The following is a 57,671-nucleotide window of genomic DNA, read 5'->3' on the forward strand; positions in this document are numbered from 1 at the left end:
GTCAGCGTAAATAGTCTGATGGAGTAGCCCTTAGCCAGCTCATTATTAAGCACTTCAAAGAAGAGATCTGCAGATACTTTTCTCAAGGAGTTAACTAAGGCACGTTGTAAAAAAGGCATCATAATTACTCCATATTCCAGCGCAGCTCGATACCAAAGGTTCGCTCTTGAGCTGGGTGAGCAAAGCCACCTAATACCCATTCAGCAAGGTACTCTTCGTTACCTAGGTTTTTCGCCCAAAGGTTCACACTCCAATCACCTTCATCACGGTTAAAGCCCAACCGTGCATTGACTAAATTAATGGCATCACGGGCACTGGTATTAGAGGGATCCCAATACTGCTCACCTCTTTGCTCCCAATCTAGTGTTAAAGTCGATAACCAACCACTAAAGAGTTCAGCATGGAACTGAGCACCTAAATTAACCGTATACTCAGGTACGTAAGGGGCCTTATTTCCCACATCCGCAGGATTTAAGCTGTAAGCTTTAATTTCACTATCTGTAATACCAAATGAACCATAAAGGTCGATGTTGTCATGTAGCTCGGTCTTAAAATCAAATTCACCACCAATCAGGGATACCTCATCGATATTGGTCAATACCTGTGCCCCCAATGAACCAACAAAAACAAAATAGTGTTGGTTATCGATACTGGTATTAAAAAGTGATGCATTAAAACGGGTAGATATATCTGGGTAGAGCCCCTTAATGCCTAGCTCAAAGTTACTGGACTCCTCCGCTTTATAGAGATCGCTTACTCCAGATAACCCAGCCGATGCAGCTAAGTCGCCCACACCACTTTGGTTAAAGCCACCACTTCTGAACCCTTCAGAGAAGTTGGCATAGAGGCTTAAGTTAGGTAAACCTGTGTAGACGTAGGAGACTTTAGGTTGGAACTTGCTGAAGGTCTCTTCGCGAACCTCACCTGAGTTCGAGTCAAAACTAACTGGAGCACGATTGGTTTGCTCTCGAGTATCCGAATCATAACGCCCCGATATGCTTAATTCTTGAGTATCTGTCAGGTCATAATTGAGTTGTGCAAATACCGCATAGGATTGGTTATCGTTACTGTCAGCTAAAAAAACGGTCGCTGGACTAATGTCATCATTCAGCGGTGGTGTCTTTTCAACTCTTGGGATCCCTTTGCCCAGATCTAAACCGTTAAAAGATGAAATAAAGCGATCAGTTTGCAGATAATAGAGACCCGCAATCCAACGTAGGTCACTGTCATCATCAGAGGTAAATCTCAACTCAGCACTTTGAGAGCTAGTATCTAAATATTGCGTTTGTACCCCATCAAATACATTTGGACCAAAAGGTGATGTGGCCGAAGTATTACGGCTATAGGGGAACTGGTCACCGGATAGAAACTCAGTCAGCTCATCAGCTGAGAGGATAAGACCTGCCGTCACATCTGAGATATTCCAATCAAGCTTTAAAGAAGCCGAAGTGATTTGACGATCATTTTCACCGAGATTATTCGCCTCAATATTTAGACTGGCATCATTAGCATCATTAATTCCAAAGAGTGGCTGATAGATATAGTTAACCGCCCCTCCCTCAGTCTCTCCCCTCGCAATTCTTAGGTCGGCAGAAAAATCATCATTTGGCTGCCAGATAAATCGACCTCGAATGTTTTTATCTTGTTGAAAATCGACCTTTTCATTCAGGTAAACATTATCAATCAAACCATCAAAATCTTTATAGGAAGCCGTTATGCGATAGTTTAAAGTATCTGTCATAGGCCCACTTATCGCGCCAGACAAGGCTTTCAACCCCCCATTACCTAAATCTAGTTCAGCATAACCCGTTAACTCATCCGTTGGCGCTTTCGTGGTGATATTGATCGCACCACCGATGGCATTTCGCCCATAAAGTGCACCTTGCGGCCCCTTTAAGATCTCTATTTGCGCTATGTCATAAAGATCCTGATTGAATTGATTAGGGCTGATTTGCAATACCCCATCAACCGATATGGCAACAGGTGACTCACCATTTCGAACCTGAGTCAGTCCTCTTATGGTGATAAAACTAGTTCCAGCATTCTGAGCTTCAACCATGGTCATGTTCGGCGTCAGCGAGATAAAATCTGCTGCACGCTCAATCCCTAGATCTTCAATATCCTGCTCGCCAAATACAGTGATAGCCATTGGTACTTCTTGTATATTCTCTTTACGCTGCCTAGAGGTGACCTCAATCACCTCCATCTCACTCTCTTGCAGTTCGCTCTCTTCAGCTTGCAGTGAAAAACTCACCAAAAGCAGGTTACTTATTGTCGCTGTCACGCATGCTCCAGCTGTTATAACTCTTGAAAATATGCTCATCTCTCCCCCTATTACTCTGCTTTAATCTTGTTCAAATGTGACTAAAGTGTTGCAATCCGCTAAGGTTTGTTCAATGAACACAAGGGGTAGTTAATCAGACACAAAGTGGAAACCTACCCTATTGGGTAGTTCTTAATGGGTAAGTGTGTTTCAAAGGTTTTTTAGTATTTAATAGATCTGACAATAATGAGAAAAGGGACCTAGCTTTGCCAAAAAAACCAACGCCAAGCTTTCTGCTACAAAAATTCAAGCCACCTCAGCAACAGGTAAAACTGTCACAGAGAACCCGGCTACTGAAGCTGCTTAGCCAAGCAGAAGCAAAGAGCTTGATCACGGCTGTCAGCCCAGCAGGTTATGGCAAATCAACCTTGCTCTCTCAATATGTAGAGATGCTGAACCAGCAAGGTAATGCTCAGGTGATCTGGATTGCTATCGACCCATCTGACAATGAGCCTAATAAGTTTTTCAACATTTTCTCTCATGCATTGGTTCACCACAATATCGCCGATAAACAGCTAATAAACCGATCAAATAGCATCTCGGCTAATACAGATTACGACTCTTTTTTTATCGATATTGTGGGTATTCTTCATGAGGTTAAGCACCCTATTTATCTCTTTATTGACGATTTTCATTTTCTGTCTGATAAGGTGATCTTGCATTTTTTCAATCAAATTTTGCAGTATGCTCCTCAACAACTTCAGCTGATCATTTCCAGCCGGATCCAACCCAGATTAGAGATAGCTAACCTCTTGGCCAGTGGGCAGATGCAGATGCTTCAGCCGGAACATTTTAAACTCAGTATTGATGAAGCTTTTCAGCTCTACTCAGATCAATTTAGCCAAAGTGAAATCACCGCTTTTCATGATAAGACAGAGGGGTGGGTCGTTGCTATGCAGCTTATAGCCATCTTTCATCAGCAGCACCCAGAACTGGCTTTGACCAGCCTGCTCAACCAATCAATCGATATTCTCGACCTCTATATGTCAGAGCAGATCTACCACAAGCTTGATGCCAATGTTCAGCACTTTCTACTGCATACTTCACTGCTGGATAGGTTTGACCCTCTTATTGCCAATTATGTCTGTGAGATAGATAACTCAACCCAATTAATGTCACAGATCATCCCCTTTAGCTCTTTAGTTATCCCCATCGACAGCCAACAAGGCTTTTTTCGCTATCACCATCTATTTGCTGATTTTTTGAAACAGAGACTATTACAGGAGGTGGGAGAGCAAACATGCAGAGAACTAAGATGCAAAGCAGCTAAATATTACGCCAATAATGACTACTTTGAAGAAGCTGTTAACCAATATATTCGCGCTAACCATATTGAATCGGCTATTGCACTTATAGCGTCAGCGGGGGGATGGGAGCTAATTTTAACACGAGGAATTGGCTATGTAGAATCACTCTTAAGTCAGTTTAATCGCACCCAGATCACCAACTCGCCAACTCTCGGTCTCATTCAATGCTACCTATATTTGAAACTGGGTGAGGTGAATCAAGCGTCAAACTCCTATGAGCTCGCCTACACCCTTTTCAAGGAGTACCAACAGCAAGATAAACCCAGCTCAAGCCGGTCTCGCGATTTTAGTATTATCAAGATGCTTATCGATCTCTATCTAGACAGAGGTACCGACAATCGGCTGATTAATACATTAACCGAACTGCTCGAAACTCTTGAAGAGAGTGACCATTTAGGTCGTGGGGTGGTTTTGGCAGGCCTTGGGCTTATTCATAACCAACTAGGACGATTTGAAGAGGCGCATTCTGCAGCCTTGACCAGCCACCAACAGATGCAACTGGCTAATTGTTGGGTAGGGATTAATTATAATATCTTCCATCAAGGACAAAGCCTTGCTTACCGTGGAAGGCTAAACGAAGCACTTGAGCTGTTTAAACGTGCGAGTAAAATGGCAAAAGAGCACCTTGGTTTAGATAGTGGGCTACAATCCATGGCAAGCTGTCTCAAAGCCGATATCCACTACCAAGTCTACCAGATAGAGAAGGCTGAGGAGTTGCTCGCCAGTGGCATTAAGGTATTAGAAAGTAAAGACTGTTGGCATGATATTTATGCGGTAAGCTTCAAGTTAGCCATCAATATTGCCATTGCTCGTGATGATCACAACCTATGCCAACATTACTTACAAAGGGGTTATCTGGTCGCCCAAATAAGGCAGTTAGAGAGACTTGAAAAACTCCTTGATGTACTTAGCCTAAAGGTCACAGATAAGTTTTGTCATCTAGACAAATTTAACCAACTAAACAGTCAGATAATTCGTGAAAACTATTGGGAAACTCCTCAACCTATGTGGTTTGTGATAAGCGAGTATTACTATGTCATCGCTAACCACTATTTATCACGTAATATGAGTAATCAAGCACTCAGTTATAGCCAGAAACTCAGCCTACTAGCCCTAGAGAACAACCAAAAAATCGATCAAGTTAAAGCCTTGGGCATTCAATGCTTATCCCAGTTTTCAACCGGTAATGAGAAAAAAGCATTTAGATTAGTGACTCAGATGTTAGAACTTGCCAGCCAAGTTGGTTGTAAACAGGTGTTTTTTGAGCTTCCTAATCACATTGAAGCCCTATTACTTAAGCTGAACCTTCATAGCGACGAAAACCAACTTAGTAGTGAGGGAAACAGGCTACTTACTTGGTTAATCTCAGAGCTAAAAAAGTCACATCAAGCTCAAAATAACCCTTGGCACCTCTCCTCACGAGAACAACAGATCTGCCCACTACTCTCTCAAGGTTTCACCAATAAACAGATCAGCACCACCTTGGGGATCTCTGAAAACACAGTAAAGTTTCATCTTAAAAATCTCTTTCAAAAATTAGGAGTCATTAACCGTCAACAAGCCGTACTCGCATTAGCGACACCTAAATAGCCCCCTCTTTAACATCTGGTAATTTTATTTAATTGTAGGCAAATATGTCTCCCCCTAGAGATACAACACTGCTTGCTGATATAGTCGTTCACATAATAAAAAATGGAAACTGATTATGTCTGAGCCAGTTAACTCGAAGGTAGAAGCAAGCGAACAGCCACTTCATCACCTTGAAGCTGAGAGCCATGCCTGCAGCAACATAGTTCATGAGCCACTCCCTCCTGCCCAGTGGCTTGGTTTTGATCAAACTCCATTGACCTTAGTTGAGAGCCGCTACTATACCCAAGTGTTAATCGAAACTTCAGTTGCCGCACTCCTGTTTATCACTCTGCTCACTAGTTTCCTTATTATTGGTGCTGAGATGCCACTGCATATCATAGCTATCATTGTTCCGGCTCTGGTGTTAATCGCAGCAACAATAACTTGGCTTAGAGTCTCCCATGCTAAATCCATCGCTTATGGTGTATGCGAACATGAACTCCTTATGCAGAAAGGGATTATCTGGTTTAAACGTATCTCACTTCCCTATACACGCCTACAACATATCTCCCTCTCTCAAGGGCCTATAGAGCGTAAATTTAATTTAAGAACATTAAAATGTTTCAGTGCTGGCAGTGGCAGTGCCGAGATTGAGCTGCCAGGACTCGAGAGCAAGGCTGCTGAAAAGCTCAGGCAGCATCTTCTCACTATGGCGAGTAGAGCTTCGCAAAAAGGTATCGCGGAAGCAGAGAGCGCAGCTCCATTGCAACAAACTCCCGAGGTTGAAGCTCTAAGCCTCGAAGAGATCACTACAGATACCCAAGTAGACAGTGATAACCAAGTTGAAAACGATGCAAAGCGCTAATATGTCAGACCAAACATCCAGGTGGGCAGGGCTCTCTGCCTGGTCTATTATCAGCTATAGCTTTAGCACTATTCGGCAAGTGTTGACTAATGGCTATGCCATCATCCCCTTCGTTTATACAGGTTGGCAAACAGGCTTTAACTCCCCTTGGCTTATCATAGCGATAGTTGGCGCTATCTTGGCTGTTTTTACCTACGCCACAGTACAGTGGGCCATGTTTCGTTATCGCCTCTATGAGGACAAACTCGATGTTCGCCACGGGCTGATATTTAAGAAAGCCAATGAGATCCCCCTCAGTAAAATACAGAATGTTCGTCTCGAACAACCTCTCTACTTCAGGCCGATGGGACTTTATAGCTTAGTGGTGGAAACCGCAGGTTCCAAAGAGGATGAAGCGATACTGGCAGCGGTTAGCTATCAAAGAGCCATAGAGATAAAACAGCATCTGGTCGGAGAAAGGACTAATATTCAACAAAAAGTTGGCTCCCCATTAACTGAAACAGAAAACCAGCAAGTACAAGGAACTGTTCAAGGCTCGGCCCTAGAGCAGGCCCAAGAACAAACATTAGTGACGAAAGGAATTAAGGATCTACTACTGTTTGGTTTATATCAAAACAACCTCTTCTGGTTTTCCATTATTGCAGGTCCCATCTTAAGCCAATTAGATTGGAGTGATATCGCCGATACTCAATTGGCTCAAAGTTCACTGCAATGGTACAACCAAGCCACAAGCAGCAGCCTACTTTACCAAGTGCTCATCATCACACTACTCATTATCGGCTTCTACCTACTGCTATCGCTAATCTCTATGGCTGCAGCCGTACTGAAATATTACCCATACCATTTAGGGTTACACAGCAAAACACTCCATAGAACCGGTGGTGTGATTGCAAAACAAAATGATGCTTTAGCCCTTCATAGGGTCCAAGTGACACGTTTCTCACAACCCCTAATTGGCCGCTTACTAAAGCTGTGGACACTTCATTTTAAGCAAGTTCAAGGCACTGAGATTGAGCAAAAAGCTAAAAAGCATATGTTGATCCCCAGCATGAACCGAGCACAGATCTCCGAGTTAATGCCTCAGATTGATGAATCAGGCACTAAGGCGCAACGACTACCTACACATTACAACCCCATCCATTTTGGTTGGTATTGGCGCAGAGCGTTACTGCCACTTCTTATCCCTCTGGTCAACACCATTGGGGTAGGGCTCAACCCTATGACAGAGGTGATGTGGGCAATTGGGCTCGCTGTGAGCTTGGCTATCTACCTTAGATACCGTCAATGGGGCTACCGATTAATCGAGAATACTTGTTGGATACATAATGGTGTATTGGGGCAATCTTGGTATCAGGTTCCACTTATCAAAGTGCAACATGTTGCGATAACGCAAACATCTGGCCAACGCAAGCGTGGAACCGCCACGTTAGAGTTAGGGCTGGCTAGCGGAACACAAACCATCCCCTACATGCCAGTTGAGGATGCAAGAGAGATAGCCGAACTTACACTTGTAATTACCAGTAAAGATCCCAATAACTGGATATAGAGTTATAAAGCCTAGAACCGAAGCCCAAAAATCTAAGCTTAAAATAGAGGAGAATTATCTTGAGTAGTAAGGAACACGTATCCCTGCAAGCAGAGAATATCACCCCAGACACCATTATTAATTTCTGGTTTAAAGAGATTGATCCTAAATGCCACTGGGTTAAAGATACAGACTTTGATCAACAACTCCGCAGCTGTTTCGGCCCACTACTGGAGCAAGCCAAAGCTGGCGAACTCTACCACTGGCGTGCGACCCCCCAAGGCCGCTTAGCTGAGATAATTGTATTAGATCAGTTCTCCCGTAACATCTACCGTGATACCCCCCAAGCTTTTGAAGCAGATCCAATGGCATTAGTCTTAGCCCAAGAAGCCGTCGCATTTAAGGTAGATCAAGAGATTAACCCAACATATGTTCCTTTTCTGTTTATGCCCTATATGCACAGTGAATCAGCCAAGATACATGAAATAGCCATGGTGCTATTTAAACGTGAAGCTGCACAGGTAAGCTTAAGCTTTGAAGAGAGGCATAAGGCGATCATCGACCGCTTTGGTCGTTATCCCCATAGAAATGAGATCCTTGGACGCTCCTCAACAGCTGATGAGTTAGAGTTTTTGTCTGAACCTGGGTCGTCATTCTAGTAATAAAGAGCAGATTTGTCCGATAACAAACAAGTGATCTCTTCGATTAGACTTTACTATCAAAAAGTTTAGCGGCCCTATTTTTATCGGTTTAAATTTTTACATGGGCCGTTAATCGCTTTTAAGCATAACCATACTGAAGCTTGTAAGTACTATTAATGAATTTCTTACACCCTATGTTACAGATAACTCTATTAAAAGAGTAAATGACACCAGATTACCAAATAGATCTGTGTTCGCAGTAACAGAGATTATTTCGTGGCCTTCGCCTTCCATCTCTTCGATTTGAGCGTTTAGCAGTGTTAAATCGACATCCCCAAAAAACCTATTTGTTCTTTTATTAAAAATAACAACTTTACGCATATTTAAACTCCATCTCTTATGCTCATCAATATTAAGAATCGCTACTGTTTTGCTTTATGCCTGCTCGCTGAACAATCTCAGTATCGAAGCCATCGATGCTCTTTTGGTTTCTTTTAACCCAGTACTTTTCGATCCCCTCAGTCCCATGTTTATCTGACCACTTTGCTAAATCGTCTCGGTCGCTTTCAAAGGTAAAATAGGGAACAGACATGCCACATGAAGATTGCACTAAAGTGATATCTAGTACAAAGATTTGACGAGCGGCGACACTCTCAGGAAAGAGTTTTGCATATTGCTCCCATTCGGCATCGTTAACGTGCAGTACTTCAGCTTGACCATAAGTGCGTAGAATGAGTGGTGAGCCTTCAAATGCACAAAACATAATAGTCATTCGGGGATCTTGCAGTACATGAGAAGCCGATTCATTGCCGCTACCGGTTAGGTTTAACCAAGCAATTTTGCTGGAGCTAATCACTCGTAATGAGTCGCCCCCTTTCGGTGATAGATTCACACAACCAGTTTGAGCTGCGGTAGCGACAAAATAGATCTTTTGCTTCTCAATAAACTCAATGTGTTTACTTGAGAGCTCTGCAAATTGCTTTCCCATAAAATAAAACTCCCTGTAAAGCTTTGAAAAAAGTCATAAGACTATACAACCTTTAACACTACCTATCATCGTTAATAAATAACATACCGAGATGTAATTTAACTTAGCAGGCTAATGTCGTTTCTCCATCATATCTCGCATCACAAATTTCTGTATTTTTCCTGTAACTGTCATCGGAAATTTGGTCACAAAAGAGATATGTTCAGGGATCTTAAAATGACTAATACTGTCCTTACAGAAATCTTGAACCTCCTGTACCGTCAATGATCTATCCTTCTTACATATTATCCATGCGCACACACTTTCCCCATACTTATCATCCTTTATACCGAAGACTTGTACATCTAAAATGGTCGGGTGCGTATATAAAAAGTTTTCGATCTCTCTAGGATAAATGTTCTCACCACCACGAATAATCATGTCCTTCATACGTCCGGTGACTTTTAGGTAATTGTCGTTATCCATCTCACCTAAATCACCTGAGTGCAGCCAACCATCTTGGCTGATTGTCTCTTTGGTTTTTTGCTCATCTTCCCAGTAACCTTTCATCACGGCATAGCCACGAATACAGATCTCCCCTTCCACGCCTATTGGCACAGTCTCCCCATTTTGATTAACCAGCTTTACCTCTAAACCAGGCCCAATTTTCCCCACGGTTGTAACCCGTTTCTCAATCGCATCATCGATACCCGTCATGTGACTAACAGGGCTAGTTTCAGTTTGTCCGTAGGCGATAAGTATATGTTTCATATTCATATCACCGATAACTTTCTTGATAGTCTCTATTGGGCATAATGCCCCCGCCATAATCCCCGTACGTAAACTCGTCAAATCATATGCGTTAAACTCTGGCTCATTTAAAATGGCGATAAACATGGTTGGGACGCCATGAAGCGCGGTACATCGGTATTCATCTATCGCCTCTAAACAAGCAATAGGGTCAAATGAGTCACTGGGAAATACCGCACTACAGCCGTGGGTAATGCAGGCTAAGTTTCCCATTACCATGCCAAAACAGTGATATAGCGGCACAGGAATACATAGCTTATCATCGTAAGTTAAGCGCATTTTTTCGCCGACTTGAAAGCCATTATTCAAAATACTACTGTGAGTCAAGGTTGCTCCTTTAGGCTCTCCCGTTGTACCACTGGTAAACTGAATATTAATGGCATCATCAGGAGAAAGACGCTGACCAATGCTATTAACTTTTTCAATCAATTCATCAGTGCAGTAATCACTCACCTCATCGAAACCAAACATACCAGAACGGCTTTTATCGCCCATCTGAATAACACTTTTCAACAATGGGAAGTTTTCAGAAGTAAGCTCTCCAGGCGAACATAACTTAAGTTCTGGCACTATGGTTTCAATCATTTCTAAGTAATCGGAAGATTTGAAGTTTGTAGCGGTGATCAATACTTTACAGCCAACTTTCTTTAGCGAATATGACAGTTCAGAGATCCTATATGCCGGATTGATGCACACCAATACAGCACCGATTTTTGCAGTGGCAAACTGAGCAATACACCATTCAATACAGTTAGGGGCCCAAATAGCAACTCTATCACCGGGTTTAACATTAAGCTGTAGCAATCCCGCGGCGAACTGAGTCACCTTTTGGTGATACAGCCTGTAGTTCCAAGAGATATTTTGATGTTTAACAACAATGGCTTGCGCATTAGGATGTTGTGAAGCGATACAATCAAAAGTCTGCCCAATAGTGCCATTGATAAACACTGCGTCCCCCTCCCCCTCTTTGTAACTTTGTCTTGTTAAGTCCTGCTCCATTTGTCACCCCTTCAACTATCCAGCAAATTTATAACTTATAAAAATAGTATGTAAAACGCAATAATTTATTCTGAAAGTAGAATATACGCAAAGATAATATACAGCTTGACATTATTACCATCCCCCCTATACGTTAATATTTCGAACTTAGACTCAGGAGAACAACAATGGCAATTACAGGCCCGACAATAACCGAGTTAAATTTGATCGCTAAAAGCCTCTGTATGGATTTATCAGACTCAGATTTAGAATTACACCTGTCGTTATTACAACCAAACCTTGCAGCTTATGAACTCATCGACTCACTTCCCGATAACGTCCCTTTTGTCACTCATCCTCGAACAAGCGGCTATGAGCCAGATCTCGAACAAAATGAACTGAATGCTTGGCATAGAAAGGTATCAATTAAAGGAGAAAAGTCTGGCTTATTAGCTGGATACAAAGTTGTTTTAAAGGATAATATTTTTCTTGCTGGAGTACCGATGAACAATGGAGCATCAACATTGCAAGGATATATTCCTGAATATGATGCAACGGTAGTAAGTAGGATCCTCAACGCTGGGGGCGAAATTGTTGGTAAAGCCCACTGTGAATATTTCTGCTTATCCGGTGGAAGTCACACCAACAGCAAGCACTCAGTCAAGAACCCATACAATCCGCTGCATTCTAGTGGCGGCTCCTCCTCTGGCTGTGGCGCCTTAGTTGGAGCAGGGGAAGTGGAGATGGCAATAGGCTGTGATCAAGGGGGATCCATTAGAATTCCCGCCTCTTGGTCTGGTTGTGTTGGCATGAAACCCACCTGGGGTCTAGTTCCTTACAGTGGAATAATGCCTATTGAAAATACCATCGATAATGCTGGGCCTATCACCAATAATGTGGAAAACAACGCTAAATTATTACAAGCCATAGCGGGTCATGATGGCCTAGATCCAAGGCAATATCGGCAGGGAGTCGATGATTATCTTACCAGTTTAAAGTCCAATATAAACGATCTTAAAATCGGCATATTAACTGATGGATTTAACCGTCCAGAATCAGAAGAAGACGTCGATAAAGCAGTGTTAGATGCCATACAAGTGCTTTCAAAACTTGGCGCCAGTATTGATGAAGTATCCACCCCTTGGCATAACATTGGACAATCTATTTGGCTAGCTGTGGCACTTGAAGGCTTAACCGACCAGATGATGCTAGGCAATGGCATGGGGCGTGGCTGGAAAGGCTTGCACAGCACCAGCTTAATTGACCGCCATTCAAGCTGGCGTATGCGAGCTAATGAACTACCAAATAATCTAAAGTCTTGCCTACTCACCGGCCAGTACATGCTTGAGAAATATAATGGCCACTTCTATGCAAAAGCACAGAACCTAAGCCGCCGTTTAACCGATGAATATGACAAGCTTCTGTCACATTTTGACATCTTAATCATGCCAACTACCCCCATGAAAGCAACACCAATCCCGACTGCTGACGATGATGAGGCTCTGCATGTGCAGCGAGCCTTTGAAATGATAGGTAACACCAGTCCATTTGATACCACTGGCCACCCGGCATTATCTATACCCTGCGGAATACGAAACGGTTTACCCGTTGGAATGATGTTAGTTGGCAATCATTTTGATGAAGCAACCCTGTACCGGGCTGCACAAGCCTATGAGCAAAGTACAGATTGGAAGGCCGTTTAGTTCCTCAGAGACTAAAGGTTCAATTTTTATCGCTCGTTATTCTAACAATAAACAACTAAAAGGAATGATTAATATTATGAATCGATTAATAAATATAACTCTAATAATCTCAATCTCTTCCGTTACACTCCCAGTGCTAAGCAATGACTCGGAAATAGAAGTTATTGAAGTAAGAGCTCAAAAAAGAGTACAGCCTTTGCAAAAAGTCGGCATCACTATGGCCGCATTTGGGGAGGAACAGCTAAAAGAGTTAGGTGTAACCGACGTAGTTAATGTCGCTGCAAATGTGTCAAATGTTCAAGTCAACTACGGTCTAGGCAATAACTTTTTCAACATACGAGGATTAGGGCTAAACGAGTTTACCTCTAACCTAGATGCACCAGTTGCAGTTCATGTAGATGAAGTTTATATGAGCAAGGGCTTTATGACGGGAATGACACTATTTGATATTGAACATGTAGAAGTCCTTAAAGGCCCACAGGGGGATCTTTTTGGTCGCAATACCACAGGTGGGGCCGTTAACTTTTTTACTAACAAACCTACATCCTACTTTGAGGCTGGAGTCAGTGTTGGATATGATAACTATGACACCTTAACCACAGAAAACTTTATCTCTGGCCCTTTGTCTGACAACCTTTCTGGACGATTGTCCATGTATATAACAGAGCAAGGTGAGGGCTATTACTACAACACCAATCGCCAAGACGATGAAGGGGCCGTAAAAGAGAAAGCCGTTCGTGGCCAACTCTTATGGGAAAATGATGACGGAACATCTGCTCTATTGTCAATGCACTATGGTAAGGATAAATCTGAACTTCATCCCTATGAAGGGGTAGGCAATACCTTACCCGATGGAAGTGGTTTTTGCCCTGCTTACTTAGATGGAACCGTGCAAGGGGATAATGCCAATTGCTTACGAGGTTTAGATCTTATTTTCAATCCAGGCCAAGATATTAGTCAGTACTACCCAGGAGAAAGTGATCCCTATATCACTCAAAATAACCTGAGCTTTACCGTCGATAATGAAAGCATAGGCGGGTTAGTCAGAATAGAGCATCAACTTGATAATGCTACCCTCTCCTCTATCACCGCCTATGAGCAATTCAGTCAAGATCAACGTGAAGACTCAGATGGTAGCCCTGTGACCTCTGTTGAAGTTTATTGGTTCACCGAATTTAAGCAGTTTACTCAGGAGATCAGGTTGTCATCAGATTTTGATCATAACAACTGGAACTACATTGTTGGATTATTCTATGAACATGATGACTTCGATAACGCAGATTATTTAACGGCATATTTACCGTTCAATGGACTCAACAATTACTCAAAGTACAACCAAAAAGTCGATGCAGTAGCTGCATTTGCACATATAGAAAATGAGTTAACGGAAGATTTAAGATTAATTAGTGGCGTTCGATACAGTTGGGAACAAACTAGCTTAACAGGGGGAACTTATAAAGGTGAGGGGCTGAAATCAATAGGAGGGGAAGAGCAACCTGTCACCATCACGGGAGTTGCATCTACCGCAGCAAACCTTAGCGATGGCGGCCAACGAACCGATGAAAACGTCACATTTAAAGCTGGGTTAGAGTGGTCACCTCAAGAAGATGTACTCTATTATGGCTCAATCTCTACAGGGTTTAGAAGCGGTGGCTACAGTGTGGCTTTTGCTGCAACACAAGATGAACTCACCAGTTTAGAGCCCGAAGAGATCACCGCTTATGAGATCGGATTTAAATCTACACTAGCCGATAGGAGCTTACAATTTAACGGTTCAATTTTCCGTTATGACTTCCAAAATGGTCATATTGATGTTGATGCGCCTAACTCTCCGGTACCAATTACCATTAATGCTGCTGAAATTGAAACAATCGGAGCAGAGATTGATCTTCAGTGGGTACCCATTGATGGGTTAAAACTCAGTTCAGGTGTTGGTTGGGTCGATGCAGAATTAAAAAGCGAGTTAACCTTACAAACAGGTATTGGGGAAGTTCAACTACAGGGGAATCGTCCTGCATTTAATCCTAAATACACCTACAATGGGCAGGCACGCTATGTGTGGGAGCTACACGATGGTTATGATCTGATTTTTGCCAGTGATTGGAGCTGGAGAGATGAGCAATATCTCGAAGTGAATAACCAACCTAGTAATTTAATTGACGACTATTGGATCGTAAATGCACGTATTGCACTGGAGTCAACCGAAAATGATTGGCGTATCTCTTTATGGGGAAAAAATATCACTGACACTCAGTACGTGACTTACCTCAATGATCTGCCAGCATTTGGTTGGTTACTTCGTGGTTATGGTGCTCCATCGACCTACGGCGCAACATTTGAAATGAAGTTCTAACGACAAATTCCCCCCAAAAACACCAAACAGTATTAAATACCGTTAAGCAGTAATTTACGGTATTTTTTTAGTTATATGAATTAGGAATAAAGGAGTAAAAAGAGAACAAAGAAAACCATTAATAACCAATACGATGCAAAGGTACAAATCTATTATCTTTCGCTTGGACAATAAACACATCTGCCTGTACATTTTTATTTAATAAGGTTATCTCACCTCTTGGACTGTGAAAGTTAACTGCCGACATCGATGTTTTTTCTATATCGTGAGTCTGTAAGGATTGACTACGCTGCGCAAGGTCAGCCAACAACATGATCCCTTCATAACTCGAAACACTGATCTGATTAAGCCCAGGTGCCAAATCACCAAAGTTATTATAATAAAGCTTATTAAAGTTTTGAGCTTCGTTAGTTTTTAAGCCTTCGAAATAGCCCATTGATGAAAATAAATTACGACTATTTTCACTACCAACCGCATACAACATGTTCTCTTCGATCGCACCACAATATCGGATGATTTGGCTATCTAACCCTCGCTGAGCAAACTGTCGATTAAAATCAATGGCTCCTTCACCAAGTAAATTAATAAACACAACATCAGGTTTGCTCTGCTCTATACGCTCAAGTGTACTAGAAAAGTCCTTGCATTTCAGTGGCAACAGTTCATTCGCGACTACCTCTCTATGTCTGGAATACAAAAAATCGATAGCAGAGGAATGGGTTTTAGCTGGCCAAATATAGTCACTCCCCACAAAAAACCAACGTTGAGATGTGACATTGGAGCAGAGCCAATCTAAAGTCGGCAACACACTTTGCTCAGTGGTGAGCCCTGTAAGGTACATGCCAGTACCTTGATCACCGCCCTCATACATAGGGGTATAGATGTAAGGCACCTTACCTTTAATGGCATTGGCAACCTCTTTACGAACATCACTGGTGTGAGTACCAACTAAAGCAGATAGTTGACCAGAATTCACCTTAGCAGAGACCTCTTTGACCACGTTACTAGGCTTGAGACTGGCATCAATAAACTCTAGTTCAACCTTACAATCGAGTATCCCACGGTAGCTATTCAATTCTGCAGCGGCCAATATAGAGCAGGCTTCACAAGAGTTCCCCCAAAGCCCTATGGGACCACTAAAGGGCAACAGTACACCAATGTTGACGGTTTGATTATCTATTTTTTTATGCAAATTATACCGCCATAGCTAGCAGAGAGTACCGTTATACAACCCTATGAGCCGATGACCCACAGTGAATTGCTCACTTTATATACTGTATTGGATTGATAGCTATTGTTCAATAAATTATAATCCTTTATAGTTTATTCCAGATATAGAATATCTTATTGTGAAGTTAAAAACTGATTCAAAGGGTCAATAAATGAGTCCTACTGCAGGTAATTTAAAGTCAGAGCTAGCTAAACTTTTAGTTCAAAATGAACGTCTTTTAGACAAAAAACTAGAGTCAGCCTTACAGCAAAGAAAAAAAACGCTTGGTAATGTGCAGTGGCGAATACTCACCAATCTTATTGAAGCCAGCGAAGGCTTAAGCATGAAAGACCTATCTCTATTGACCCACACCAACGATTCAACCCTGACGAAAGTGGTTGATAAGCTTGTCAACGACAGCTTGGTATATCGTCGACCTCATCCAAAAGACAGACGAAAAATACTTATCATCAGCAGCAGTAAAGGTAAGGCACTCCATGCCAAGCTAGAAAGTGATGTGAATCAATGCTATGAAAAAATGTTTGAGCCACTATCAGCACAACAGATGAAGTCTTTACAGAATATTTTACAGACACTAAACAATGAAGGTTCTCTGACTCTGTAGATATCACAAAGCGATCTCAAACCGGAGATAGATACCCGTGCTCAACTCATGTCCATCGACTTCAGAGCTACTGATATCAAACCTGAAATTCTCAACGGATATAGACTTAAGATTTTCATAAATAATCCCAAACGTCTGATTCTTGATCACAGACGATAATCCTATTTATGCTAAGCGATGACTCATTGAGCAATTTAATCTTCATTTGAAGTCGACATAGCATCATTTCGTATCGATTCTAGCTCAGCATAAAGATACTCAGTAAAGAAACCATGCATCAGAAAACGTTGACTTAAATTCCAAGGGCCAACGAGGTAGTGTGGGTATTTGTTGTAGGCCATCTCCACTATCTCAGGCTTACCGATAATACGACCGATGCGGATTGCGATAGATTGATCTAAGTTAAAACCGTTGATCGCATCTCGATATTCGTCCCGCTTAAGTAAAAAACAAAAAAGGCACATAAACAGCGCGTGAGCAGTTTCAAAGTCAATAACTTGAGTTAGCTTTCTATCAAGTTCAAATGCCTTCATATCTATCTTTTGCCAGTGCTTCCATTTCAGCTTTGTACGCGCAATTTTCTGAGCATCTTTTGCATCTCCCAAATGATAAAAGGCATCAAATAGCTCTTGATCATGCTTCACAAAGGTATCTCGAATCATGTCGTCGACACACTTTGGGTACAGATCAACAACCACCTCTTTGCCGCTGTTTTCGGCTAAAAAGTTAATCACATTAGACTCGGTTGAGAAGTGCCTAAGGATTAACAAATTGGCTTCAGGCGAAACGAGATTTTTGCAGAACCAGCAGATCATCTTTTGCAGTAATGAATGCCCACTAAACTGAGGGAGCGGCAACCTTTTGAAGAACCAAGTTAAGTGCAGCAAAATAGCAAAAAGGAACTGTAATATTGGCCTCAACGTCCAACGAAATGGGTTATCCAGATCTTTAACCCAGAGATCAACCGCGGCTTTTTCAATCGGTAGTGAGTTGTCGCTCCCTATCGCTCGTATAAATGCACTCTGCTCTTTATTAGACATGGTCAACCTCCTCCAATTGAAGAATATAGAGCCTAGCAACCACTTTCGCGGTTCGCTCAATCGCTTTTATTGCTCCATCATCAACAGCAACACGATCCACCAGCTTGTAGAGTTCCTCAAGATGATGTTCATCATTTTCACCGTGATAACGCATAAATTGGGTCGCCTCTTTGGGTAGCTCAAGCTGCTCCTCAACCAGCTGGGCCCATTTGCTTGCCATCTTGTTGCCAAGCCCCTCAATGATCCACATGGCACCAATGAGATCCACAGGGTTCTCTTGGCTCGCTCGATACATCAAAAAGCCGTGCAGCGCCTCTGAGCCAATATTCTTACTGCTATTTTGGATCACATCGATGTCGCCACCAACAGCAACATAATCGCTCTCCAACATAAGAAAATCTTTATGTTCATCTTTGGCATGGCCAATCACAATTGAGCGAACATCGGCATACTCTCGGTTAAAGCTCGATGCACAACGGGTGATCCAGCGTGAGCCCTCTATCACCTGCTGACGTAGGTTTAACAGCAGTTTTTGGTAATCTTCATGGCTCAAGCGGCCCTGCTCTAAACGTTTAACAATAGGGGCCTTAGATAGCGCCAGATCAAAATCAAACCAGACTTTAAGTAATGACTGAAGACAAGTTTGGCCAGAGGTTGTTAATACATGTGCAGTCATGATCTACTCCACTACCGTTAAATGCATATAAGCACAATTAAATCGGCCACTTTCAGGCACCATACAAAACAGGGTTTCACCAACAGATAAATCCTGTGTCGCGAGAAACTCATCCAACATAATAAAAATAGACGCGCAGCCCGTATTTCCCCTTTCATACAGGTTTGTGTACCACTTCTTCTCAGGGATCTGCACTCCAGCAACCTCAAGCATCTCAACGATTTTGCTTTTAAAGTAGGCCGATGAAAAATGACATAGCACATGATCTATCTCAGGCACTTTGAACATCCCATCTTGTAATAGCTTTAAGAAGCCATTGACTCCGACCGAGACAATATTATCGAGTAGGCGAACATCTTGACGTAGCAGCAAGGCCCCCGCTTGCTCAGCCTCACTGTACGTTGGAAAGTCTTGCCAGCTTTTAGTGGCATTTTTAGGCATCCCCACCGACATACACACTGGGTATACATCCGCATGAGAAAAGCTTTTAATCCAATCAATTCTTAAGCTTTTTCCTGTTTTTCTTGGTTGGTTCTCAAGTAACAAGGCCCCAGCACCATCAGACAACATCCAACGCAAAAATTCAGCATTGAAGTCTATCTCGTTCCCCTCAACTTGCTCATAACGAGTATGTTTAAACAGGCGGGAGGCTAATTCACTGGCGATAACTAAAGCGTTAGCAGACTCCTGCGCCTTAATATTGGTATAAGCCGATTTAAGTGCCATCATGCTGCTGGAGCAGATCCCATGACTCGTCTGTAACTCAACAGAAGGGATATCTAACTCAGCTTGCACCATGCTGCCAAAGCCAGGTAACACCAGATCCCCTTGGCTGGTCGCCACACTGAGCATCTCTATCTGATGAGGCGAAATATAGCTAGCATCTAAACACTTAATCCCAGCATGTGCGGCCATTTCGCTGTTTGATATTTGCGTCTCTTGCTGTTGATTAATCGCATAATGGCGCGTTTTTATGCCATTAGATTGCAATATTTTATGTTTAAGCCGGCTTTTTTTTCCATTTACCAAGCCTAAAATATCTTCTATCTCATCATTATCAATCGGCGGCCCCGGCAGGTAATGCCCTGTACTGTTAATGTAAACATTCACTTTATTGCCCTCGATTTAATGGTCACTCGAATACATCGAATATTTTCCTCAATGTAGGGAAATACACAGACAATCGACATGAAGCTTAAATAGGTCAGCAGATAACCGCTGCCGCCATGTGGGGTCTCCACAGGCACAAGCGACATATTCCCTTCCCAATTAAAGGTGACTAAGTTTATGAATTGTGGCCAGTTAATAATAATGATAGTGATTAACATATACATGGGAAGTGTCCCAAGATAGTTATGAGCATGCATCTCCCAGATCGAAATCTCTCTCTTTGGAGAGGCATATCTCACATCAGCGTGGGCAACGATCTCGTGCAGTATCCAAGTCAAAAAGCAGATAATTAAGATGAGGACGTTAACCATATACAGCAGACATAACACCATGGGGATAGCGATTTGAATCCCCATTAATGAGTGCATTAGGGTCTCTTTAACCCCTGAAGTGTGCTCTATTTTTGTTGCTCTATGACAAAACCAATCTGCTAATCCCGCAATGCCCCATATTGGCAATAACATAAAAAGCAAAAAGTTAATCAGTAGCTGTGACGTATCCATGTCACCGTTTCCTTAAGCGTTTATTCCAACCTTGTTAGACACGTTAACATCCCTATATCAATTTGTAAGTGAAAAATCATTAATCTCCATGCCCATAAGATCATGGAAAGTAGAGTTAACTCAATTAATTAAATCTCAAATTTAATTAATTTAGGGGCAGATAGATATCCGTGATGAGTTCATGCTCAGCCACTTCTGGGAAGAAGTTCTGATAATGAAAGAAACAGGGGAAGTCGCGAAGAGACTCACCACTTTTGGGTAACCATTGACCATAAAGGTAATGCACCTTGGCATCCAGAGCATCATGGGAACCATGATGACGGATCACAGCGCAACGCCCTTGAGGTATCACTTTATTAAGCACACCATGGCTGTTATCTGGTACTTCATGCAGTACCGAGCCACAGATATCAAACCTAAAATCCTCAGCCGGTACAGATTTAGGATCTTCATAGATCATGCCGAATGTTTGGCTTTTGCTCACTGGTGATAAACCTGTCTGTTTACGCCAAGCGATAAACTTTGCCGCAGACTCATTGACCAGCTCAGGTGCACCACGGTGCTCAAAAACGGCAATTCTAGTCTCTGCAAAATTGACCAATTCAACCTTTTGATCTTTACCCATCTTTTTTACTCCAAAGTGATATTTCTCATTCCATTCCAGCCATTTTGGCTGGCTGCGAAATTCAGTAGGAGATTGGTCAAACGCCTTCTTAAATGCCCGAGCAAAAGACTCTGGGTAATCAAACTTAGCGTCTAAGGCGATATCGATAATCTTGGCCTCACGGTCGAAATAGAGCCGGTATGATGCCCTCTTTAATCGTAAAAGCTGGATATATTTAGCTATGCCTATACCGAGGTAATCTGAAAACTGACGGTGAAAATGAAACTTAGAAAAACCTGCAAAATCACTCAGGTGATCGACTGTTAGCTCCTCGTCTAGATTTGCATAGATATAATCACAAACCCTGTCCATCACTCTGATGTAATTATCTAGCTCTCCATTAGCTTGCATATCTTCCCTTATCTGTTTTCATTAACCACTTATTATTGGGATACTCCTGTGTAGCATATCCCCTACTGAATTGTTAGCCAGTATCTAGGGGATTTAAAACGCTTTCCTGACCAAAGTTGCTCAATTGTCGAATATCTCGGTCATCCCTTACTTAAGTAGGGGATGGTGCCTGCAAGATCTGTATCATCGATAAGTTGAAAGCGACTTTCACTACCTGAAACTCTAGCGCGGCGATAGGGGGCATATTCAGGATCAGATAAAAACGCCTGTACCGATGCTTCGGTTGGGAATGCTAGCAAAGCGATGAGTGTTGTCTCCAACGGTTTTCCCTCAAGGGTTTTCACATTACCGCTGCGAGACAGGTACTTACCTCCATGTCGATGCACGATCTCATGCACTGAGGCGGCATACTCCGGCACCCAAATATCCTCAGTAATTTTGATATCTGCGATCACGTATACAGTCATGTTCTCTCCTTAATTAATGTTAACTATGCTCGATTGCTACACCTCTCAGCTTGCCGATAACAAAACATCCTAGATAGTCCAAAAACTGGACTTGAGCAGTACAATTTCCGTACTAGTGTTTGTAAATGGCCTTTGCTAGTCTTTTGGTTAACCCCCACCTCTTGGAAATCGCGATGAGTCAACCTGGTTATAAACAGTTTTGCCCAGTTGCCATGGCTGCAGAAGTACTATGTACTAGGTGGACTATGGTGCTGATTAGAGAGTTAGTTGCGGGTACGAATCGCTTTAATGAACTACGCCGAGGGGTGCCAAAGATGTCCCCCACTCTTCTATCTCAAAGGCTAAAAGAGCTTGAAACTGCTGGAATTTTGGAGAAAAAAGAACATAGCTCCGAGAAAGGCATATTTGAGTATCATTTAACTAAAGCCGGCAAAGATCTCTACCCTGTGGTTGAAGCTATGGGTAACTGGGGACAGAAATGGGTCGAATCTCAGATCTCCCTAAAGAATCTAGACCCCTCGTTACTCATGTGGGATATGCGTAGAAACTTAGACCCAAGTCCCCTGCCAACAAAACAAACGGTCATTCAGTTTCTGTACCCTGAACTCTCCAGATCTAAGCAGCGTTGGTGGCTGGTTATCGAGCCCAAAGGCGATGTCGATCTCTGCTGGGCCGACCCTGGCTTTGATATCGATCTCTATGTCACCACAGACCTTCGCACAATGACAGCAATCTGGATGGGACTAACCACGGTCAAGCGTGAAAGTGAGCAGATGAAACTAATCGGTGCCAAAGAGATCGCATCATCGATGCAAATCTGGCTGGGGCTAAGCCCATTTGCAGCGCAGAAAAAGCTGGTGCCTTAAGATGCAATAAACTGTTACTAGCTTTATTGCCAAAAGTCTTCTTTTCAACTTAATATTTAGTATCTAAGTATCAAGGTCATTGCTTGGTTGAATTGCTTTACTCTCTTGAAGTACCTCTTTAAATGCGAACATGCCATTTAATGCTGCGGGGAAGCCTGCATAAACTGTCATCTGTAATAGTACTTCTTTAATCTCATCTTCTGTGCAGCCGACATTTAAAGCCGCATTAAGGTGTACTTTCAGTTGAGGTTTACAATGACCTAATGCCGTTAAGGCGGCAATGGTGGCTATCTCTCTGGACTTTAAATCTAGAGCTGGCCGTGAATATATATCCCCGAAGGGATATTCAATGGTGAATTTAGCCAGATCGGGACAGATATCTTGCAGACTTTCGATGACATTATGACCTGCCTCACCATCGATTTTAGACAGCTGCTCTAGACCTACTGTAAATCTTGAGTTTTCCATAAATGTTCTCCTTTGTGTAATGAAAAGGAGACCTTACAACTTAGAGTTAACTCTAAGTCAACTCACTTTATTCAATTCATATAAACCAATCTTATCCTCTAGGGCTGCGAGATGATTTTGCTGTAGCTCAATATGAGACTTTAAACACTCTCTATGTTGTTCAAGTAGCTTCTGACGCTCTTTAACCGTATCCGAACCTAATGCTCGTAACTTGGCATATTCCAAAATGTTGCTCAAAGGCATACCAGTGTCTTTCAGACGAATAACAAAATTAATCCAATCCAGATCTCTGCTGGTGTAATCTCGATGACCACTAATATTGCGTTGGACGTTGTTGAGTAGGCCAATTTTTTCATAATAACGCAGTGTATGTGCTGACAGACCTGCTCGCTCAGAGAATTTTTTCATATTCATAACGTTAGCCATTTAATATTCTTCAATGTGGGAGCCTTCAGTGAGTGAGATGAACTACCTGAACTTTGATATTCATAATGATGCCAAACTGATTGGTATACAGAAAACGCAGCCACCAGTTTGATTATCTACAACGACTAAGATTTGTTAGGTTTTTGTCGACTAATCACCTTTCCATCTCTATCTCTCCAACCCTCTATCTCAGGGGTTGATAGTAAGAAAGAGTGAAATGTTAAAATACCAATCGTTCTTCTAATACGTTCAGCCCAAACTAAACCGGCAATGAATCCGATCCCTGAGGCGAAATATAGAATGGTGAATGAAGTGTCTTCACCTTGGATATCGATGAAAATTAAACTGGCTATCGAAAGAATGGCCATAGGGGATAGGACTATTTGAACATATAACCATCCGACAAGTATAAAACCTTGTCCGTACATGTACCATTCAAGTGGTTTCAATAAAGTGAACTTGGACATTCTACAAACCTTCCATGAGTAGAGTAGATAAACCAAAGAGTTATAATCTCTTTTTGTTTAACATGTCCCATCAACACCTTTCTGCTTACATATGAAAACGAATAATAGAGGTTAGATAAATGCCAAAGGACTAGATCAATTTATCTTTATTCACTTACAGATGTAAATAAGTAAACCCACCTACAACTGAAAAATAGCTAGCAACATGAGAAACTAACCACAATTAGTAAACTCCCCGCTCCAGTTTATCCCTAAGCAAGTCTTCATCTTCAATCGATTCTGTGGTTTGAATCAACTCAAGGTATGAGGTTGGTAGTTGGCTCTCGATTGCACCTATGATGACGTGGTTGAGATACCATGAGTAAGGTTTAAGTGATGGCAAAATATTAAGGGCGTAGTATGTGATTGCCTCATGCTCTTCACCAGCAGCACTCACAACCTTGACCACTTTCTCACCGTAGCCAACTCCCAGACTCTCGGCGAGATCCAGAGAGGGCTTTTCCAGTTCATCTATCTCGAAAAGAGCACCGAAAACTTGTGATTGAGGCTCACCTGTTTGGTAGGCATCACACTTACCTGAGCCATCTCTGCCTAGCTTATGAAAACGCAGTTCATGGCCAGTTAAAATAAATGTGCCGATCCGTTTCGCGCTAGGGGTTCGCGCTTTTAACCTGGCAATCGACATGTTTGAGCCATATGCGAAGTATTTCATCTTTTTGAATTCCTAAGATATCTAAAAGATATCCTAATCAATACTAAGCAAGGTCGCTAACATCACATAAGGTGCGTTTAGATTTGGTATAGGGATCTTCGCACTCAAAGCTAACGTGGCGCTTGATATCTTTAATATCGATATCGATTGAGGAGAGTGCTAATTTTATTAATTGATAGAGGTACTCATCATGTTGAGCCGATTTTGCACTGCTAAGCTCTGAGCTTGAACCAAATACACAAGTTATCTGAATAGAGCCAGCCACGTTGCCATAATGGACTCTATGGGTCAGCCACTCAAAGCCCTCAACGTTCTCCAGTGCGGTTTCACACACCTGAGTCAAGGCCTCTCTGATATTATGCTCAATCTTCTTGTCTGACTTTTTCATTACTATTTAATCGAGTAATCTTCGAAATAACACTCTGCTCGATATTACTCTGACCCCTCCTGTTTTGCCTTCTCTTCATATAATTTTATAAGCATTCCCGATAGTTGCAAGATTTCCGCATTAATCATCTCTCGTTTCTTCTGTGCAACCTCTGATTTATCTCCCTGCAGACCCTTCAAATCCTGCTTGAGCTGCTCTATCCGCTCTTTAATTCGCTCGATCTGCTTATCTATTATAGATGAAGACTCAGCTTCACTCTTCTCTGCGGCTTCAGCGCCCCTATCTTTAAGCTGCACCATCGCGCTGCCAACATCTAATTTTTCTGCCGTTTTGCCGGCTTGTGAGATAGATGCAGTGTCAGCGGTACTTACCTGAGCCGAGGTTTTATCCAGTGAGCCCCTATCCAATTTGGGGGTGATATATCCCTCAGACACAGATCTTGTCTCTGGCTTTAATGAGGTACTGAATCCATTTATGTTCACAACTCCCCCTATTGCAGTCATTACTCTCAAGGTATTTTTATCAAAAGCAGATGCCACATACCCATAACTTAAGCAAACGTATCAATACGTATCGGCATATACCCACTTATCGGCTAACTCAGAGGTTGCTTAAGCTTTATCGAAAACAAAAAAAGAGGCTAGCCTGGAGACTAACCTCTCTGTCTAACATATCTATGGGGATAGATGAGACAAGGTTGATGATTTTGGTAAAACTGAACGCCTCTAAACTAGGTTCGCTAACATCTCATCTGAGTATTCAACGAGCTCCTTACCCTCACGGACTCTAGATACGTAATCTGGATTTGCGATAAAGGGTCTGCCAATAGCAAGAAGATCAAACTTATCTTGAGCTATGGCACTGCTACCGGACTCGGCGCTATAGCTTCCGACACCCACCAGTGTCTTGTTATACACACTACGAACATAAGCAGATGCGCTGCCTCCCAAATAATCAAACTTCATGGCATCATCAAAAATACCGATATGCAGGAAGGCTAAGTTTCTCAGCTCAAGTTGAGGAAGAAGATAATCGAAAACTGCGCGATCACGCTCATCACTGGCCATATTGAAATAAGCACCTGGCGAGACTCGCAGCGCAGTTCTTTCATTACCGATACGCTGGGCAACTGCATCCACAACCTCCAGTGCAAAGCGAGCCATATTTTCAGGCGTTTGGCCATATTCATCTTGGCGATGGTTACTGTCATGATGCAGGAACTGATCAAGTAAATACCCGTTAGCGCCATGGATCTCGACACCATCAAAACCTGCATCTATTGCATTTGACGCTGCTTGTGAATAATCAGCAACAAGCTGAGCAATATCTTCATGGGTCACGGCTTTAGGCACTTGATAGCTCAACTCACGCATTCTTGGCACACTTCCCTCAACACCTACTGCAGAGGGAGCTAAGACATCTGTTGATCCTGTTTTCTTAAAAAAGTGTGGATGAGCAACTCGGCCTGTATGCCATAGCTGGGCAAATATTTTACCCCCACCTTGATGTACCGCATCAGTCACCACTCGCCAGCCATCTATCTGCGCAGAGGAAAACAGACCAGGAGTATTGGGATAACCTTGACCGTCAGGGCGAATAATCACGGCTTCAGAGATAATAAGTCCAGCTTCTGCACGTCGAGCGTAATAATCCGCCATCGCCTGAGTCGGTACTAGCTCCTCATCAGCCATGCAGCGGGTCAGTGGTGCCATCAAAATGCGATTTTGCAGGGTAATGGTCTCGTTGAGCGCAAAAGTTTGAAAAAGGTTATCAGTCATAGCGACCTCTGTTTCTTGAATGTTCATTCAAGATATTCTTATTTGAACGATCATTCAAGTATTATTTTGAACAAACATTCAAAATTAAGTACAATCCAGTGAACGAGAGCTAATGAGTCGCTGCCCATGCGTAATGCTGAGTTTGATAGAGAGAAAGTACTGAGATCCGCCATGACCGCTTTTATGGACAAAGGTTACGGTAAGACAAGTATGCAAGATCTGACCAAAGCAACTGGATTACATCCAGGTTCTATCTACTGTGCATTTGATAATAAACGTGGCCTTCTATTAGCCGCGTTAGAGCAGTATAAGATCGACAGAACAACTGAGTTTCAGGGTTTCTTTACTGGCAAAAAAAGTGTGTTAGCTGAGCTGAAAGACTATCTGGATAATACGGTTCAGGAGTGTATTAGCTGCGAAGCCGCCAAAGCCTGTCTGCTAACAAAAGCCCTTAACGAGATGGCTCAGCAAGATGAAGAGATACAAAAAATAATCACCGAGAATCTAGCCAATTGGCAACAGGGACTCGCCGATGTATTCACACTCGCCAAAGAGAAAGGTGAACTCAGCGCAGAACGTGACAGCCAACATCTAGCACGTTTTCTCGCCATGGGGATCTATGGACTCAGAACCTTTGCCCACACTCACCCTCAAGGAGAGACACTGCAGGAGTTAGCCGATCAACTCTTCAAGGATATCTGCGCTTAGCATTTTTAAGCTTTAAAAATAGTAATCAATCGATCCCCCTTCGCAGATATAGCCCTATCTGCTTGATAAATAGAGATGACAGGGTCATCAGCAAGATAAGCACAGACAAGAGCCCTATTTCTGCGGTATTCTGTCGACTTCAAGTACTATCAAAGCGCCCTATGACCATAGATGTAACCAACCTCAACGAACCTGAAATTACCTGTGCCACTTGCCAAGCATGCTGTTGTCGCCTCCAAGTTCTAATCATCTCTGACACAGGTGTTCCCGATGAGCATATCGAAGAAGCTGAGTGGGGAGGCGAAGTGATGCGTCGTCTGGACGATGGTTGGTGCTCCGCACTGGATCGGGAAACTAAGATGTGCACCATCTATGAACAGCGCCCCTGGATATGCCGTGAATTTGAGATGGGCTCTTATGAATGCAAAACAGAGCGCACTGATAATATGTAGCCTATTGCTATAACTATTACCTATAGCTCAACCTTGTTAACATAACTAATCCTGAGTAAGCTAACGTTTATGACCCATTTCATAGCTCGTAGCTTATTAAGGATCCTCAGTGAAGCTAAGATCGATACACTACTTTCAATCTGTCTATGAACAGGGCAGTATCACGGCAGCTTCACGCCAATGTTTCGTCTCTCAGCCCTCAATCACTGCGGCAATTTCACAGCTAGAACAGCAACTTAATGTAGAGCTATTTGTGCGCCATACTGGTGGCGTACGCCCAACTTCAGCCGCCGATAAACTCTATCCATTGGCGAGAGAGATGAGTGAAAATGAGCAAGCTATTCTTCATCTTTTTAAAGATAGCCCGGCCCCAGTGCCGCTCCGTTTGGGCCTAATGCGCTCTCTTGGTGCCCAACGTATGAGTGATTTACTGACAGAGCTGACCCAAAGGATCGACAACCTTGAACTCACTCTTGTGGAGCCTGATGAGCCCAGTGATGCTAGAGTCGTTTTATCTCAATCAGCATCCAGTAGCGAAGACTTTATCCCTATTTGGGAAGATAAGTACCAACTCGCAATCCCCTGTAACTGGTCTTTAGCTTCTAAGCCTATTATCAAGATAGAAGATCTCGATGGACTGCCCTTCATTAATCGAACCCCATGTGATGTGCAGGACAGGCTTAAACATGCCATGACCAAGTGCGGTGCCCAATTTCAGTCCAGAGCCAATATTCGCACCATAGAATATACTTGGCCTATGGTCTGCGCTGGCGTAGGCGCAGCTCTCCTTCCCGATTGGCAAGAGATAAAACACAACAAGGCCTTAGTATTAAGGCCAATTGAGGGGGAGAAATTGATTAAACAGATAGGATTAGCTTACAGTGCAAGTCGGTTGAGTGAGCCAGCTATTACCGCGGTGATATCCGTTTGCCGAGACAAGGCATAACAGGGGTTAATAGCTGTAAATGCCACTGATGAGGCGCAGTGATTAGCATCAACTAGCGCCTCATTAAACGGATCATTTAACCACAAGCACCGGACACTTAGCTTTATTAGCCACAGCTTCCGATACATTAGGATTAAGCAAGTGAGACAAACCTGTGTGGCCATGACTGGCGATCACTATCATCCCCACCTCCTGTTCAATACTCTCCTCTATAATTTGCGCCATCACATCCCCACTCCTGACCACAGGAATAACGCTGAGCGCTTCATCTAGATAAGCCTCAACTTCACCGGCTAATTTAGTGAGCTTCTCTTTAGAGAAGTTTTCCATCTCATCCTCAAGCTCAGCTGGCGTTTCTACCGCGATGCCGTAGTTATGATGCCCTAATGCTTCGCTATTGATATGCAGCAATCGAATATCGACATGATAAAGGTTCGCCATCTCGATAGCATATTTCAATGCATGGGATGCAGTTTCAGAAAAATCCGTTGGGCATAAAATCTGACGAGTACGCATAATTAGCTCCTCCTAAGTCACTGTTTAACTTAAATTCCGTTAAATTCAATCATCCAAACTCTTTACTTCACAGCTTTATTTCACCACTAAGACCGGACATTTAGCACGATTTGCGATCCCTTCAGCGACATTGGTGTGTAGAAAGTGTGATAAACCGCTACGACCATGGCTAGCCATGACTATCATTCCAACATCAAACTCAACCGCATCGGCTAAGATCTCCTCAATGGGAGAGCCCCGCCTAATAACGGTTTCCATCGGTAGCTCACTTTTTAAATCAGAGAGCAGATGCCGCATCTTATCTGCAGCCGCGTCCTCCATGCTCTTAGCCAGTTCCTCGGGAGTAATGGCGAGTATCTGATAGTTTTCAGCACCAACAGGCTGATCCACTACATGGATTAATCTCAACCCTACTTGATAAAAATTGGCCATTTCAATAGCGTATCTTAATGCATGAGATGCTGTTTCGGAAAAGTCCGTTGGACAGAGTATTTGTCTGGTTCTCATAACTACCTCCTATGACCTCATAATTATAGTTTTTTCTTAGCCATCCTTTACCTGTATTAAACTTTTCATCTGAAAAACTTCTCTCCTTACATTAATTCTAGTTTTATGCAGCCCTAAAAATGTTGATCTTGATCACACATACTGCTTACTTAGCCTCTTAATTTATATGCTAAACAAAGCCATGTTCCGTCTATAACCCGCCTTAAAAATCTAAGACTAAATATCAAAGCAATTAAAGTTAAAACAACCACAAAACAGCCACAAAAACAGTTCCTATCACTAAAAACCTCATTTTTAATATATGAATACCTGAAATTTTAGCTAACTAAGCTCGGTCTTGATTTTAGGTAGATATGCTGGCTTTTGAGACCGGATAAATGAACTGTTCACAATCAAAACAGTTTTTTTATGTGGTTACCTGAAAATTGTCACTAATCTTATACCTGAGTTCAATAATTAATCAAAAAGGGTAATATCATGAATACTAAAGCTCAAGCCACCCTGACAGGGGCAGCTCTTGCACTGACAATGGCAGGACTAACTGGTTGTGCTAGTACAGAAAAGTCTGAAACAACTCAAGCGGCAATGGCGAAAGGTAGTACTGATCTCGTCCACTGTTATGGCGTTAATGTCTGTAAAGGTCATAACGATTGTAAAACAGCGACCAACGCCTGTGGCGGCCATGCAAGCTGTAAAGGCACCGGTTTTGTCGCTATGCCATCAAAGAGCTGCGCAGATGTTGGTGGCAAGATTCAGGATGATTGGGTCGGCAGTATCGCTAAAACAGACTTAGTTCATTGCTACAGCGTGAACGTCTGTAAAGGTCATAATGACTGTAAAACAGCAAATAATGCTTGTGGTGGACACGCCAGCTGTAAAGGCACAGGCTTTGTTTCGGCTCCAGCTAAATCATGTGCCGATATTGGCGGCAAAGTAGGCGCTTAATATCATATCGTAAACAAAACAGGCAGCAGATCCTTTTCGCTGCCTTTATTTACCTCAATCAAGGTGAGCACAGAGTGACAGAAACGGCACTGACACAAGATTTTCTCGGATTTGGATTGGGGTTAAGAACCAATCACTTTGACCATGTTCTGACAAATCGCCCCGATATAGACTGGTTTGAAGTGTTATCGGAAAACTATATGGTCGCTGGCGGCAAGCCAAGATATTATCTTGAAGCCATAGCCGAACAATATCCGATAGTGATGCATGGTGTCTCTATGTCGATAGGCAGCACAGACCCTCTGGATAGGGAGTATTTAACCGCACTTAAAAAGCTCGCTAATGATGTTCAGCCTCAATGGATCTCAGATCATATCTGCTGGACCTCAATTCATGGGGTGAATAGCCATGATCTTCTGCCCCTTCCCTATACCGAAGAGACCATCAAGCATGTGGCTGAGCGTGTACGTCAAGTACAGGATTTTTTAGGCAGACGGATTTTGTTAGAGAACGTCTCCAGCTACCTCTCTTATCAAGACTCAACCATGGACGAGTGGGCGTTTCTCAATGCGGTCGCTGAGCAAGCCGACTGCCTCATACTTTTAGATATCAATAACATTTATGTCAGTGCTAGAAATCATAATTTCGACCCTGTCACTTATCTCAACAAGATCGACCCTAAACGGGTACAACAGTTCCACCTTGCAGGCCACTCTGACTATGGAGATTATGTCGTCGATACCCATGATCACGACGTGCCTAATAGTGTATGGGAACTTTACCGTATTGCCCTTGAGCGTTTCGGTGCTATCAGTACTATGATAGAGCGAGATGGCAATATTCCTGAATTCCCAGCGTTGGAGCAGGAGCTACAAATAGCCAGAGATATTGCAGAAAAGACATTGCCTGAACTCGCTTCTCAATTAGCGAGTATCAATGAACAAGCTCAAAAACAGAGCTTAAAAACAGGAATGTTTGATGACCAGTCTTAAGCAAACCCAAGCACTCTTTATGACATACATACTCTCAGATAAGGAGAGTGATGCCGACCAAGATGATAAGTTTTCAGCTTTCTCCTCTATTATCACAGCTAAGAGTGAAGAGGATGGCAAAACCCGACTTGGGATCTATGCCAGTGCCTATCGACTCAGATTAATTGAGACCATAGAGACAGATCACGAGATCTTAGGGGTATACTTAGGCGATGAGCTTTTTGACAAGATGGCTCAAGCCTATATCAATGCGCACCCATCATCATTTCGCTCACTGCGGCATTTCTGTGATGCCCTGCCGCAATTTCTCAGTGACGATAGCTTTTTCAGCCAATACCCTATCCTATCCCATATCGCCACTTTCGAGCGCCGCTTACTCAACGCTTTCGATGCAGAAGAACAGCCTAGAGCCAGCTTTACCGAGCTTGAACAACTTGCCCCAGAGCACTGGCCCGAGAGTCAATTCAGGTTCCACTCTAGCGTACAAATATTTCAGTGCCAAAGTAATGCAGTCGAAAGCTGGCAGGCCTTGAAAAATGAACAGACACCGCCCCAGCCCGACTACAGTATCGCCAGTGCCTGGTTGCTCTGGCGAGGTGAAGAGCGACTCACAGAGTTTATCTCTCTCACCGAATATCAGCTGGTGCTTTTAGAGGGCTTCATCAAGGGCAATACCTTAGCCCAGCAGTGTGAACTCATGCTCAACTACTTTGATGAGGAGCAGGCTCCCGTTAAGGTATTACAAGCGATACGAGCTTGGTTCGACATGGGGATTATCCGTGCAATTGCGTAAGCGGTAAGTTTCGAGTTTCGAGTTTCGAAGCAGAATAGAAACCTGCCGTGCAGTATTTCCTCACCTTTCAAAAGCCTCCCACACATTAATACTGGACGTTTTTTGTTCTCTGACATAGTATACAGATAACAGACCGACCAATCAGTCGGTTTAGTTGATTAACAAATAACAGCCTCACCCACACATACCCTATAGCAGGAGCGAGCAGATGAACATGCCTATTCAACAGACAGATAATGATCTAGTTCAAGCAGTTAACTTAACTGAACTACTTCAATCTCAACAGCAAAGCTATCGCTCACAGCCCGCTCCAGCCTATGAACTTAGGGTAAAACAACTTCATGCACTAAAAGCTGCACTGCTCAAGTTTAAGCAGCCGTTAGCCGAAGCACTTAACCGAGATTACGGCAGCCGCTCTGTCGATGACACCATGATCTCAGACATCATGCCTTGCCTTAACAACATCAACTACAGCCTTAAAAACCTAAAGAAGTGGATGAAACCAAGTCATCGACATGCAGGGCTTCTGCTCGCTCCTGCTAAAGTAAAGGTTCAATACCAGCCTGTGGGTGTTGTCGGCATTATTGTGCCATGGAACTTTCCTGTTATGCTGTCTGTTGGCCCCTTGATCACCGCACTCTCTGCCGGTAATCGAGCCATGTTAAAGCTGTCTGAGTTTACTCCTGAAACCAATAAGGTGATCACTGAGATGCTAAGCAGCATCTTTGATACCAATACCGTTGCCGTCGTTGAAGGGGAAGCCGATGTTGCTGCAGAGTTCTCCGGGCTGCCTTTCGACCACCTGCTTTTTACAGGCTCTACCACAGTAGGACGCCATGTAATGCGAGCTGCTGCTGCGAATCTAACCCCAGTCACTCTTGAGCTAGGGGGGAAATCCCCAGTGATAGTCGCCCCCGATATGCCGATAGAGACCGCTGTTGAGCGCATGATCTATGGTAAATGTTTAAACTCAGGGCAAATATGTGTGGCACCGGACTACATCTTAGTGCCGAAGGAGAAACAGGCTGAATTTGTCGCAGCTTACCAGAAAAAGTTCACAGCCATGTACGGCAACGTCAGTGACAACAGTGACTACGGCGCCATTATCAATGAGCGCCAGTTCGAGCGTTTAACCTCTGTACTTGAGGATGCAAAAGCCAAGGGCGCCACCGTTATCAGTGCCAATGATGAACCCATCAACACAGAAAAACGCAAAATCCCCACTCAGCTTATTACCGACGTCAGTGATGAGATGATATTGATGCAAGATGAGATATTCGGGCCTCTGCTTCCCATCTTAGGCTATGACAATCTGGATGAGGCGATAACCTACATCAATGATAGACCTCGTCCATTAGCGCTCTACTTGATGAGCTTTAACCAACAGACTCAAGATAAAGTACTTAATAACACCCACTCAGGTGGCGTCTGTATCAATGAAACTGTGTTCCACGTTGCCGCTGACGATGCGCCATTTGGCGGTATTGGACCATCAGGTATGGGGCACTATCATGGCAAAGAGGGCTTCTTGACCTTAAGTCATGCTAAAACAGTGCTTAGCCGAGGAAAGCTTAATACAGGTAAGTTCGTTCACCCACCTTACGGTACGGGTATTCAAGCCATGCTATACAAGCTATTTATGCGCTAGTTATTTCTAGGTTCTAGGCTTGATTACTAGCAGGTTCTAGGTTCTAGGTTCTAGGTTCTAGGTTCTAGGTTCTAGGTTCTAGGTTCTAGGTTCTAGGTTCTAGCAGCATGCTGAAACAAGTTGTGCATGACAAATTGAGTCACTATCTCTGTCATCCTGAGTTTATCTCAGGAGCTGGCTTTGTAATAACAAGAAAGTTAATCAGGTAAGACAAGTCGTTGATGAGCAAACCAGATAAGAAACAAGCTATTTTAGATACCGCGCTGACACTATTTGTCAGCCAAGGTTTTTATGCAACCTCAACGGCGTCTATTGCCAAAAAGGCGGGGGTAGCAACGGGTACCCTGTTTCACCATTTTCCCTCAAAAGATGAGTTGATGAACCATCTATTCATCTCCATTAAGCAGGAGTTTGCCGATGCGATTCTCACCTCGGTGACCGATAGCGGCAATCTAAAACAGGATGCACAACATCTCTGGTACGCTGCCATTCAGTGGGCCATAGAAAATCCACTCAAGCAGGAGTTTTTTCAGCAATACTCCATGTCCCCCTCTATTCCGCTGGAGATCCGCGAGCAAGCGATGAACTCAATACTCAGTTTTATGGGAGCCTTGATGCAAAAAGGCCATGCTCTAGGATTACTAGCAGACTATCCCCTAAGCCTGATGCAAGACAACTGCCACGGCCAGTTCCTAGCCGCCACCCGTTACTTTCTAGATAACCCAGGCAAATGGCAGGAGCCAACACACAAAGAGGCCAGCTTTGCGATGTTTTGGAATGCGATGAGAACGGATAACGGATAACGGATAACGGATAACGGATAACGGATAACGGAAATATAATCGTGCCTCACTAACAATGAGGCACGATTAAGAATTACTCCTTCTCTTTCTTACTTTTACTCTCTTTTTTACCACCTGGGTTACGCCCTTTCTTTTCAGGGACACCACTGCCATGGGCATCATTCCAATGTTTGTCATCTAGATTTTTCTCTGCTTTCTCATGAGCCTTATCATCATGCTCAGGTTCTGCAGCATAAGTGGCGGTACTGAAAAATAAGATTGAAATAAGTAGTATTAACTTTGTATATAACATCATTTAATCTCCATTTATTGATGATGGTGCGCGATTAGCGCGTTTTTTTGGGGTAATTTCTTTAGGGAAAACAAGATAAAACGGAGCAGATTCATCATAAATAACAGTGGGCAGCTCCGAAGAGTAAAGATCCTCTTCCTGTGTTGATTCTTGCTTGATTATCTCCGCTAAAAGCTCAATTTCTTCACTTCTAATCTGATATATTTTTGCTACATCTTCATCTGAATATCCGAGCAAGTTCATCTTCTCTTTTACCAAAATCCAATCCAACGCCTCTTTAGTACTCTTTGGTTTAGCCGCTCCTTCCCAAGGTAGAATCTGATTAACTTGAATATTAGACTCGGTACGATAAAAGCCTCCTGAAACAGTGCCAATGAAAAGTGAAATAGAGACAACAAGCATGCTGATGCCTAAAAACTTAGCGCCATACTTATTAGAGTTATTGATATTCAGCACATATTGAGTACCTAATAAAGTACCAATAAAACCAAAAATACTCGTTAGAAATAACCCAATAACTGGGGTATTAGACGCCCCTAAGAGGAAACCAATAAACAGTGAAAAAAACGTAAATCCTAGATATAGACTCATAACGCTCCCTGTAAAATCAATTACGCTCAACCTTGATGTTTTTCCGAATTAATATATCGAAAAACAAAGCCTTTCCAATTAAAAGCTTCATAAAGAAACAGATTATTAGATAACATAACAGAACAAATAATAACCACAAGTCTAAACAATTGAGTCTTGTTACTCGCCGTCCACAGAGCCTCTGCGAACAGGAGAAAGATTTGATCTTTGATTAAAAGCGGTGGAGAGAGCTTGCCGGATAATAAGCGCTAACTCTCTTTTAGATTGGAATCATATAAATATCTGCACGTTTCACACAAAAGAGAAAAGCAGATTAAACAGATGGTAGCCAAACCCTCACACAAAGCCCCATATCATCGCGATTATGTAGGCTAATGCGTCCATCGTGGGCTTCAATAATTTCACGGCAAAGAGGCAAGCCAAGTCCTGTACCAGACTGCTTAGTGGAGTAGAAAGGCAGTAGAGCTTGTTTAAGTACCTCGGCGGGCATTCCGCTGCCCTCATCTTTCACCTCAATCACTGTTCCACTCATCACTCGCCCTTCACTATCCAGAGCGCGATTATTGGCATTAAGTGGGGATGATGCTTCAATGCTTAAGCTCACTCCCGCTATCTTTGAGCCTGATTCATGGGCGTTTTTCAACAGATTCAGTAATACCTGCTCCATCTGAATAAGATCGAACTCACCACTGTCACTAGGCAGCTCACCAAGCAGAGTAAACTGATAATGCTGACCTAGCTGATCCACCAATTTACGCCAATCGACTCTCTCTTTTTTAGGTAGGGGAAGTTTAGCAAAGCGGGCATAATTGAAGATAAACTGGCTAAGGTGGCTGGTTCTATCCTCAATCGTATCGAAGATCATCTTAAGCTTAGGATCATTAAGATCTTTGGTCAGCATACGCCCAGAGTTCACCATAGAGGCGATAGGCGCTACAGAGTTATTCAGCTCATGACTGATTATTCGTATCACCTTTTTCCAAACAGCGACCTCTTGTCGATTTAACTCATGGGTCATCTGCCTTAGCAGTACCAGATGATGATACTGACCATTAAGCAAAAATTGCCCCCGTGATAGGTGCCAGGTCTCATCCTCATCTTGACCCTCAACAGACAAGGTAAACAACCCACCTTTTGGCTTGCTTAATGCCGATGACAGCTCATCGCTGACCTTGTCCATCACCTCCTGCAATAGGAAACCATTGATATGATTACCTTGGTTTAATAGATGTCTTGCGGCATCATTAGCATAGATAATACGTTGGTCATCATCGAGCAGTAACATGACATTCGGCGAGCTCTGGATCACTTTATCCAGCAATAACTCACGCTGGTAGATATATTGTCGCTCCTGCCTTAGAGTTTCGGCAGATTCATTAAATAGTTCAATCAAACTCTGTAGTTGAGGCTCTCCACTAGCAGGAATAGTGACACTAAAGTCGTTATCTTTAAAATTAAGCAGGCCCACCTCAAGTGCATTAAGGCTAGTAGCGAGAGTCCGAGTGGCATAATAACTAATAACCCAAGCGCACAGAGCCGCAAGCATAAATATCATGACAAAAGAGAACATTGAGGCGGCGATAAAGGTTTGTGGCTGCGTCATCTTAAACATGACAAACAATGACAAACCAGTACCGACTTGAGAAGCGAATACAGCGCCAAGAATCAATTTAGTGCGTAGCGAGAGAAACGAAAACAGTGCCATTAACAGATATACCCTCGATTATTTATCTATGCCGAATTTTTCCATTCTGCGATAAAGCGCTTGGCGACTCAAACCTAATGATTTGGCCACTCTGGCGATAACCCCACCATGTTGGATAAGCGCAGCTTCTATCTCACTTTTCTCAAGCTGAGTTTTATCGGTCTCTGCCCCTCTTGAATCAAGCTGCTCTGTAGACTCAGGACTTATTGAGCTAGCAGTATCAGACTGAGCTTGTACTTGACTCTGTACAAGGGCTTGTACTTGAGCAGAGCGAACACTGGAATCATCTTCAGACAGGTGGCTAATGCTACCAAGGCCAAAATCCGATGGCGTTAATTTAGGGCTACTTGCTAAGATCACAGCTCGCTTACAGGCATTTTCCAGCTCACGTACATTGCCAGGCCAAGGGTGTGCAACTAATGATTCTTGCGCTTGTTTATTCAGTGAAAACTCTCTGCCAATAAAGTGTTCGACCAGAGGCAATATATCATCTTGACGTTGATTGAGCGGTGCTAAGGCAAGCTCAATCACGTTAAGTCGATAGAAGAGGTCTTCACGAAAACACCCCTGTTTAATATCTTCAGCAAGGTCAGCATTGGTTGCACTGAGTACCCTGACATTCACTTTCTTAGTCTGGTGACTCCCAAGACGCTCAAACTCGCCAGTTTGCAACACCCGCAATAGTTTGATCTGACCCGACAAGGGCAAATTACCTATCTCATCCAGAAATAAAGTCCCACCATCGGCTGCCTCGAAACGACCAATACGTGTCTTGTTAGCACCTGTAAATGCTCCAGCCTCTGCACCAAACAGCTCAGCCTCTAATAGATCAATCGGCAAAGCGCCAACGTTAACCTTGATAAAAGGCTTGGTTTTGAGCGATGAGTTCGCGTGTATGATATCGGCAAGCTTATCTTTACCCGCACCATTGGGGCCAGTGATCAGCACAGAGACATCGGAGCGAGCGATCTGTAGTGCCAAATCCACGCTACGTTGCATGGCGCCACTGCCAAAGACAATGCCACACAGATCTGCGCCTTTAATTGCTGACATACGATCGTTTTCAACTCGAGTCAGTTGAGTATTGGCTTTAGATAACGCATGTAATGAGATCAGATTATTGATACTAGTGACTAACTTGGTGTCATCCCAAGGTTTGCCCATATAATCTGCTGCTCCCTCTTTTACTAACTCAACAGCTATCTCAAGTTGAGTCCATGCCGTTAGCAATACGATAGGTAGCTCGGGCTGCAGCTCTCTCAGCGCATAAAACAAGGCCTTTCCCTCTTCACCAGAGGTGGTGTCTTGGGTGAAGTTCATATCCTGAACCACTAAGGCGATATCATGTAATCGAATGAGTTCGAGGGCAACCTCTGGAGAGAGACAAGTAAGGGTATTAAAGCCGTTCAGCTCTAACATAAGCGACAATGCGTTACACACTGCTTGGTTGTCATCGACGATGAGAATCGTATCCATACTTGAGTATTGTTCTTATATTGTTGAATATCTGAGTATTAGAACCATCAAACTAACTGAAAGTGAAAGAGAATTAAAGGACAATGCCCATCAATACATGCCTCTTTCACTCATGGTTAACACTCACTTATCGCTAAACGCTGCGTGTTGCTATCGCCGGAGAGATCTTAGCCGCTTTTCTAGCGGGCAGAATCACAGCTACCGTCGTCAACACCACTAAACCTACAACAGTAGCGATGGGGTAGATAAGCTCAAGCTGAGGTAAGCTGTAAACACTCATCAACTGCCTTCCTAACTGCACTGCAACCAAAGCACCAATAACCCCACCTGTTAGACAGATAATGTAGTTCTCGACTAGGAAGAAGCTAACAATATCACGCTTCTTCGCCCCTAAAGCGCGGCGCGTGCCTATCTGTTTAGTGCGACGCTCGATATTGAACATCACCATACCCGCTAAACCCAGAGAGGTGATAAGCAATAATAGAATAACCATCATAGAGAGCACTGTCGCCATCAGTTCATGATCACGATAGACACGCTTTCTGTGCTCTGTGATCATAGTAAAACCATCGATCACTCGATTCTTATTCTCTTTGTGTAGAGCCGCAATAATCTGTGGCTTAAGCTCTGTCATCAAGCCCGGTTCTGCACGAACAAGGAAACGGTTAAATGAGGTAAGTCCGAGCTCAACATTCAGAATAATCGCATTATCTAAGTGGCTGCTATTCACCCAAGCCCCTTGTAAGGTTTTAACCACCCCGATCACCTTGAGTGCTTGCTCTCCATATCCGCCAGCATAGATGGTCTGACCCACAGCAGGCTCATCCCCCCAAGTTACAGTAGCAAAAGCTTGACTAACAATTGCAAGATTTGCGGTATTCGGATGGCCAGACTCAATCTCAGATTGATAGAAGTTACGGCCAGCGATCATCTCAACCCCTAAGGTTTCCACCATCTGCTCATCGCCATAATAGATAGCAGCCTGTGGTGCATCTTTCGCGGTCTCTTCACTCTGACCATAGGTGAAAGTTGATGACCAGCCACCACCGCTCAGTGGCGTCATACTGCTGGTGGTTGAAGCTTTAACTCCAGCTAAGCCACGAATAATATCCATATCTCGACTGTTTTGAGCCGTATAGTCGACCCCCTCTTCGAAGTTATAGACAGTGAAGTCAAAAACTTCATCTTCTACTAAACCTGAGTCACGACTCATCAGCTGTACCCGCTCATTAATAATAAAGCTGGCGTTGGCAACGATAGCCACTGATAAAATGATCTGTAGCAGTAACAGTAACGGACCGCTTTTGTTATGTCGTAGCGTGCTGATAATCGGTTTAATCTGCAACATAGTTCTTTTCCTTAAACTCTTTTGTCTACTGACTCTTCAGGTGAACACTGGGGTTGGTAGAGCAGATCCGCCAAGCGGGATAAAGCCCTGCAATCAATGCACTCGCAATAGCCACACCAGGGGCTAGCACCCACATACTCATTCCAAGTTGAGTTAATGCTTCTTCAAGTTTGAAGTGCGCTGACAAAATCGATAACGAGCCCCAAGCCCAAAGTAAACCAATCACGCCACCAAAAAAGCCAATCACTCCCACCTCTACCATATGCTGGGCAAAGATTTGTGCTCTGCTAGCACCAATAGCGCGGCGAACCCCGACCTCTGGGGCACGTTTAAGGAACTTGGCCAACAGTAGGCCTAACATATTGACTAAACAGACAATTAAGAACAGTACGCTTAGACCTACCAATACCTTATTATCTTCAGGCACAACGTTGTTGACCTTAAGCCAAGTGGCCACATCAGAGAGGTCAGCTTTAGCTTCAGGCATCTCAAAACGGCCAATCAGTTTTTGCTGCTCGATATAGTTGCTAAGCCAGAGCTGATACTCTTTTACCTGCTCAGGGGTATTAAGCTCGACCCAGTATTGGTTCCAGTGAGTTTCTGAAGCAAGTCTGTCGGCATAGGTCACAATATCTTCGCGCTTCCAACTTTGGTTATTACCCCAACTCTCAAACTCCTCAATAGGCGCTAGAGAAAAGGGAACGAACATACGCTCAGCATCATTAAAAGCGCCGTTGTTAACGTCGTAATATTTAGGACTTGGGTTCCAGTACTTGATCACCCCTACAATCTGGTAGGGCTTCTGGTTAAGATAGATAGTGCGGCCAACACTGTTTTCACCGCCAAATACCTCTTTGTTAAGATCTTCTCGGATCACCACTTGATAGGCGGGATCGATATCGACCTGCTTACCCCAACTGCTACCGTAAAGAAACTCCACAGAGAACAGGCCAAAGAAATCACTATCTGCTACACGTGCACCCTCTAGGATGGGCACGAAATTGTCATCGTCAGTTTGTACTGCCATCCCAGTTCGAAACATAGGGCTTTGGCGGGTAGCAATACTGTTTTTTCGCAGATTAAAACTATCTTGATAGGTTATCTGTTCATTGATCTCCTCCCAAGAGTCGAGCCCTTGGCTCATCAAGCGCACCTCATACAGCTGGCTTGAACGATCACCAGCTGGATTGATGTTGGCCATCTGATAGATATTTAGGCTAGTGATAGTAGTGCCGATACCGATAGAGATCGCCAGTACCATCAACAGAGACAATAGCGGCGTTTTTTTAATGCTGCGCCAGGCTAAATCGAGATAATAGAAAAACATAGCCTCTCTCCTTATCCTGCAACTTGTTCAGTTTGAGCTTGCTGTCCATCACTAGCCGAATCTGTTTCAGACACCAAATGAGGCTTCTCAGCACCGCCTTGATACATGGTAAAATCACATACTTGGCCATCGACAATCTGGATGTTTCGCTGCGCACGACGAGCCAGTTCAGGGTCATGGGTTACCATAATAATCGTGGTTCCCGCCTTATTGATCTCCTCAAGCAACTCCATCACCTGACGTGCCATCATGCTGTCTAAGTTACCCGTTGGCTCATCGGCCAATAGAAACCTTGGCTCTCCCGCCAGCGCACGAGCAATAGCCACACGCTGCTGCTGACCACCGGAAAGTTGTGACGGCAGATGCTTCATTCGTGCAGCCAGTCCAACCTGCTCCAGTGCATGTTGCACACGACGTTTACGCTCGGCGGCATTAAAGCCACGATAGCGCAGTGGTACCTCAACATTCTCAGCAAGATTTAGATCAGGAATTAAGTTAAAGCCCTGAAAGATAAAACCTATCTTCTCGTTTCGAATCGCTGCACTCTTGTTATCACTCAAGTTAGAGATATTCACGCCATCAAGAAAGTAATCACCATGGGTAAAACCTTCAAGCAGACCTGCAATATTGAGAAAGGTCGTTTTACCTGATCCCGATGGCCCAGTTACCGCCACAAACTCTCCCTCATTCACCTCTAAATTAAAATCTCGTAGCGCATGGGTCTCTACTAAATCCGTTTTAAATACTTTACTGATACTTTTCATCGATAACATTTTAATATTCCCTGTTTTTATTCTTTAATTTGTTTTAGCCCTTGGCAAAAGCAGTTCTAGCTGTGAAGTACTTGAAAACTCTCTCCCGGCTATAGCCGGTACTACAGGCTTAGCAAAAAATGAACTCCACCAAAGCCTTCACCACACTCCAAACCATCTCGCGTAAATGCTCTAATCCACCAGCAACACTGCTGCCCACATTGGAGACATCATGAACGGACACATTCATCGGTGCCGTAACCTCCAACACATTTAAACCAAACACAAACCAGTCTTCGACGCTCTGAGTTGAAATCTGCACCGCAACCAACAAGATTAACAATGCACTCACTGTGATCACTTTTTGTGGGCTAAGCGCTCTCTCTTGGGGAAGTTGCATCTCTACTTTTTGCTGTAATCTATTCATCTTGCTCTCCTTAGCGAACCAAAACTTGCTGAGCTTGATTGAAGGGCTGAACGCTTGAAATGACCCATATATCGCCAGCCTTACCACCCTGTAGTACCTCGATATGGCTCATGCTGCGGGCCCCCAGTTGGATCTCTGTCTGCTCAGCGATATCGCCATTCATGGTGTACACCTCTCGACCACCACCGGTTGATACAAATGCCCCACGCTTCACCATCAAAACGTTAGGTCTATTTTCGAGTAATACTCGTGCTGATAATCTTTGATTTTGACGAAGGTGCAAACGGTCATCTTGCTCAAAACGGACACGGGCAGTAACCTCACGATTTCTTACCTCAGGAGAGATAGAGGAGAGCTCCCCCATCAAGGTCAGTTCACCAAATTTCAACTCAACATCCATGCCTAAACCAAGTTCATCAGCGTAAGATTCTGGTACCGCTAACTCAGCTTCAAAAGCACTTAAATCCACCACAGTTAAGATAGGTTGACTCTGACCAATACGCGCTTTCTGCTCTGTTAACCAGTTACCGATAATGCCGCCAACCGGTGCTTTAATATTCAGTGCTGCAACTTGACGCTCAAGCTCACTCACCACTAACTTCTGACGGTTAACCTCTGAAGCCTTATTTTTAATCTCAAACGCTAAGGTATCGCGAGTCAACTCAGCTTCTTGCTGTGCATGGGCAGATAGTAACTTGGCCTTATGCAGATCATCTTTACCCTTCTCGAAATCGATCTTTGAGATAAGTTTATTCTCAATTAACTCATCACCACGACGACTCTCTCTGTCTGCGGCCTCAAGGTCGACCTTAGCCATATCGAGAGTCTGCTGCGCTTTTAACTGCTCTCGACGAGCGTCAAGACGGGCACGCTCCAATGAGCTCTGCATCCCCTCAAGCAAGGCTTCCTGCTGCTTAAGACTGTTCGTTAACTGATGGCTTTCGATAGTTGCCACCACATCCCCTAACTCAACTTTATCACCGGGTTTTGCCAGTAACGTCACCGTACCTTGATCAGTGCTGTAGAGGATTGGCGCATTGGCCGCGACAATTTTACCTGTGGTGGCAATATCCCGCGTTAAAGTCCCCTGCTCTAAGGTCGCAAATCTTAAGTCACTACGACTAATCGACTCACTGACATTACTGCCACCAACACTTGACCAAACCAGACCTGAAACCAAAAGTGCTGCGGCAGTTGCAATTAAAGGCCACTTAAGCCTGCTAGCTTTGCTTGCCTGTACCACAGTGTCCTGTCCGCTAGTATCCTGAATCATCTTCCTGTCCTGTCCGTTTGGTAAGTGTTTATCGCTCATCTAACTTGATTAATACAAGCTATGTGCCAAAAACAACTTAACAATAAAAATCAATATGATAGAAAAGCATAAAGGATAGGTAATTAAGAAAGTGTCCGCAGATAGACAGAGAATGTGTCCGATCTTCTACTCATATCAGTAGAAAGTGTCCGATCTATTCTCATATGGGAAAATAAAGTGTCCGCAGGCCAAATACTTGGGCGGACACATTACATCATTCACGTTATGAAGCAGTGACTTTAAAGAGGGGAAAAACTATCTAAAAATGTCGCTCAGCGCATCACTCAAGATCAAGCTATGCTTGGGCTTGAGTCCCTAAGTAGTTTTGGCTCAGCTTACCAATATAAAGTCCAGTTATCATGGAGATCATAAATAGCCCTAGGCTGATATCTAAGCTGCCAAGATTCACCAGAGCAGGTCCCGGACAGATCCCTGCTATTCCCCAACCTAAGCCGAAGATCCCAGCGCCAAATATCAACTGACCATCAGGCTTTTTTACTTCAGGCAGGTGATACTGACTATCACAGACAGGCCCAGAGCTATGCGTAGAGTTTGCGCAGGCTCTAGGTTTAACCCTTGGCTTAACATAGAGATGAAACACAGGTATATAAACCGATAGCGCACCAGCCATCACCAACATTAGCGAGGGATCCCAGCTACCATCGAGCAGACCCTTAAGGTCGAGAAAACCGATAACCTTCACTGGCTCTGCCATGCCGGAGAGCAATAAACCTGCACCAAACAGCAATCCTGATAGAGATGCAATCCACTTATTATTCATTTTTTTTACTCCAAAAACGACAAGAGTGATTAATATCATTTGATACTAATGGATTAAAACAGCAGCAAGCATGCCGGTTAACATAAATACCCCAGTCGCAATAACTGAGCGGGGAGATAACCTGCCGATGCCGCAGATCCCATGACCACTGGTACAGCCAGAACCTATGTTACTGCCAAGCCCCACCAGCAAGCCCCCTATGATTAACAAGGGAGTGGAAACCTGATTAAATTGAGGTTGATTATGTGATGATGAGCCTGAAAGCAACGCATAAACAAAGCCCGCTGAGACTAAGCCAAACAGAAAAAACCACTGCCAAGCTAAGCCGGTTTCTTTATCACTACTAGCCCTCTCCTTGGGCAAGAGAGCCGAAGATAAAATGCCACTGATCCCTGCAATTCGACCATTAAAGATCATCAAACCAATTGCGGCTAGACCGATTAAACTCCCACCTAAAAACGACATTAATAGACTCATGCAGTCACCGCCTGATAGGTCTTAAACCCACCGCTTAAGTTTCTGACCTTAAAACCATGATTAACCAACATCCGATAAGCTACATGCCCTCGTAATCCCACCTGACAGAAAACTAATACTTCCCTATCTCGGGGCAGTTCATTGAGCCTCTCCCTAAGTTGATCCAGTGGAATGTTTATCGCTCCCGCTATTGAACCCGCTTTAAGCAATTCGCCAGGATTTCTAACATCGAGCAAGACTTGGCTGTCATCACGAGCATCAATATCTGCGCTGTGACATAAGCATGTCTCGCCTTTCAAGCTATTAGTGGCGACAAAGCCAGCCTGATTAAGCAGATCCTTGGCCGAGCCATAGGGCGGTGCGTAGGTCAACTCCATCTCTTGCAGATCATAAACAGTTAATCCCGCTCTTATGGCCACAGCCAACACATCGATTCGCTTATCGACTCCATCGCGTCCCAATGCCTGAGCCCCTAAAATTTTGCCGTTATCTGTGTTAAACAAAAGCTTTAATGAGATAGGGTGCGCACCAGGGAAATAGCTCGCATGACTCGCGCCATGCAGATAAACTTTATCGAAAGGTATCTCTGTTTTAGCAAGGCGCTTTTCACTCAGCCCTGTACTGGCAATCGCTAAGTCAAAAACTCGACAGATAGCCGTTCCTTGGGTCTTTTTATAGCTAGCGCTGCCACCGAAGATATTATTTGCAGCGATACGGCCTTGCCTGTTTGCTGGGCCTGCCAGTGGCACTAGGCACTTTTCACCTGTTAATAGATCAAACTCCTCGACCGCATCCCCCACCGCATAGATATCGGCATCACTGGTTCGCATCATCTCGTCAACAATGATCCCACCCAGCTCACCGATGACCAGCCCAGCATCTACAGCTAAACGGGTCTCAGGTTTGACGCCAATAGCGCAGATTAATAGCTCTGTATCAAGAGACTCACCATTGCTTAAGAAGAGGCTCAATCCTGAGCTTGTCTGTTCGACACTAGCAAGGCCAGTATTAAGTCGCAGATCAATCCCTTTCGCTAGAATCTCGCTGTGGAGCATATTCGCCATCTCTATATCCACAGGCGCCATCACCTGATTCGAGAGCTCCAGCAGGGTCACCTCAATATTAAGAGCATGAAAAGACTCCATCATCTCAAGGCCGATAAAGCCGCCCCCTACAACCGTGACATGGCGAGGCCTGCTTTGTTTAACACTGGCTAAGATCCTATCCATATCAGGGATATTGCGTAGCGAGAAAGTAAGCGGTGTATTTAAACCTGGGATAGGTGGCGTGATTGGCGCAGCTCCAGGAGATAAAAGAAGTGCATCGTAACTTTCACTGTATTGCTCACCGGTAATCAGATTCTTCACCAATAGGGTTTTAGCGACTTTATCGATGGCAATCACCTCCTGCTGTACGCGCACATCGACATTAAAACGGGACTTAAAGCTAGCGGGCGTTTGCAGAATAAGCGCGCTGCGTTCAGGGATCTCACCACTGATATGATAGGGAAGACCACAATTAGCAAAAGAGACAAATTCACCACGCTCAAACATGATGATCTCAGCCTCCTCATTCAAGCGCCTTGCACGAGCCGCTGCCGATGCACCACCAGCTACACCACCAATAATCAGTAACTTCTTCATCTTCAACCTCAAGCTTTTAGAATATGGATGCAGTCTATTATATTTTTAAGTACATTAGAATTTTTTTTATTAAAAAAATCTAATGTAACAGTTGTAACATAAGAAAAACTAAAGGATTCATATTGTAGAGTGGAGATAAAGCCTGAATAATACCAATCGGTATTAGCCTAGAACAGACTCATAAGTCGTAAAAATATAGAGAGCGCTTGTTCAAAGTAGAACTGTACCGAAAATTGAAGAGAAGTATGTGTAGCTAAGCTCGCAGCTAGAGTTTCGAAACTCGAAACTCTTAGCCTTTAACCTCCAACTAGAACGCCTGACAGAAGATAGTGAAGGAGGAGATGATGGCAACAAACCAGCTTAAAGATCGCAATGTGCCTTTGTCGATAAGGTATAACACTTGATAGGCGATGCGAGCTATCACATGCACGATAGCAAAGATCACAGCGGTCTCATTAACACTATTTGTCGCTATCACGGTCACCACCGCAAGTCCAAAAATCAACAAAGATTCAAATGCATTTTGATGTCCAGCCACTGCCCGAGCACCGAAACCAGTTAACTTTGACTGTTGATCTCTCGGGTGAGCATTATCATAGCCACCGGCTTTTGCCATCGCTACAGCAACGGGGCCTTTCGCCAGATAGGGCAACAACATAGCAATAAACAGACAAATAAGTAGGGTTGTCATAGGGTAGAGATCCTTTAATTAGTTAAAAATAACTATGAGTAGCGAGTTGCTAGCTAGAGACACAGCCAAGAAAGCTGCGAGTTACGAGTCAAAGCCGGCTCCTGAGGTAAACTCAGTATGACGGCATCAACACCTGAGCCGTCATAGTGAACTTTGCTGTTGCTAAAGAGTTGTATCCATCTCTTATCTTTTAGCTCGTGACTCGAAACTCATATCTAATAACTAGCAGCTTATTTTCTCGCTTTATCTAAAGCTTCACACAGCGCATTAACCCCTAATAGTGCCCTAGGCGCCGCCCTATGTAAAAGATCGGCATTAAGCTGGTAGATATGTTGCTGTTTCACCGCAGGGATCTCCTGCCACTTGTTCCAGTCAACACCTAGCACATTGCCCTCATCTTGGCTCTGTAGGATCACTTCTGGCATCTTAAGCAATACACTCTCAAGGCTCACCTGGGGGTAATCACTGGCAGCATCAATATAGACATTATCACCATGGCAAACATCGATGATCTGTTGGATCCAGCTATTTTTAGCCACTGTCATCAAGGGGGTAGACCAGAGTTGATAGAACACTTTTACCTTCTGCTTAGCTAAGTTGTCCTTGCGTAGCTTAGCCAGCTGAGTAAGGTACTCATCACCAACCCTATTAGCTTGCGCCTTATTTCCGGTCAACTCACCCAAGGCTTTGAGCTCGTCGGCTACCGCCTCCAGTGTCTTAGGGTCGCTATCAAATACCTTAAACCCTAAGCTCTTAATCCGATCAATATCCTCTGCTTTATTGCCACTACCCCACACCAGAACCAGATCAGGGTTAAGCTCAATCACACGTTCAATTTGAACCCCGTGATAGCCGCCAATACGTGGGATATCAAGTGCAGCTGCAGGAAAGTCAGCATGATCTGTGGTGGCTACAATCGTCTCACCCGCACCTATGGCATAGAGCATCTCCACCGAATGAGGTGATAAAGCAATCACACGTTTCGCCGGCGCTGCAACCGCCACAGAAACAGATAAAAAACAGACCATGGCCACAAGCAGCCTTTTTACACTATGTTGCATCAACATCCCTTTTATATTTTGTTTTATATTCTGAGTTTTAGGACTCTAGATCGTTCGCAAGCTCACTGCTAGGCCGCTTCGCGGCTAGAGCGGACTTCGTCCTGCTATACAATCAAGAGCTAAAGAAACGGGTTCTAGGTTCTAGGTTCTAGGTTCTAGGTTCTTCAGACAATACACCACAGTTTTGACCCCGAAGAAATACAATTTCAAACTGATCGGGATAAGGGCTAAGCCGTCAAGCCCTTGCTTTACATAAAAAGTCAGCTCCTGAGCATATATCTCTTTATTACAAGCCGCTGAGGGCTCCTCACCCAAAAGCCGCTGAAGGCTCATGGATGGGGTGAGCCAGCATAGACAATAACGCCACAACAAAGAAAGCGAAGTACAAGGCGCCCCACAGCGAACGACGACGCAACACATTTTCGGCAGTATTTTTCAAAGTGATCGCCTCTGTGGCTAAGCAGTCAAGCTGGCTCAGCCCCTGAGCATACGACTAGTATGTGATGGGGTGAGCCAGCGTAGACAATAACGCCACAGTGGTGAGCAAGAAGAAAGATCAGTAGTCGAAGCCGGGCTGCGCTTTGATTCCGGCTTCAAACGCATGTTTGATCGGCTGCACCTCACTCACCGTATCCGCTAACTCGACAATGGCTCGATGACACGCTCTTCCCGTCACTATCACATGTTGCATCTTAGGCCTGTTTTTTAACGCTTCGACCACCCGCTCAACATCTAGGTAGTGATAACTTATCATGTAGGTAAGTTCATCGAGCATCAGGCAATCAATAGTCTCATCTTTGAGTAACTTCTCTGCCGCAGCCCAGGCACTTTCCGCGGCTTGAGTATCCTTTTCTCTGTCTTGGGTCTCCCAGGTAAAGCCTGTGCCCATCACATGAAAATCAACACCTGCTCCCTCAAGTAGAGTACGCTCACCACAGTCCCAGTTTCCCTTGATAAACTGAACAACGGCGGCTTTCTTACCATGGCCGACAGAGCGAGCTATGGTGCCGAAACCTGAAGTGGACTTCCCCTTACCATTACCCGTTAACACGAGCAATATGCCCTTCTCCTCTTGAGCGGCAGCAATTTTGGCATCTACCGTCTCTTTGACTCTCTGCTGCCTCTCTTTATGGCGCTGAGCTTTTCGCTCCTCCTGAGTCATCTCACTCTTATCTGTCATGTTCGACGTTCCGTTATTTTCTGTCATGGTATTTCCGTCAATTAGTTAATCACTTGAAGCCAAATACAGCGCTAAAGCTGGTAGCTTCACGATCTTAAAATCTCTTCTATCTTCTCTATATCTAAACTTTTCTCTAGCTGATCGGCAAACCGATTAAGTTGCTCCTCACGGATGGCATCGATATCCACCACTTGGGCATGATTCAATCCCGCCCATTTGAGGATAAGAGTGCAAGCCTGAGGCGAGTCAAACACACCATGAAGATAGGTGCCTAAAATTTGGTTGTCTTTAGTGAGCATGCCATCACTAAACTCTTCAGCTTCACTCTCAACGGTGAGGCTAAACGGAGAGTTTTGACTCAGATCAGGATTTAATATTTGGGACTCGCCACAATGGATCTCGTAGCCTTTCACTGCTGCCTGCTCCCCTAACAAAGAGAGCTCACCAGTGACCTGTCTTAACACCTTGTCTGGCTTAAGCTCTGTTACGAGTGAGAGGTAACCTAACCCTTCTGTATCACCCACCTCACCTTCAACCCCACTAGGATCGTCAATCATCAAGCCTAACATCTGATATCCGCCACAGATCCCCATCACCTTACCACCATACCTAAGATGTTTAGCCAGCGCGATATCCCAGCCCTGCTCACGCATGAAATCCAGATCAGCCCGAACATTTTTACTGCCCGGTAGTATGATCAGATCGGCTTGAGGTAGTTCTCCAGAAGTTAATGGAGATTGAGACAGAGTTTGCACTGAGACATAGTTAAACTCAATCTGCGGGTGCAACCTAAGGGGATCAAAATCGGTGTGATTACTGATGCGAGGAAAAACTAAAACAAGGACATTAAGCTTGCTGTTTTGGGATTTAACAGGCGATGCCACCAAGGCATCTTCAGCGTCCAAATGCAGATCATGTAAATAGGGCAACACACCTAACACAGGTTTATTCGTGTAGAACTCCAGCCAATCGAGTCCAGATTGCAGCAGTGCAATATCGCCGCGAAAACGGTTAATCACAAACCCTTTAACCCTAGCCTGCTCAGACTCAGAAAGCAGCGCGAGAGTGCCAACCATATGAGCAAACACACCACCTTTGTCGATATCAGCTATGATGATCACAGGGCAATCTACCGCTTCGGCAAAGCCCATATTAGCAATATCACCTTCACGCAGATTAATCTCAGCAGGGCTACCAGCACCCTCTACAAACAAAGTGTCATAACCTCTAGATAAACGCTCAAAGGAGTCGAGTACTGCCGACATCGCCTTGACTCGGTAGCCCCCCTTCTCTTTTATTCGCTCGCCATCTTGACCAAAAAAGGTCTTAGCTTCCATCTGATCTAAGGCTCGACCTTGCACGATAACTTGAGCACCCGTATCAGAACTGGGCTTGAGTAAAATAGGGTTAAAATCTGTGTGCAGAGGTAAACCACAGGCTATCGCTTGCAGCGCTTGGGCGCGGCCAATCTCACCACCATCGGCAGTAACCGCACTATTAAGCGCCATATTTTGTGGCTTGAAGGGAGCAACGTTAACACCGCGACGGGCAAACAAACGGCACAAACCTGCGACTAAGGTGCTTTTGCCGGCATCTGAAGTGGTACCCTGTACCATAAGCACTTGAGCTGGAACTGCTGTATCTGATTCAATCTTCTTTTTGGGGCTCATCTTATCTATCCCTTTAACCTCATGGGAAGTCCAGCTGTGACTAACACAACTTCGTCAGCAATCTTGGCGATATCCTGATGCAGCCAGCCAGCTTCATCGACAAAGCGGCGGCTTAACTCTCCCATAGGCACTATGCCACACCCTACCTCATTGCTCACTAAATAGACCTCTCCTGGTAGTGATGGCAGGGCTTGCAACAGCATAGTTTTGGCTTTACGCCAACGCTCTTCAGACTGAGTTTTTGGCTCAATGAGCAGATGATTGGTCAGCCAAAGCGTTAAACAGTCCACTACTATCACTCTGTTATCTCTAGCAATGGCTTTAAGTGTCTCCACCAGTTCAAAGGGCGTCTCATAGGTTAACCACTCAATACTGTCTTGCTCTCTATCGAGCTGATGTCTGGTGATCCTTTCATGCATCTCACTGTCCAGCGCCTGAGCAGTCGCGAGATAAACACATTCATATCCCTTTGCAGCAAGTGCCACAGCCGCTTGAGTAGCAAAACGGGTTTTGCCACTCCTGGCACCGCCTAAAATCAGATGGTTCACAGTGAGAACCCCAACAACATAAGGTAACAGGCTAACTCAGCAAGCTGTTGAGTCGCACCCAGAGTATCCCCTGTGTAGCCGCCAATTTGACGATGAAACAGATAGATAAGCCCCCAACGTAACAGCACAAGTCCGATAGCAATATAGAGGCCTCCACTTAATCCACTACACCAGAGCACAAGCACTGCTGTCGCCAGTAAAATCAATAACTCATTGACCGTTTGGTTCTGAGCCAGAGGTTTACTTTTACTAGAATCGTCATCGCGAACATAGGATTGGGAAAAGATAAGGCTCGCCGCCATCACTCGGCTCAAGGTGTGACCGACTATCAAAGCTGTCACGACTAAGTCAGGATTATAGAGCGCCAACTCACTGAGCAGAATGAACTTAAGCATGAGCCCCATCACCAGAGCAAGCGCCCCATAGGTGCCTATCCTTGAGTCTTTCATAATCTTAAGTTTATCAGCCACACTCCAGCCACCACCTAAACCATCGGCGGTATCGGCCAATCCATCTTCATGGAAGCCACCAGTCACGACTAATCCAGCGATCATGGCAAATATAATGCTGACTGAAACAGGGAGAAAACCGCGAGTTATCTCATAAACCAGCGCACAGATCCCCCCCACTAAAAGTCCAATCAGTCCAAAATAACGATTAGCTTTATTTAAACTTTCGCCATCGACCTTAACCCATGTCGGCATAGGAATGCGGGTAAAAAAGCCCATGGCGATAAAAAAAAGAGTCAGCTGTTGACGTAAAACATGCATATAAATATCCAGAAGAAAAGCAGTGTTAAGTCGAGAGTTAAAGATAAAGCTAAGACAGTATCGAGTCGCGAGTTAACGCTTTAGCTCGTAACTCTAAACTCGTCGCTTATATCTCTATACCCGCATCACTGAAGCTGGCCATCTCATTGTAAAAACCAGCAGCAGCTTGGATCATAGGTAGCGCTAGTGCGGCTCCGGTACCTTCACCTAATCTCATATCCAGTTTCAATAACGGACGTGCATGCAGGTGCTCCATCATCAGGCAGTGACCGCGTTCATCGGATTGATGACCAAAGATCATATAACCGCGCACATTAGGGTTTATCTTTACCGCTACCATGGCCGCAGCCGTGGCAATAAACCCATCAATCACCACTAGCATGCCTCTTTCGGCAGCCGCAAGCATGGCCCCTGTCATCTGCACGATTTCAAAGCCACCAAGGCAGGCCAAAATATTAAAGGGATCGGCAAGCTCTGACTCATGAACATGCAGAGCCTGTTCCACAAGCATCTGTTTACGCTTTAGGGTTGCCGCGTCGATCCCTGTGCCGCGCCCGACACAATCGATACTATCCATTTCCATTATGCATGCCATTATCGCAGCGGCAGAGGTGGTATTTCCTATGCCCATCTCACCTAGGGCGATTAAGTTACACCCAAGTTGATGATGATGCTCAATACGCGCTCGCGCCATCTCCATGCCTTGCTTTACCGCACCCAATGTCATTGCAGCTTGGCGGTGGATCGGCGCCGTTCCCGCCCCCAATCGTTGGTCGATAATCCCTTCAACCCCCTCCAAGGGTTGTAAAATTCCGCAATCAATCACTTCAAGTTCAAAGCCCACCTGACGGCAGAACACATTGATAGCCGCGCCGCCATTGATAAAGTTCATCACCATCTGGGTAGTCACTTCACTCGGCGCTATCGATACTCCGGCAGCAGCAATACCATGGTCGGCGGCAAATACCAGCAGCTTAGGATTCGATATCTTTGGCTTATCCTTACCTAGTACGCGAGCTATCTGTTTAGCCAGAAACTCAAGTTCACCAAGCGCCCCTAATGGTTTGGTCTTATTATCAATTCTACTCTGAATCTCATCATCAAACTCATGACTAATTGGCGCAATATCGAACCCAATGCCTAACATATTCCATACCCTGATTTAATTATTTAATCTTCTCACTATGCTCAAACCCTTTCAAAGTACTGAAATTTCAATCTAAAGAGGTTTAAGCGAGTAAGTCAAAAGTAGTACTTTAAACACGAACACTAAGAAAACATGAAAGCGTTGAGGCTGCAAGCCCCATAGACACTCTTTACCTAAATTCTTACGCGACTTACTGTTCGCTATCTATTTTTTTCGCCCTAAAATAGCCAGAAAGAAAACACTGCCGATCACAGCCGTAATAATGCCGATAGGCAGCTCTTGGTGACTCAATAGTGTCCGAGCCAACACATCGATCCAGATCATAAACAAGCCACCAAACAGCGCCGTCGTCAGCAGAGGAAAGTAGCCAGGAAATAGCATTCTGACCGTGTGTGGGATCATCAAACCCACAAAGCCAATTCCTCCACAGTTGGCCACTAAGATAGCGGTGATGAACGAGCACAGTAATAGCATCTGCAAGCGCAAACGAGCGACGTTAACACCTAATGTGTGGGCGGTTTCATCTCCAGCTCTCATGGCCATTATCTGGCGCTTAAATAACAGTATGATTACAGTAGAAAAGCTCACGACAGCAAAGGGAAGCAATAGGGTATCCCAACCCGCTTTTGCAAAACTGCCCAGACTCCAAAAAAGCACAGATGCTGCGGCCTGGGGGCTGGAGAAATAGAGCAGAAGGCTAGTGAGCGCCCCGAACATAAAGGAGATAGCTACGCCAGAAAGCAGCATGCGCTCAATCTGACTACTCATGGTGCGGCCACACAGACTCAGCACCATCAATACCGACAAACCAGCACCGATAAATGCCCCTAATGGCAAACTTAACCACTCGTAACGCTCGAACAGCCCTGAGCTAGAGAACAGCGTCAGCACCACCACTGCACCAAAGGAAGCACCCGAGGAGATCCCAAACAGATAGGGGTCCGCTAACGGGTTACGGGTCACGGTTTGTAACACACTACCAGCAATAGAGAGTCCCGCTCCCGCGGTAAAAGCCAGTAAAATCCGCGGAAACCTGAGTTCGATAATGATCCGCTCGGCAATGCCAGCTCCCTCTGAGACTCCCGAACCAAAAGCTTTATGTTCTAGTACACTCAACACGTCGACAAAGGAGAGATCCGCAGCGCCAAAACTCGCAGCAGCCACTAAGGAGACAAGCGAGATAATCAAGAGCGAGAGGTTGACCCAAACCTGATGTAGGCCAGACTTAACTGCCACTGTCATCTTGCCTCCCTTGCTTCTCTTTAATTGAGGAGTAGCCATAAAAATAGCTGATCTGAGGATTGGCATGTTGAGGATGCGGCTCGACTTTACAGCAGACACCGAACACGTCCCCAATTCGCTGCTCAGTTAACACCTCTACAGGTGCGCCATGGGAGATACACTTTCCTCCATCTAATAACAGCAACTGATCACACAGGGCACTGGCAAGATTTAGATCATGAATAGAGGTGATAACTGAAATATTAAGGCTTCGAAGCAGCTCTAAGATCTGTATCTGATAACGAATATCTAGATGATTGGTAGGCTCATCTAAAATCAGCAGTTTAGGTCGTTGCACTATCGCCCGGGCAATCAAGGCACGCTGCTTTTCACCACCGGAAAGGTGCTCATAAGCTTGCCCAGCTTTATGGGTCAACCCCACTTTTGCTAGCGCATCATTGATAACCTCTCTGTCTTTAGCTGTGGTTATCTCAAAAGGCCCCTTATGGGGAGTTAACCCAATAGCCACCAGCTGCGCTGTGGTCAGGTCAAAATGGTGTGGCGTGTCCTGGAGTACAACCGCTACTCGCTTAGCAAACTCCTTTGCTGATAGCGTTGCTATCTCGTCACCAAAAAGGGTAATTGCGCCTGAGCTTGGTTTGATATATCGGTAGAGACAGCGCAGCAGGCTGGATTTACCGGCACCATTGGGACCAATGATCCCTAACATCTCCCCTTTTGTTAGGCAGAAGTGGATACCGGATAAGATCTCACGCTCATCGGCATGCCAGCTTAAGTTATCGACCTTAAGTATTTCAGTCTCTTGAACAATTCGCTCTATCACTTAACGCCCCATGTGCATCTTGTGCGGCAAATTTCAGGCATGATAAACATCGAGATACGAAGGAACCCGAACTGGCTTAACTTATTGATGATGACGTGGCACTGCCAATTGGTGCAGTGAAAAAACAGCATTTGAAACGCCCCCTCGAGTTACCCGCTCGAGTTTTTTAGCGACAAAGTTAGGCAGGTATCCTGACTCATGGTTTAAAGAGGTACTCATGTCCTAGGTCCTAGGTTAGATCCTAACGACCTCTTTAAAACACATACAGTTGCGGGTACAGTTTGGGCCATTAATAGCTAAATGCTACTCCCCAATTCCCTTTTAAGGTTGAGTTCACTTTCAAGCGCTTTGTTGTACTCAGCACTTGCTCGCTCTCAACACCTCACTTTGCGGATCTGCCTCTGGGCATTCACTCTATCAGCAGCCAAGTTAAACAGATCCTAGATGGCGCTATTATGCCGTGTTTAATAGCTGAGTAAAACCGTAGCGATTGAATTTTCGAGTCTTATAGTTAATTCAATTGCCATTAGCACCCCAATGCAGTTTAGTGAATAGCTCCCCTTGAGCTGAGCTGTAAACGGTGATCTTCACCACGCAGGCATAATCCAGTGCAAGCTGGGTGTAAAAGCCTGCGACTCCTGTCGCACCTAATGCCTTAGACATTAGATGGCGGATCACACCACCATGGGTCACCAGTAGCAAGGTCTGCCCGCTGTACTGGCTTATTATCCTCTCCCACCCCTGATTTACTCTGGCCTCAAACTCCTGCATCGTCTCGCCATTAGGTGGCGTAAATGCCCAAGGGTTCTTCCAGTACATATCCAACACACTTGAGCTCTGCTGAAACAGTGTTTCTAGTGTCTCGCCGTCCCAGTCACCAAAGTCTATCTCTTTGAGCCCATCCTCCATCTTCAGCGGGATCCCCTTTTCAAGGTAGAGGCTTAAAGCAAATTCGCTACAGCGGCGCAGTGGAGAGCAGATCACCTGCTCAAACTCAATATCTAACCCAGCTAATTCTTGCTGCATCTGCTCCTTGCCAAGTTGACTCAAGGCCACATCGGTTTGGCCTCGTAATATATCACCACCTTCGCATTCACCATGACGCATCAGGTAAAGGCTGGTCGTTTTACCATTGCTCCAATCTTGCGTTTCACTTTCTTCCATCCATCGCCTCCGACATTCTCTTCCTTCCACACCTTCAATATCCACACCTTCAATATCCACACCTTCAATATCCACACCTTCA

General features: G+C 44.3%; 59 protein-coding genes and 1 riboswitch (2 of these 60 cut by a window edge). Of the genes, 16 read left to right on the forward strand and 43 right to left on the reverse strand.

Annotated features, from left to right (window positions below; translation table 11 throughout):
* Positions 1-122, reverse strand: the beginning of a protein-coding gene (locus tag SWOO_RS20670) for a GAF domain-containing protein (RefSeq protein WP_012326614.1). Its footprint begins 373 nt before the window's first position; 122 of the gene's 495 nt are visible here — the first part of the coding sequence; its start codon is at positions 120-122; the stop codon falls past the left edge of the window.
* A gap of 2 nt (positions 123-124) precedes the next feature.
* Positions 125-2,284 (reverse strand): TonB-dependent receptor, encoded by a 2,160-nt coding sequence (locus SWOO_RS20675; RefSeq protein ID WP_195742824.1) that lies wholly within the window; start codon positions 2,282-2,284, stop codon positions 125-127.
* A gap of 245 nt (positions 2,285-2,529) precedes the next feature.
* Here SWOO_RS20675 and SWOO_RS20680 point away from each other — a divergent pair, with 245 nt between their 5' ends.
* The 4 genes from SWOO_RS20680 (at position 2,530) to SWOO_RS20695 (ending at position 8,248) form a co-directional block, all read left to right on the forward strand.
* A complete protein-coding gene (locus tag SWOO_RS20680) occupies positions 2,530-5,220 on the forward strand; it encodes a LuxR C-terminal-related transcriptional regulator (RefSeq protein ID WP_012326616.1) in 2,691 nt (896 codons plus the stop codon).
* Positions 5,221-5,335: 115 nt separating this feature from the next.
* A complete protein-coding gene (locus tag SWOO_RS20685) occupies positions 5,336-6,064 on the forward strand; it encodes a PH domain-containing protein (protein ID WP_012326617.1) in 729 nt (242 codons plus the stop codon).
* A 1-nt stretch (position 6,065) separates the two neighbouring features.
* Positions 6,066-7,610: a PH domain-containing protein gene (locus tag SWOO_RS20690; protein WP_012326618.1), complete on the forward strand. Its 1,545-nt coding sequence runs from the start codon at positions 6,066-6,068 to the stop codon at positions 7,608-7,610.
* Positions 7,611-7,669: 59 nt separating this feature from the next.
* Positions 7,670-8,248 carry a DUF924 family protein gene (locus SWOO_RS20695; RefSeq protein WP_012326619.1) on the forward strand — a complete coding sequence of 193 codons (579 nt, stop codon included), beginning with the start codon at positions 7,670-7,672 and terminating at the stop codon, positions 8,246-8,248.
* Positions 8,249-8,422: 174 nt separating this feature from the next.
* Here SWOO_RS20695 and SWOO_RS20700 read toward each other — a convergent pair whose 3' ends face one another.
* The 3 genes from SWOO_RS20700 to SWOO_RS20710 all read right to left on the reverse strand — a co-directional run bounded on the left by SWOO_RS20700 (position 8,423) and on the right by SWOO_RS20710 (position 11,006).
* The gene (locus tag SWOO_RS20700) at positions 8,423-8,611 is read right to left on the reverse strand and encodes a hypothetical protein (RefSeq protein WP_012326620.1); all 189 of its coding nucleotides are present in this window, start codon (positions 8,609-8,611) and stop codon (positions 8,423-8,425) included.
* Positions 8,612-8,642: 31 nt separating this feature from the next.
* The gene (locus SWOO_RS20705) at positions 8,643-9,218 is read right to left on the reverse strand and encodes a pyridoxamine 5'-phosphate oxidase family protein (RefSeq protein ID WP_012326621.1); all 576 of its coding nucleotides are present in this window, start codon (positions 9,216-9,218) and stop codon (positions 8,643-8,645) included.
* Between the two features lie 111 nt (positions 9,219-9,329).
* Positions 9,330-11,006 (reverse strand): AMP-binding protein, encoded by a 1,677-nt coding sequence (locus SWOO_RS20710; RefSeq protein ID WP_012326622.1) that lies wholly within the window; start codon positions 11,004-11,006, stop codon positions 9,330-9,332.
* 167 nt (positions 11,007-11,173) lie between these two features.
* Between SWOO_RS20710 and SWOO_RS20715 the strand changes: the two genes are divergently transcribed.
* Positions 11,174-12,688, forward strand: coding sequence for an amidase (locus tag SWOO_RS20715; RefSeq protein ID WP_012326623.1), 1,515 nt, complete (start codon positions 11,174-11,176; stop codon positions 12,686-12,688).
* 196 nt (positions 12,689-12,884) lie between these two features.
* Complete coding sequence (locus SWOO_RS20720; RefSeq protein WP_195742825.1) at positions 12,885-15,041, forward strand: TonB-dependent receptor; 2,157 nt, start codon at positions 12,885-12,887, stop codon at positions 15,039-15,041.
* Between the two features lie 118 nt (positions 15,042-15,159).
* Here the strand turns inward: SWOO_RS20720 and SWOO_RS20725 are convergent, their stop codons facing one another.
* Positions 15,160-16,233: a substrate-binding domain-containing protein gene (locus tag SWOO_RS20725; protein WP_012326625.1), complete on the reverse strand. Its 1,074-nt coding sequence runs from the start codon at positions 16,231-16,233 to the stop codon at positions 15,160-15,162.
* Between the two features lie 190 nt (positions 16,234-16,423).
* On the opposite strand from SWOO_RS20725, the gene SWOO_RS20730 reads away from it, so the two are divergent.
* A complete protein-coding gene (locus SWOO_RS20730; protein ID WP_012326626.1) occupies positions 16,424-16,876 on the forward strand; it encodes a MarR family winged helix-turn-helix transcriptional regulator in 453 nt (150 codons plus the stop codon).
* Positions 16,877-17,070: 194 nt separating this feature from the next.
* On the opposite strand, the gene SWOO_RS20735 is transcribed toward SWOO_RS20730, so the two are convergent.
* The 6 genes from SWOO_RS20735 to SWOO_RS20760 form a co-directional block, all read right to left on the reverse strand.
* Positions 17,071-17,916, reverse strand: a complete 846-nt coding sequence (locus SWOO_RS20735) for a DUF6999 family protein (RefSeq protein WP_012326627.1) — start codon at positions 17,914-17,916, stop codon at positions 17,071-17,073.
* Positions 17,909-18,592, reverse strand: coding sequence for an iron-containing redox enzyme family protein (locus SWOO_RS20740; protein WP_012326628.1), 684 nt, complete (start codon positions 18,590-18,592; stop codon positions 17,909-17,911). The genes SWOO_RS20735 and SWOO_RS20740 overlap by 8 nt, the downstream gene beginning before the upstream one ends.
* 3 nt (positions 18,593-18,595) lie before the next feature.
* The gene (locus SWOO_RS20745; RefSeq protein ID WP_012326629.1) at positions 18,596-19,702 is read right to left on the reverse strand and encodes a beta-ketoacyl-ACP synthase III; all 1,107 of its coding nucleotides are present in this window, start codon (positions 19,700-19,702) and stop codon (positions 18,596-18,598) included.
* Positions 19,699-20,265 carry a hypothetical protein gene (locus SWOO_RS20750; protein WP_012326630.1) on the reverse strand — a complete coding sequence of 189 codons (567 nt, stop codon included), beginning with the start codon at positions 20,263-20,265 and terminating at the stop codon, positions 19,699-19,701. Before SWOO_RS20750 ends, SWOO_RS20745 begins: the two co-directional genes overlap by 4 nt.
* 145 nt (positions 20,266-20,410) lie before the next feature.
* Entirely contained in the window at positions 20,411-21,280 is an 870-nt protein-coding gene (locus SWOO_RS20755) for an AraC family transcriptional regulator (RefSeq protein WP_012326631.1), read from the reverse strand.
* Positions 21,281-21,420: 140 nt separating this feature from the next.
* Positions 21,421-21,747, reverse strand: coding sequence for a DUF1330 domain-containing protein (locus SWOO_RS20760; RefSeq protein WP_012326632.1), 327 nt, complete (start codon positions 21,745-21,747; stop codon positions 21,421-21,423).
* A gap of 173 nt (positions 21,748-21,920) precedes the next feature.
* On the opposite strand from SWOO_RS20760, the gene SWOO_RS20765 reads away from it, so the two are divergent.
* Positions 21,921-22,613: a winged helix-turn-helix transcriptional regulator gene (locus SWOO_RS20765; RefSeq protein ID WP_012326633.1), complete on the forward strand. Its 693-nt coding sequence runs from the start codon at positions 21,921-21,923 to the stop codon at positions 22,611-22,613.
* Positions 22,614-22,676: 63 nt separating this feature from the next.
* Here the strand turns inward: SWOO_RS20765 and SWOO_RS20770 are convergent, their stop codons facing one another.
* From SWOO_RS20770 to SWOO_RS20800, 7 genes are all read right to left on the reverse strand, one after another.
* Complete coding sequence (locus SWOO_RS20770) at positions 22,677-23,081, reverse strand: carboxymuconolactone decarboxylase family protein (protein ID WP_012326634.1); 405 nt, start codon at positions 23,079-23,081, stop codon at positions 22,677-22,679.
* 57 nt (positions 23,082-23,138) lie between these two features.
* Positions 23,139-23,495, reverse strand: coding sequence for a MerR family transcriptional regulator (locus tag SWOO_RS20775; RefSeq protein WP_041418322.1), 357 nt, complete (start codon positions 23,493-23,495; stop codon positions 23,139-23,141).
* 137 nt (positions 23,496-23,632) lie between these two features.
* Positions 23,633-23,974, reverse strand: coding sequence for a hypothetical protein (locus SWOO_RS20780; protein ID WP_012326636.1), 342 nt, complete (start codon positions 23,972-23,974; stop codon positions 23,633-23,635).
* 223 nt (positions 23,975-24,197) lie between these two features.
* Positions 24,198-24,686 carry a gamma-glutamylcyclotransferase family protein gene (locus tag SWOO_RS20785; protein WP_012326637.1) on the reverse strand — a complete coding sequence of 163 codons (489 nt, stop codon included), beginning with the start codon at positions 24,684-24,686 and terminating at the stop codon, positions 24,198-24,200.
* A 43-nt stretch (positions 24,687-24,729) separates the two neighbouring features.
* Positions 24,730-25,074 (reverse strand): hypothetical protein, encoded by a 345-nt coding sequence (locus tag SWOO_RS20790; protein ID WP_012326638.1) that lies wholly within the window; start codon positions 25,072-25,074, stop codon positions 24,730-24,732.
* 44 nt (positions 25,075-25,118) lie between these two features.
* Complete coding sequence (locus SWOO_RS20795) at positions 25,119-25,556, reverse strand: hypothetical protein (protein WP_041417814.1); 438 nt, start codon at positions 25,554-25,556, stop codon at positions 25,119-25,121.
* A 243-nt stretch (positions 25,557-25,799) separates the two neighbouring features.
* Positions 25,800-26,852, reverse strand: coding sequence for an alkene reductase (locus SWOO_RS20800; RefSeq protein ID WP_012326640.1), 1,053 nt, complete (start codon positions 26,850-26,852; stop codon positions 25,800-25,802).
* A gap of 126 nt (positions 26,853-26,978) precedes the next feature.
* On the opposite strand from SWOO_RS20800, the gene SWOO_RS20805 reads away from it, so the two are divergent.
* The 3 genes from SWOO_RS20805 to SWOO_RS20815 all read left to right on the forward strand — a co-directional run bounded on the left by SWOO_RS20805 (position 26,979) and on the right by SWOO_RS20815 (position 28,958).
* Positions 26,979-27,560, forward strand: coding sequence for a TetR/AcrR family transcriptional regulator (locus SWOO_RS20805; RefSeq protein ID WP_012326641.1), 582 nt, complete (start codon positions 26,979-26,981; stop codon positions 27,558-27,560).
* A gap of 161 nt (positions 27,561-27,721) precedes the next feature.
* On the forward strand, positions 27,722-28,012 hold the full coding sequence (locus SWOO_RS20810; RefSeq protein WP_012326642.1) for a YkgJ family cysteine cluster protein: 291 nt from the start codon (positions 27,722-27,724) through the stop codon (positions 28,010-28,012).
* 109 nt (positions 28,013-28,121) lie between these two features.
* Positions 28,122-28,958, forward strand: coding sequence for a LysR family transcriptional regulator (locus SWOO_RS20815; protein ID WP_012326643.1), 837 nt, complete (start codon positions 28,122-28,124; stop codon positions 28,956-28,958).
* A 72-nt stretch (positions 28,959-29,030) separates the two neighbouring features.
* Here the strand turns inward: SWOO_RS20815 and SWOO_RS20820 are convergent, their stop codons facing one another.
* Positions 29,031-29,474, reverse strand: coding sequence for a universal stress protein (locus tag SWOO_RS20820; protein WP_012326644.1), 444 nt, complete (start codon positions 29,472-29,474; stop codon positions 29,031-29,033).
* 75 nt (positions 29,475-29,549) lie between these two features.
* Positions 29,550-29,981, reverse strand: a complete 432-nt coding sequence (locus SWOO_RS20825) for a universal stress protein (protein WP_012326645.1) — start codon at positions 29,979-29,981, stop codon at positions 29,550-29,552.
* Positions 29,982-30,458: 477 nt separating this feature from the next.
* On the opposite strand from SWOO_RS20825, the gene bufA2 reads away from it, so the two are divergent.
* The 5 genes from bufA2 to SWOO_RS20850 all read left to right on the forward strand — a co-directional run bounded on the left by bufA2 (position 30,459) and on the right by SWOO_RS20850 (position 35,162).
* Entirely contained in the window at positions 30,459-30,926 is a 468-nt protein-coding gene (gene bufA2, locus SWOO_RS20830; RefSeq protein WP_012326646.1) for a BufA2 family periplasmic bufferin-type metallophore, read from the forward strand.
* A 74-nt stretch (positions 30,927-31,000) separates the two neighbouring features.
* Positions 31,001-31,918: an MNIO family bufferin maturase gene (gene bufB / locus SWOO_RS20835; protein WP_012326647.1), complete on the forward strand. Its 918-nt coding sequence runs from the start codon at positions 31,001-31,003 to the stop codon at positions 31,916-31,918.
* Positions 31,905-32,711, forward strand: a complete 807-nt coding sequence (locus tag SWOO_RS20840; protein ID WP_012326648.1) for an HvfC/BufC N-terminal domain-containing protein — start codon at positions 31,905-31,907, stop codon at positions 32,709-32,711. The genes bufB and SWOO_RS20840 overlap by 14 nt, the downstream gene beginning before the upstream one ends.
* A 208-nt stretch (positions 32,712-32,919) precedes the next feature.
* Complete coding sequence (locus tag SWOO_RS20845; protein ID WP_012326649.1) at positions 32,920-34,359, forward strand: coniferyl aldehyde dehydrogenase; 1,440 nt, start codon at positions 32,920-32,922, stop codon at positions 34,357-34,359.
* Positions 34,360-34,580: 221 nt separating this feature from the next.
* Positions 34,581-35,162, forward strand: a complete 582-nt coding sequence (locus SWOO_RS20850; RefSeq protein WP_012326650.1) for a TetR/AcrR family transcriptional regulator — start codon at positions 34,581-34,583, stop codon at positions 35,160-35,162.
* Between the two features lie 73 nt (positions 35,163-35,235).
* On the opposite strand, the gene SWOO_RS20855 is transcribed toward SWOO_RS20850, so the two are convergent.
* The 22 genes from SWOO_RS20855 to SWOO_RS20965 all read right to left on the reverse strand — a co-directional run.
* A complete protein-coding gene (locus SWOO_RS20855) occupies positions 35,236-35,457 on the reverse strand; it encodes a hypothetical protein (RefSeq protein ID WP_012326651.1) in 222 nt (73 codons plus the stop codon).
* Positions 35,458-36,045, reverse strand: a complete 588-nt coding sequence (locus SWOO_RS20860; protein WP_012326652.1) for a hypothetical protein — start codon at positions 36,043-36,045, stop codon at positions 35,458-35,460. It lies immediately after the preceding gene.
* Positions 36,046-36,358: 313 nt separating this feature from the next.
* On the reverse strand, positions 36,359-37,750 hold the full coding sequence (locus SWOO_RS20865) for a sensor histidine kinase (RefSeq protein ID WP_012326653.1): 1,392 nt from the start codon (positions 37,748-37,750) through the stop codon (positions 36,359-36,361).
* Between the two features lie 18 nt (positions 37,751-37,768).
* Positions 37,769-39,226 carry a sigma-54-dependent transcriptional regulator gene (locus SWOO_RS20870; protein ID WP_012326654.1) on the reverse strand — a complete coding sequence of 486 codons (1,458 nt, stop codon included), beginning with the start codon at positions 39,224-39,226 and terminating at the stop codon, positions 37,769-37,771.
* Positions 39,227-39,359: 133 nt separating this feature from the next.
* Entirely contained in the window at positions 39,360-40,574 is a 1,215-nt protein-coding gene (locus tag SWOO_RS20875) for an ABC transporter permease (protein ID WP_012326655.1), read from the reverse strand.
* A 25-nt stretch (positions 40,575-40,599) separates the two neighbouring features.
* Complete coding sequence (locus SWOO_RS20880; RefSeq protein WP_012326656.1) at positions 40,600-41,901, reverse strand: ABC transporter permease; 1,302 nt, start codon at positions 41,899-41,901, stop codon at positions 40,600-40,602.
* 11 nt (positions 41,902-41,912) lie between these two features.
* Positions 41,913-42,674 (reverse strand): ABC transporter ATP-binding protein, encoded by a 762-nt coding sequence (locus tag SWOO_RS20885; RefSeq protein WP_012326657.1) that lies wholly within the window; start codon positions 42,672-42,674, stop codon positions 41,913-41,915.
* A 109-nt stretch (positions 42,675-42,783) separates the two neighbouring features.
* On the reverse strand, positions 42,784-43,080 hold the full coding sequence (locus tag SWOO_RS20890; protein WP_012326658.1) for a hypothetical protein: 297 nt from the start codon (positions 43,078-43,080) through the stop codon (positions 42,784-42,786).
* A gap of 10 nt (positions 43,081-43,090) precedes the next feature.
* A complete protein-coding gene (locus SWOO_RS20895) occupies positions 43,091-44,353 on the reverse strand; it encodes an efflux RND transporter periplasmic adaptor subunit (protein WP_012326659.1) in 1,263 nt (420 codons plus the stop codon).
* A gap of 334 nt (positions 44,354-44,687) precedes the next feature.
* On the reverse strand, positions 44,688-45,173 hold the full coding sequence (locus SWOO_RS20900) for a DUF6691 family protein (RefSeq protein WP_012326660.1): 486 nt from the start codon (positions 45,171-45,173) through the stop codon (positions 44,688-44,690).
* A 45-nt stretch (positions 45,174-45,218) separates the two neighbouring features.
* The gene (locus tag SWOO_RS20905) at positions 45,219-45,650 is read right to left on the reverse strand and encodes a YeeE/YedE family protein (RefSeq protein WP_012326661.1); all 432 of its coding nucleotides are present in this window, start codon (positions 45,648-45,650) and stop codon (positions 45,219-45,221) included.
* Complete coding sequence (locus SWOO_RS20910; RefSeq protein WP_012326662.1) at positions 45,647-47,293, reverse strand: FAD-dependent oxidoreductase; 1,647 nt, start codon at positions 47,291-47,293, stop codon at positions 45,647-45,649. Before SWOO_RS20910 ends, SWOO_RS20905 begins: the two co-directional genes overlap by 4 nt.
* 307 nt (positions 47,294-47,600) lie before the next feature.
* Positions 47,601-47,984: an MAPEG family protein gene (locus SWOO_RS20915; RefSeq protein ID WP_012326663.1), complete on the reverse strand. Its 384-nt coding sequence runs from the start codon at positions 47,982-47,984 to the stop codon at positions 47,601-47,603.
* Positions 47,985-48,214: 230 nt separating this feature from the next.
* Positions 48,215-49,045 (reverse strand): cobalamin-binding protein, encoded by an 831-nt coding sequence (locus SWOO_RS20920; protein WP_012326664.1) that lies wholly within the window; start codon positions 49,043-49,045, stop codon positions 48,215-48,217.
* A gap of 556 nt (positions 49,046-49,601) precedes the next feature.
* A complete protein-coding gene (gene cobO / locus SWOO_RS20930) occupies positions 49,602-50,252 on the reverse strand; it encodes a cob(I)yrinic acid a,c-diamide adenosyltransferase (RefSeq protein WP_012326665.1) in 651 nt (216 codons plus the stop codon).
* 59 nt (positions 50,253-50,311) lie between these two features.
* The gene (locus SWOO_RS20935) at positions 50,312-51,895 is read right to left on the reverse strand and encodes a cobyric acid synthase (RefSeq protein WP_012326666.1); all 1,584 of its coding nucleotides are present in this window, start codon (positions 51,893-51,895) and stop codon (positions 50,312-50,314) included.
* Between the two features lie 5 nt (positions 51,896-51,900).
* Positions 51,901-52,443: a bifunctional adenosylcobinamide kinase/adenosylcobinamide-phosphate guanylyltransferase gene (cobU, locus tag SWOO_RS20940; protein WP_012326667.1), complete on the reverse strand. Its 543-nt coding sequence runs from the start codon at positions 52,441-52,443 to the stop codon at positions 51,901-51,903.
* The gene (locus tag SWOO_RS20945; protein ID WP_012326668.1) at positions 52,440-53,213 is read right to left on the reverse strand and encodes an adenosylcobinamide-GDP ribazoletransferase; all 774 of its coding nucleotides are present in this window, start codon (positions 53,211-53,213) and stop codon (positions 52,440-52,442) included. The genes cobU and SWOO_RS20945 overlap by 4 nt, the downstream gene beginning before the upstream one ends.
* 106 nt (positions 53,214-53,319) lie before the next feature.
* Positions 53,320-54,360, reverse strand: coding sequence for a nicotinate-nucleotide--dimethylbenzimidazole phosphoribosyltransferase (gene cobT, locus SWOO_RS20950; protein ID WP_012326669.1), 1,041 nt, complete (start codon positions 54,358-54,360; stop codon positions 53,320-53,322).
* 204 nt (positions 54,361-54,564) lie between these two features.
* Positions 54,565-55,602: a FecCD family ABC transporter permease gene (locus SWOO_RS20955; RefSeq protein WP_012326670.1), complete on the reverse strand. Its 1,038-nt coding sequence runs from the start codon at positions 55,600-55,602 to the stop codon at positions 54,565-54,567.
* Complete coding sequence (locus SWOO_RS20960; RefSeq protein ID WP_012326671.1) at positions 55,586-56,425, reverse strand: ABC transporter ATP-binding protein; 840 nt, start codon at positions 56,423-56,425, stop codon at positions 55,586-55,588. The genes SWOO_RS20955 and SWOO_RS20960 overlap by 17 nt, the downstream gene beginning before the upstream one ends.
* Positions 56,426-56,589: 164 nt before the next feature.
* Positions 56,590-56,791: riboswitch (cobalamin riboswitch) on the reverse strand.
* Between the two features lie 150 nt (positions 56,792-56,941).
* Positions 56,942-57,671, reverse strand: the 3' portion of a protein-coding gene (locus tag SWOO_RS20965; protein WP_229377257.1) for a histidine phosphatase family protein. 8 nt of this gene lie beyond the right edge of the window; only the last 730 of its 738 coding nucleotides appear in the window; its start codon lies off the right edge, out of view; its stop codon occupies positions 56,942-56,944.

Origin of the sequence: Shewanella woodyi ATCC 51908 (genome assembly GCF_000019525.1) — a bacterium.
Lineage (GTDB): Bacteria > Pseudomonadota > Gammaproteobacteria > Enterobacterales > Shewanellaceae > Shewanella > Shewanella woodyi.

Bases quoted from the DNA above. Each gene is read 5' to 3' on its own strand.
- SWOO_RS20685 (WP_012326617.1), top strand. From the start codon at position 5,336: ATGTCTGAGCCAGTTAACTCGAAGGTAGAAGCAAGCGAACAGCCACTT.
- SWOO_RS20690 (WP_012326618.1), top strand. From the start codon at position 6,066: ATGTCAGACCAAACATCCAGGTGGGCAGGGCTCTCTGCCTGGTCTATT.
- SWOO_RS20700 (WP_012326620.1), bottom strand. From the start codon at position 8,611: ATGCGTAAAGTTGTTATTTTTAATAAAAGAACAAATAGGTTTTTTGGG.
- SWOO_RS20705 (WP_012326621.1), bottom strand. From the start codon at position 9,218: ATGGGAAAGCAATTTGCAGAGCTCTCAAGTAAACACATTGAGTTTATT.
- SWOO_RS20710 (WP_012326622.1), bottom strand. From the start codon at position 11,006: ATGGAGCAGGACTTAACAAGACAAAGTTACAAAGAGGGGGAGGGGGAC.
- SWOO_RS20715 (WP_012326623.1), top strand. From the start codon at position 11,174: ATGGCAATTACAGGCCCGACAATAACCGAGTTAAATTTGATCGCTAAA.
- SWOO_RS20730 (WP_012326626.1), top strand. From the start codon at position 16,424: ATGAGTCCTACTGCAGGTAATTTAAAGTCAGAGCTAGCTAAACTTTTA.
- SWOO_RS20735 (WP_012326627.1), bottom strand. From the start codon at position 17,916: ATGTCTAATAAAGAGCAGAGTGCATTTATACGAGCGATAGGGAGCGAC.
- SWOO_RS20740 (WP_012326628.1), bottom strand. From the start codon at position 18,592: ATGACTGCACATGTATTAACAACCTCTGGCCAAACTTGTCTTCAGTCA.
- SWOO_RS20750 (WP_012326630.1), bottom strand. From the start codon at position 20,265: ATGGATACGTCACAGCTACTGATTAACTTTTTGCTTTTTATGTTATTG.
- SWOO_RS20755 (WP_012326631.1), bottom strand. From the start codon at position 21,280: ATGCAAGCTAATGGAGAGCTAGATAATTACATCAGAGTGATGGACAGG.
- SWOO_RS20760 (WP_012326632.1), bottom strand. From the start codon at position 21,747: ATGACTGTATACGTGATCGCAGATATCAAAATTACTGAGGATATTTGG.
- SWOO_RS20765 (WP_012326633.1), top strand. From the start codon at position 21,921: ATGAGTCAACCTGGTTATAAACAGTTTTGCCCAGTTGCCATGGCTGCA.
- SWOO_RS20770 (WP_012326634.1), bottom strand. From the start codon at position 23,081: ATGGAAAACTCAAGATTTACAGTAGGTCTAGAGCAGCTGTCTAAAATC.
- SWOO_RS20775 (WP_041418322.1), bottom strand. From the start codon at position 23,495: ATGAATATGAAAAAATTCTCTGAGCGAGCAGGTCTGTCAGCACATACA.
- SWOO_RS20780 (WP_012326636.1), bottom strand. From the start codon at position 23,974: ATGTCCAAGTTCACTTTATTGAAACCACTTGAATGGTACATGTACGGA.
- SWOO_RS20785 (WP_012326637.1), bottom strand. From the start codon at position 24,686: ATGAAATACTTCGCATATGGCTCAAACATGTCGATTGCCAGGTTAAAA.
- SWOO_RS20790 (WP_012326638.1), bottom strand. From the start codon at position 25,074: ATGAAAAAGTCAGACAAGAAGATTGAGCATAATATCAGAGAGGCCTTG.
- SWOO_RS20800 (WP_012326640.1), bottom strand. From the start codon at position 26,852: ATGACTGATAACCTTTTTCAAACTTTTGCGCTCAACGAGACCATTACC.
- SWOO_RS20805 (WP_012326641.1), top strand. From the start codon at position 26,979: ATGCGTAATGCTGAGTTTGATAGAGAGAAAGTACTGAGATCCGCCATG.
- SWOO_RS20810 (WP_012326642.1), top strand. From the start codon at position 27,722: ATGACCATAGATGTAACCAACCTCAACGAACCTGAAATTACCTGTGCC.
- SWOO_RS20820 (WP_012326644.1), bottom strand. From the start codon at position 29,474: ATGCGTACTCGTCAGATTTTATGCCCAACGGATTTTTCTGAAACTGCA.
- SWOO_RS20825 (WP_012326645.1), bottom strand. From the start codon at position 29,981: ATGAGAACCAGACAAATACTCTGTCCAACGGACTTTTCCGAAACAGCA.
- bufA2 (WP_012326646.1), top strand. From the start codon at position 30,459: ATGAATACTAAAGCTCAAGCCACCCTGACAGGGGCAGCTCTTGCACTG.
- SWOO_RS20840 (WP_012326648.1), top strand. From the start codon at position 31,905: ATGACCAGTCTTAAGCAAACCCAAGCACTCTTTATGACATACATACTC.
- SWOO_RS20845 (WP_012326649.1), top strand. From the start codon at position 32,920: ATGAACATGCCTATTCAACAGACAGATAATGATCTAGTTCAAGCAGTT.
- SWOO_RS20850 (WP_012326650.1), top strand. From the start codon at position 34,581: ATGAGCAAACCAGATAAGAAACAAGCTATTTTAGATACCGCGCTGACA.
- SWOO_RS20855 (WP_012326651.1), bottom strand. From the start codon at position 35,457: ATGATGTTATATACAAAGTTAATACTACTTATTTCAATCTTATTTTTC.
- SWOO_RS20860 (WP_012326652.1), bottom strand. From the start codon at position 36,045: ATGAGTCTATATCTAGGATTTACGTTTTTTTCACTGTTTATTGGTTTC.
- SWOO_RS20865 (WP_012326653.1), bottom strand. From the start codon at position 37,750: ATGGCACTGTTTTCGTTTCTCTCGCTACGCACTAAATTGATTCTTGGC.
- SWOO_RS20870 (WP_012326654.1), bottom strand. From the start codon at position 39,226: ATGGATACGATTCTCATCGTCGATGACAACCAAGCAGTGTGTAACGCA.
- SWOO_RS20875 (WP_012326655.1), bottom strand. From the start codon at position 40,574: ATGTTGCAGATTAAACCGATTATCAGCACGCTACGACATAACAAAAGC.
- SWOO_RS20880 (WP_012326656.1), bottom strand. From the start codon at position 41,901: ATGTTTTTCTATTATCTCGATTTAGCCTGGCGCAGCATTAAAAAAACG.
- SWOO_RS20885 (WP_012326657.1), bottom strand. From the start codon at position 42,674: ATGTTATCGATGAAAAGTATCAGTAAAGTATTTAAAACGGATTTAGTA.
- SWOO_RS20890 (WP_012326658.1), bottom strand. From the start codon at position 43,080: ATGAATAGATTACAGCAAAAAGTAGAGATGCAACTTCCCCAAGAGAGA.
- SWOO_RS20895 (WP_012326659.1), bottom strand. From the start codon at position 44,353: ATGATTCAGGATACTAGCGGACAGGACACTGTGGTACAGGCAAGCAAA.
- SWOO_RS20900 (WP_012326660.1), bottom strand. From the start codon at position 45,173: ATGAATAATAAGTGGATTGCATCTCTATCAGGATTGCTGTTTGGTGCA.
- SWOO_RS20905 (WP_012326661.1), bottom strand. From the start codon at position 45,650: ATGAGTCTATTAATGTCGTTTTTAGGTGGGAGTTTAATCGGTCTAGCC.
- SWOO_RS20910 (WP_012326662.1), bottom strand. From the start codon at position 47,293: ATGAAGAAGTTACTGATTATTGGTGGTGTAGCTGGTGGTGCATCGGCA.
- SWOO_RS20915 (WP_012326663.1), bottom strand. From the start codon at position 47,984: ATGACAACCCTACTTATTTGTCTGTTTATTGCTATGTTGTTGCCCTAT.
- SWOO_RS20920 (WP_012326664.1), bottom strand. From the start codon at position 49,045: ATGCAACATAGTGTAAAAAGGCTGCTTGTGGCCATGGTCTGTTTTTTA.
- cobO (WP_012326665.1), bottom strand. From the start codon at position 50,252: ATGACAGAAAATAACGGAACGTCGAACATGACAGATAAGAGTGAGATG.
- SWOO_RS20935 (WP_012326666.1), bottom strand. From the start codon at position 51,895: ATGAGCCCCAAAAAGAAGATTGAATCAGATACAGCAGTTCCAGCTCAA.
- SWOO_RS20945 (WP_012326668.1), bottom strand. From the start codon at position 53,213: ATGCATGTTTTACGTCAACAGCTGACTCTTTTTTTTATCGCCATGGGC.
- cobT (WP_012326669.1), bottom strand. From the start codon at position 54,360: ATGTTAGGCATTGGGTTCGATATTGCGCCAATTAGTCATGAGTTTGAT.
- SWOO_RS20955 (WP_012326670.1), bottom strand. From the start codon at position 55,602: ATGACAGTGGCAGTTAAGTCTGGCCTACATCAGGTTTGGGTCAACCTC.